At 65.3% G+C, this 55,232-nt stretch carries 55 protein-coding genes (2 of these 55 running past the window's edge); 27 read left to right on the top strand and 28 right to left on the bottom strand.

Translation table 11 applies throughout. From position 1 onward, the window contains the following. On the bottom strand, positions 1-382 hold the 5' portion of the coding sequence (locus tag AC1TXO_RS01090; protein WP_486404677.1) for a glutathione S-transferase. Its footprint begins 278 nt before the window's first position; 382 of the gene's 660 nt are visible here — the first part of the coding sequence; it begins with the start codon at positions 380-382; its stop codon lies off the left edge, out of view. 146 nt (positions 383-528) lie between these two features. On the opposite strand from AC1TXO_RS01090, the gene AC1TXO_RS01085 reads away from it, so the two are divergent. The 3 genes from AC1TXO_RS01085 to AC1TXO_RS01075 all read left to right on the top strand — a co-directional run bounded on the left by AC1TXO_RS01085 (position 529) and on the right by AC1TXO_RS01075 (position 4,158). Then, positions 529-834 (top strand): hypothetical protein, encoded by a 306-nt coding sequence (locus AC1TXO_RS01085; RefSeq protein WP_486404676.1) that lies wholly within the window; start codon positions 529-531, stop codon positions 832-834. 45 nt (positions 835-879) lie between these two features. Beyond that, positions 880-1,125, top strand: a complete 246-nt coding sequence (locus AC1TXO_RS01080; protein ID WP_197889736.1) for a TIGR02647 family protein — start codon at positions 880-882, stop codon at positions 1,123-1,125. Between the two features lie 168 nt (positions 1,126-1,293). Then, positions 1,294-4,158 carry a class I adenylate cyclase gene (locus AC1TXO_RS01075; protein ID WP_486404675.1) on the top strand — a complete coding sequence of 955 codons (2,865 nt, stop codon included), beginning with the start codon at positions 1,294-1,296 and terminating at the stop codon, positions 4,156-4,158. Positions 4,159-4,188: 30 nt separating this feature from the next. Here AC1TXO_RS01075 and rnk read toward each other — a convergent pair whose 3' ends face one another. The 3 genes from rnk to cyaY form a co-directional block, all read right to left on the bottom strand. Beyond that, positions 4,189-4,599: a nucleoside diphosphate kinase regulator gene (gene rnk / locus AC1TXO_RS01070; RefSeq protein WP_486404674.1), complete on the bottom strand. Its 411-nt coding sequence runs from the start codon at positions 4,597-4,599 to the stop codon at positions 4,189-4,191. Positions 4,600-4,730: 131 nt separating this feature from the next. Continuing rightward, positions 4,731-4,943 carry a DUF1289 domain-containing protein gene (locus tag AC1TXO_RS01065; RefSeq protein ID WP_486404673.1) on the bottom strand — a complete coding sequence of 71 codons (213 nt, stop codon included), beginning with the start codon at positions 4,941-4,943 and terminating at the stop codon, positions 4,731-4,733. A 1-nt stretch (position 4,944) separates the two neighbouring features. Next, positions 4,945-5,277: an iron donor protein CyaY gene (gene cyaY / locus AC1TXO_RS01060; RefSeq protein ID WP_486404672.1), complete on the bottom strand. Its 333-nt coding sequence runs from the start codon at positions 5,275-5,277 to the stop codon at positions 4,945-4,947. Positions 5,278-5,462: 185 nt separating this feature from the next. Here cyaY and lptM point away from each other — a divergent pair, with 185 nt between their 5' ends. Genes lptM through AC1TXO_RS01030 form a run of 6 tightly spaced genes read left to right on the top strand, consistent with a single transcriptional unit; the run spans position 5,463 to position 10,073 of the window. Further along, positions 5,463-5,666, top strand: coding sequence for an LPS translocon maturation chaperone LptM (gene lptM, locus AC1TXO_RS01055; RefSeq protein ID WP_486404671.1), 204 nt, complete (start codon positions 5,463-5,465; stop codon positions 5,664-5,666). Between the two features lie 9 nt (positions 5,667-5,675). After that, positions 5,676-6,923: a diaminopimelate decarboxylase gene (gene lysA, locus AC1TXO_RS01050; protein WP_486404670.1), complete on the top strand. Its 1,248-nt coding sequence runs from the start codon at positions 5,676-5,678 to the stop codon at positions 6,921-6,923. Between the two features lie 4 nt (positions 6,924-6,927). After that, complete coding sequence (gene dapF, locus AC1TXO_RS01045; RefSeq protein WP_486404669.1) at positions 6,928-7,758, top strand: diaminopimelate epimerase; 831 nt, start codon at positions 6,928-6,930, stop codon at positions 7,756-7,758. A gap of 13 nt (positions 7,759-7,771) precedes the next feature. Continuing rightward, positions 7,772-8,482 (top strand): DUF484 family protein, encoded by a 711-nt coding sequence (locus AC1TXO_RS01040; protein ID WP_486404668.1) that lies wholly within the window; start codon positions 7,772-7,774, stop codon positions 8,480-8,482. Then, a complete protein-coding gene (gene xerC / locus AC1TXO_RS01035) occupies positions 8,482-9,381 on the top strand; it encodes a tyrosine recombinase XerC (protein ID WP_486404667.1) in 900 nt (299 codons plus the stop codon). The genes AC1TXO_RS01040 and xerC overlap by 1 nt, the downstream gene beginning before the upstream one ends. Then, on the top strand, positions 9,378-10,073 hold the full coding sequence (locus AC1TXO_RS01030) for an HAD family hydrolase (protein ID WP_486404666.1): 696 nt from the start codon (positions 9,378-9,380) through the stop codon (positions 10,071-10,073). Before xerC ends, AC1TXO_RS01030 begins: the two co-directional genes overlap by 4 nt. A gap of 74 nt (positions 10,074-10,147) precedes the next feature. On the opposite strand, the gene sutA is transcribed toward AC1TXO_RS01030, so the two are convergent. From sutA to glnK, 3 genes are all read right to left on the bottom strand, one after another. Further along, the gene (gene sutA / locus AC1TXO_RS01025) at positions 10,148-10,477 is read right to left on the bottom strand and encodes a transcriptional regulator SutA (protein WP_486404665.1); all 330 of its coding nucleotides are present in this window, start codon (positions 10,475-10,477) and stop codon (positions 10,148-10,150) included. A gap of 438 nt (positions 10,478-10,915) precedes the next feature. Continuing rightward, positions 10,916-12,250: an ammonium transporter gene (locus AC1TXO_RS01020; RefSeq protein ID WP_486404664.1), complete on the bottom strand. Its 1,335-nt coding sequence runs from the start codon at positions 12,248-12,250 to the stop codon at positions 10,916-10,918. 48 nt (positions 12,251-12,298) lie between these two features. Next, positions 12,299-12,637, bottom strand: coding sequence for a P-II family nitrogen regulator (glnK, locus tag AC1TXO_RS01015; protein ID WP_002555808.1), 339 nt, complete (start codon positions 12,635-12,637; stop codon positions 12,299-12,301). A 411-nt stretch (positions 12,638-13,048) separates the two neighbouring features. Between glnK and AC1TXO_RS01010 the strand changes: the two genes are divergently transcribed. From AC1TXO_RS01010 to AC1TXO_RS00975, 8 genes are all read left to right on the top strand, one after another. Further along, a complete protein-coding gene (locus tag AC1TXO_RS01010) occupies positions 13,049-13,312 on the top strand; it encodes an accessory factor UbiK family protein (RefSeq protein ID WP_486404663.1) in 264 nt (87 codons plus the stop codon). Between the two features lie 24 nt (positions 13,313-13,336). Then, positions 13,337-13,765 (top strand): TOBE domain-containing protein, encoded by a 429-nt coding sequence (locus AC1TXO_RS01005; protein WP_486404662.1) that lies wholly within the window; start codon positions 13,337-13,339, stop codon positions 13,763-13,765. A 351-nt stretch (positions 13,766-14,116) separates the two neighbouring features. Further along, positions 14,117-14,389 carry a hypothetical protein gene (locus tag AC1TXO_RS01000; protein ID WP_486404661.1) on the top strand — a complete coding sequence of 91 codons (273 nt, stop codon included), beginning with the start codon at positions 14,117-14,119 and terminating at the stop codon, positions 14,387-14,389. A 266-nt stretch (positions 14,390-14,655) separates the two neighbouring features. Beyond that, the gene (gene mgtA / locus AC1TXO_RS00995) at positions 14,656-17,370 is read left to right on the top strand and encodes a magnesium-translocating P-type ATPase (protein WP_486404660.1); all 2,715 of its coding nucleotides are present in this window, start codon (positions 14,656-14,658) and stop codon (positions 17,368-17,370) included. Positions 17,371-17,391: 21 nt separating this feature from the next. Next, a complete protein-coding gene (locus AC1TXO_RS00990) occupies positions 17,392-17,778 on the top strand; it encodes a DUF2493 domain-containing protein (RefSeq protein WP_486404659.1) in 387 nt (128 codons plus the stop codon). Then, positions 17,768-17,935 (top strand): hypothetical protein, encoded by a 168-nt coding sequence (locus AC1TXO_RS00985; RefSeq protein ID WP_486404658.1) that lies wholly within the window; start codon positions 17,768-17,770, stop codon positions 17,933-17,935. Before AC1TXO_RS00990 ends, AC1TXO_RS00985 begins: the two co-directional genes overlap by 11 nt. 422 nt (positions 17,936-18,357) lie before the next feature. After that, a complete protein-coding gene (locus AC1TXO_RS00980) occupies positions 18,358-18,606 on the top strand; it encodes a hypothetical protein (RefSeq protein WP_486404657.1) in 249 nt (82 codons plus the stop codon). A gap of 27 nt (positions 18,607-18,633) precedes the next feature. Then, positions 18,634-18,885, top strand: coding sequence for a DUF3077 domain-containing protein (locus AC1TXO_RS00975; protein ID WP_486404656.1), 252 nt, complete (start codon positions 18,634-18,636; stop codon positions 18,883-18,885). A gap of 69 nt (positions 18,886-18,954) precedes the next feature. Here AC1TXO_RS00975 and leuA read toward each other — a convergent pair whose 3' ends face one another. After that, positions 18,955-20,652 carry a 2-isopropylmalate synthase gene (leuA, locus tag AC1TXO_RS00970; protein ID WP_486404655.1) on the bottom strand — a complete coding sequence of 566 codons (1,698 nt, stop codon included), beginning with the start codon at positions 20,650-20,652 and terminating at the stop codon, positions 18,955-18,957. Positions 20,653-21,007: 355 nt separating this feature from the next. On the opposite strand from leuA, the gene AC1TXO_RS00965 reads away from it, so the two are divergent. After that, positions 21,008-22,495, top strand: a complete 1,488-nt coding sequence (locus tag AC1TXO_RS00965; protein ID WP_486404654.1) for a YifB family Mg chelatase-like AAA ATPase — start codon at positions 21,008-21,010, stop codon at positions 22,493-22,495. 11 nt (positions 22,496-22,506) lie between these two features. On the opposite strand, the gene AC1TXO_RS00960 is transcribed toward AC1TXO_RS00965, so the two are convergent. Next, a complete protein-coding gene (locus AC1TXO_RS00960; protein ID WP_486404653.1) occupies positions 22,507-23,406 on the bottom strand; it encodes a LysR family transcriptional regulator in 900 nt (299 codons plus the stop codon). 165 nt (positions 23,407-23,571) lie between these two features. Here AC1TXO_RS00960 and AC1TXO_RS00955 point away from each other — a divergent pair, with 165 nt between their 5' ends. The 4 genes from AC1TXO_RS00955 to AC1TXO_RS00940 all read left to right on the top strand — a co-directional run bounded on the left by AC1TXO_RS00955 (position 23,572) and on the right by AC1TXO_RS00940 (position 28,033). Then, positions 23,572-24,561 (top strand): alpha/beta fold hydrolase, encoded by a 990-nt coding sequence (locus AC1TXO_RS00955; protein ID WP_486404652.1) that lies wholly within the window; start codon positions 23,572-23,574, stop codon positions 24,559-24,561. 187 nt (positions 24,562-24,748) lie between these two features. Then, the gene (locus tag AC1TXO_RS00950; RefSeq protein ID WP_486404651.1) at positions 24,749-25,003 is read left to right on the top strand and encodes a DUF2790 domain-containing protein; all 255 of its coding nucleotides are present in this window, start codon (positions 24,749-24,751) and stop codon (positions 25,001-25,003) included. A 33-nt stretch (positions 25,004-25,036) separates the two neighbouring features. Then, positions 25,037-26,053 (top strand): alpha/beta hydrolase, encoded by a 1,017-nt coding sequence (locus AC1TXO_RS00945; RefSeq protein ID WP_486404650.1) that lies wholly within the window; start codon positions 25,037-25,039, stop codon positions 26,051-26,053. A 192-nt stretch (positions 26,054-26,245) separates the two neighbouring features. Beyond that, positions 26,246-28,033: a monovalent cation:proton antiporter-2 (CPA2) family protein gene (locus tag AC1TXO_RS00940; protein ID WP_486404649.1), complete on the top strand. Its 1,788-nt coding sequence runs from the start codon at positions 26,246-26,248 to the stop codon at positions 28,031-28,033. A gap of 90 nt (positions 28,034-28,123) precedes the next feature. On the opposite strand, the gene AC1TXO_RS00935 is transcribed toward AC1TXO_RS00940, so the two are convergent. The 3 genes from AC1TXO_RS00935 to AC1TXO_RS00925 all read right to left on the bottom strand — a co-directional run bounded on the left by AC1TXO_RS00935 (position 28,124) and on the right by AC1TXO_RS00925 (position 29,777). Next, positions 28,124-28,408: a HigA family addiction module antitoxin gene (locus AC1TXO_RS00935; protein ID WP_486404648.1), complete on the bottom strand. Its 285-nt coding sequence runs from the start codon at positions 28,406-28,408 to the stop codon at positions 28,124-28,126. Positions 28,409-28,418: 10 nt separating this feature from the next. Further along, positions 28,419-28,697: a type II toxin-antitoxin system RelE/ParE family toxin gene (locus AC1TXO_RS00930; protein ID WP_486404647.1), complete on the bottom strand. Its 279-nt coding sequence runs from the start codon at positions 28,695-28,697 to the stop codon at positions 28,419-28,421. Between the two features lie 261 nt (positions 28,698-28,958). Then, a complete protein-coding gene (locus AC1TXO_RS00925; RefSeq protein ID WP_486404646.1) occupies positions 28,959-29,777 on the bottom strand; it encodes an alpha/beta fold hydrolase in 819 nt (272 codons plus the stop codon). 172 nt (positions 29,778-29,949) lie between these two features. On the opposite strand from AC1TXO_RS00925, the gene AC1TXO_RS00920 reads away from it, so the two are divergent. Beyond that, complete coding sequence (locus AC1TXO_RS00920; protein ID WP_486404645.1) at positions 29,950-30,861, top strand: LysR substrate-binding domain-containing protein; 912 nt, start codon at positions 29,950-29,952, stop codon at positions 30,859-30,861. A gap of 3 nt (positions 30,862-30,864) precedes the next feature. Here the strand turns inward: AC1TXO_RS00920 and AC1TXO_RS00915 are convergent, their stop codons facing one another. The 3 genes from AC1TXO_RS00915 to ycaC all read right to left on the bottom strand — a co-directional run bounded on the left by AC1TXO_RS00915 (position 30,865) and on the right by ycaC (position 34,142). Continuing rightward, on the bottom strand, positions 30,865-32,835 hold the full coding sequence (locus tag AC1TXO_RS00915) for an amidohydrolase (RefSeq protein WP_486404644.1): 1,971 nt from the start codon (positions 32,833-32,835) through the stop codon (positions 30,865-30,867). Positions 32,836-32,903: 68 nt separating this feature from the next. Continuing rightward, positions 32,904-33,455, bottom strand: coding sequence for an antibiotic biosynthesis monooxygenase (locus AC1TXO_RS00910; RefSeq protein ID WP_486404643.1), 552 nt, complete (start codon positions 33,453-33,455; stop codon positions 32,904-32,906). Positions 33,456-33,512: 57 nt separating this feature from the next. Then, positions 33,513-34,142, bottom strand: a complete 630-nt coding sequence (ycaC, locus tag AC1TXO_RS00905) for an isochorismate family cysteine hydrolase YcaC (RefSeq protein ID WP_054893711.1) — start codon at positions 34,140-34,142, stop codon at positions 33,513-33,515. A 231-nt stretch (positions 34,143-34,373) separates the two neighbouring features. On the opposite strand from ycaC, the gene AC1TXO_RS00900 reads away from it, so the two are divergent. Then, complete coding sequence (locus AC1TXO_RS00900) at positions 34,374-35,801, top strand: mechanosensitive ion channel domain-containing protein (protein ID WP_486404642.1); 1,428 nt, start codon at positions 34,374-34,376, stop codon at positions 35,799-35,801. 33 nt (positions 35,802-35,834) lie between these two features. Here the strand turns inward: AC1TXO_RS00900 and amaA are convergent, their stop codons facing one another. Continuing rightward, positions 35,835-37,121 carry an L-pipecolate oxidase gene (gene amaA, locus AC1TXO_RS00895; RefSeq protein ID WP_486404641.1) on the bottom strand — a complete coding sequence of 429 codons (1,287 nt, stop codon included), beginning with the start codon at positions 37,119-37,121 and terminating at the stop codon, positions 35,835-35,837. A gap of 59 nt (positions 37,122-37,180) precedes the next feature. Further along, positions 37,181-38,671 carry an L-piperidine-6-carboxylate dehydrogenase gene (gene amaB / locus AC1TXO_RS00890; RefSeq protein ID WP_486404640.1) on the bottom strand — a complete coding sequence of 497 codons (1,491 nt, stop codon included), beginning with the start codon at positions 38,669-38,671 and terminating at the stop codon, positions 37,181-37,183. Between the two features lie 137 nt (positions 38,672-38,808). On the opposite strand from amaB, the gene AC1TXO_RS00885 reads away from it, so the two are divergent. After that, positions 38,809-39,699 carry a LysR family transcriptional regulator gene (locus tag AC1TXO_RS00885; protein ID WP_486404639.1) on the top strand — a complete coding sequence of 297 codons (891 nt, stop codon included), beginning with the start codon at positions 38,809-38,811 and terminating at the stop codon, positions 39,697-39,699. A gap of 141 nt (positions 39,700-39,840) precedes the next feature. Beyond that, complete coding sequence (gene hglS, locus AC1TXO_RS00880) at positions 39,841-41,226, top strand: 2-oxoadipate dioxygenase/decarboxylase HglS (protein WP_486404638.1); 1,386 nt, start codon at positions 39,841-39,843, stop codon at positions 41,224-41,226. A gap of 35 nt (positions 41,227-41,261) precedes the next feature. Here hglS and AC1TXO_RS00875 read toward each other — a convergent pair whose 3' ends face one another. The 7 genes from AC1TXO_RS00875 to AC1TXO_RS00845 all read right to left on the bottom strand — a co-directional run bounded on the left by AC1TXO_RS00875 (position 41,262) and on the right by AC1TXO_RS00845 (position 49,432). After that, positions 41,262-43,238 (bottom strand): methyl-accepting chemotaxis protein, encoded by a 1,977-nt coding sequence (locus AC1TXO_RS00875; protein ID WP_486404637.1) that lies wholly within the window; start codon positions 43,236-43,238, stop codon positions 41,262-41,264. A 206-nt stretch (positions 43,239-43,444) separates the two neighbouring features. Beyond that, a complete protein-coding gene (locus tag AC1TXO_RS00870; protein ID WP_486404636.1) occupies positions 43,445-44,863 on the bottom strand; it encodes an efflux transporter outer membrane subunit in 1,419 nt (472 codons plus the stop codon). Next, positions 44,860-45,735: an efflux RND transporter periplasmic adaptor subunit gene (locus tag AC1TXO_RS00865; protein ID WP_486404635.1), complete on the bottom strand. Its 876-nt coding sequence runs from the start codon at positions 45,733-45,735 to the stop codon at positions 44,860-44,862. Before AC1TXO_RS00865 ends, AC1TXO_RS00870 begins: the two co-directional genes overlap by 4 nt. Continuing rightward, on the bottom strand, positions 45,732-45,944 hold the full coding sequence (locus tag AC1TXO_RS00860; protein WP_486404634.1) for a DUF1656 domain-containing protein: 213 nt from the start codon (positions 45,942-45,944) through the stop codon (positions 45,732-45,734). Before AC1TXO_RS00860 ends, AC1TXO_RS00865 begins: the two co-directional genes overlap by 4 nt. Beyond that, positions 45,941-48,028, bottom strand: a complete 2,088-nt coding sequence (locus AC1TXO_RS00855; protein ID WP_486404633.1) for an FUSC family protein — start codon at positions 48,026-48,028, stop codon at positions 45,941-45,943. The genes AC1TXO_RS00860 and AC1TXO_RS00855 overlap by 4 nt, the downstream gene beginning before the upstream one ends. After that, the gene (locus tag AC1TXO_RS00850; RefSeq protein ID WP_486404632.1) at positions 48,025-48,468 is read right to left on the bottom strand and encodes a MarR family winged helix-turn-helix transcriptional regulator; all 444 of its coding nucleotides are present in this window, start codon (positions 48,466-48,468) and stop codon (positions 48,025-48,027) included. Before AC1TXO_RS00850 ends, AC1TXO_RS00855 begins: the two co-directional genes overlap by 4 nt. Positions 48,469-48,619: 151 nt before the next feature. Next, the gene (locus tag AC1TXO_RS00845; protein WP_486404631.1) at positions 48,620-49,432 is read right to left on the bottom strand and encodes a tetratricopeptide repeat protein; all 813 of its coding nucleotides are present in this window, start codon (positions 49,430-49,432) and stop codon (positions 48,620-48,622) included. A gap of 204 nt (positions 49,433-49,636) precedes the next feature. Here AC1TXO_RS00845 and AC1TXO_RS00840 point away from each other — a divergent pair, with 204 nt between their 5' ends. Further along, complete coding sequence (locus AC1TXO_RS00840) at positions 49,637-50,194, top strand: WCX domain-containing protein (RefSeq protein WP_486404630.1); 558 nt, start codon at positions 49,637-49,639, stop codon at positions 50,192-50,194. Positions 50,195-50,208: 14 nt separating this feature from the next. On the opposite strand, the gene gcvP is transcribed toward AC1TXO_RS00840, so the two are convergent. The 4 genes from gcvP to AC1TXO_RS00820 form a co-directional block, all read right to left on the bottom strand. Next, entirely contained in the window at positions 50,209-53,082 is a 2,874-nt protein-coding gene (gene gcvP, locus AC1TXO_RS00835; RefSeq protein WP_486404629.1) for an aminomethyl-transferring glycine dehydrogenase, read from the bottom strand. Between the two features lie 167 nt (positions 53,083-53,249). Next, the gene (gene gcvH / locus AC1TXO_RS00830) at positions 53,250-53,633 is read right to left on the bottom strand and encodes a glycine cleavage system protein GcvH (protein WP_486404628.1); all 384 of its coding nucleotides are present in this window, start codon (positions 53,631-53,633) and stop codon (positions 53,250-53,252) included. A 46-nt stretch (positions 53,634-53,679) separates the two neighbouring features. Beyond that, positions 53,680-54,762 (bottom strand): glycine cleavage system aminomethyltransferase GcvT, encoded by a 1,083-nt coding sequence (gcvT, locus tag AC1TXO_RS00825; protein WP_486404627.1) that lies wholly within the window; start codon positions 54,760-54,762, stop codon positions 53,680-53,682. A gap of 125 nt (positions 54,763-54,887) precedes the next feature. Next, positions 54,888-55,232, bottom strand: partial view of an ABC transporter permease gene (locus AC1TXO_RS00820; RefSeq protein WP_486404626.1) — the 3' end only. 1,278 nt of this gene lie beyond the right edge of the window; only the last 345 of its 1,623 coding nucleotides appear in the window; its start codon lies off the right edge, out of view; it ends in the stop codon at positions 54,888-54,890.

Raw genomic sequence — 55,232 nt, 5'->3', positions numbered from 1 at the left:
CGCTGCGCGCGCGTTCCTTGATCAGTGGCTCGACCGGCGTATTGAAGAACGCTTCTGCATAGCAGGTGCGTGCCGGCAACTCGATGTACAGCTCGATCTCCTTGAGCAGCTCGCGCACCTTGGCCTGCCCGAACGCATCGCCCGGCAGCAGCGGGTGCTCGGGGTGGGTCTGCTCGATGTAGTCGAGGATCACGCTGGTCTCGCTGAGAAAGCCCTGGGCGGTTTCCAGCACCGGGACCTTGCCGCGCGGGCTGATGGCCAGCACCTGGGGCGTCTGCCCGGAAACGAAGGGCACCTCCTCGAAAGGCAGGCCTTTTTCCAACAGGGCCAGCTTGACCATGTTGTAGTAGTTGCTGACGGCGAATCCGTAGAGTTTGAGCATGAACGACAGCCTCCAGGCCGTGAGGGGTTGGCCTGGCTGTTATAGCCGCCCGGGCCGGGCGTGACCAGCATCATGGCGCCCGTCGATGACCGGGCATTGCCGACACAGGCGTGGCACACTGTCGGTTTATCCACAGGAGCAGCGCCATGAGCGAACCCACCGATATCGACAACGACGACGAAGCATTCGCCGAAGCAACGCTGACCCAGGCCATCGAGAACCAGATCGAGAGCGGCAATCCCCCCGCAGCCAAGGCCACCTTCAACAAGCTGACCCTGGTCGGCTACGAGCGCGAGGACATCCTCAACCTCATGGCCCACGTGCTGGCCATCGAGATCGACGCGCTGCTCATCGAGGATCGCGCCTTCGATACCGAATGGTACGAAAACGCCCTGCGCGCCCTGCCGGAACTGCCACCTGAGGCAAATCAAGGCGACCTCGACGAAGCCTGACTACACTCCTGACTTCCGTCCTCGTCTGGAAGTCAGGAGTCGCCCATGTCCTTCACCCCCGAATTGATCGCCGAACTGGAAGTCCTTGCGCTGTTCAATCTCGACAGCAGCCAGGAAGGGATCAAGATCCACGCCAATGCCTCCCCGGCTCTGGTTGCCGCAGCCAAACGCCTGCACGACAAGCAACTGACCGATCAGCCAGACGGCGGTTACCTGACCAGCCTGGGGCACGATGCGGTGGAGAGCGTTCAGTTACTGTTGAATGTTCTGAAAAACCCGCAGCCCGCATAACCTCGCCGTCCTCATCGTGGAGCGCGCTTGCCCCGCGATGAGGCCCACAAAGACACCGCACCTTCCCAGGCGCTGGAAAAATGGCGTCAAAATGCCATTCGCCCTCTTATCCGACCTCGTCACTCAGGCTAAACTCGCCGCAGCTCCCCCGGCCTGCCTGAGTGCGTCATGAACCACCCCCACGAAATCCGCCCCGACCTGGACGAAGGTATCGACCGCAAGGTGCTGTCGACCCTGCGCGGGCGCTTTCTGCAACTGAACCAGGGGCGCCTCGAAAGGGCCATGGAAGGGCTTTCCAGCCGCCAGCAGCAGGTGCTGACGCTGCTGCCGCTGTTCTTCCACGTCAATCATCCACTGCTGCCCGGTTACGTGTCGGGCAGCACACCGGCGGGCGTGTCCGGTTTCGAGCCCGACGCCGAGCTGCTGGCCGAAGCCCAGCGCCTGACCCGCTCCTTCACCTACAAGGCACGCCACGGCAACCCGCCGCAGCCGATCCATGGCCTGTTCCTGATGGGCAGCCTCGGCACCCTGGCCCAGGCCGAGCAGAGCGACATGGACCTGTGGGTCTGCCATGCGCCCGGCATCGGCGAGGCGGCGCTGGCCGAGCTGCGGCGCAAATGCCAGTTGCTAGAGGCCTGGGCCGCCACCCAGGGTGCCGAGGCCCATTTCTTCCTGATCGAACCGCAAGGCTTCGTCCAGGGCGAACGCGACAGCCAGCTCAGCTCCGACGATTGCGGCACCACCCAGCATTACCTGCTGCTCGACGAGTTCTACCGCACGGCGATCTGGCTGGCCGGACGCACGCCACTGTGGTGGCTGGTGCCGGTGTACGAGGAGCACAACTACCGCGCCTACACCCAGACGCTGCTGTCCAAGCGCTTCATCCGTACCCAGGACGACCTCGACCTCGGCCACCTGGCACACATTCCGCCTGGCGAGTTCGTCGGCGCCGGGCTGTGGCAACTGTTCAAGGGCATCGACTCACCCTACAAGTCGCTGCTCAAACTGTTGCTGACCGAGGTCTACGCCAGCGAACACCCCGAGGTGCGCTGCCTGAGCCTGGACTACAAGCGTGCCGTGTTCGCCAATCGCCTGGACCTCGACGAGCTCGACCCCTATGTCATGGTGTACCGGCGGATCGAGCATTACCTGCAACGGCGCGGCGAACATGCACGGCTGGAGCTGGTGCGGCGCAGCCTGTACCTGAAGGTGAACAAGAAACTCGGCGCGCTCTCCCGCTCGCGCAATACCGGCTGGCAGCGCCAGTTGCTCGGACGCCTGACCGACGAGTGGGGTTGGGACGAGCGCCAACTGGCCCTGCTCGACAGCCGCAGCCAGTGGAAGGTCCGTCAGGTCGCCGTCGAGCGGCGCGAGCTGGTGGCCGAGCTGAACCACAGCTACCGCTTCCTCAGCCAGTTCGCTCGCGATCAGGGCGCCAGCAGCCGCGCCGACCAGCGCGACCTCAATGTCCTCGGGCGGCGCCTGTACGCGGCCTTCGAGCGCCGCGCCGGCAAGATCGAGGTGATCAACCCCGGGATCGCACCGGATGTCGCCGAAGACACCCTGACCCTGGTCCAGTCGCCCAACCGCAAGGAGCCGGGCACCCATCACTGGGGCTTGTACAACGGCAACCTGGGCGTGCACGAGTGGGAGCATTTCAGCCCCATCAAGCGCTGCCGCGAACTGCTCGAGCTGCTGACCTGGGCCCATCGCAACGGCGTGATCGACAGCAGCACGCGCCTGGCTTTGCACCCCGGCGTCAGCGACCTCAGCGAGTTCGAGCTGTTCAACCTGCTGGGCAGCCTGCAGCAGACCATCGCCTTGCCGCTGGACACCGTCAGCGAGATCCGCCTGCTGCAACCGAGCGTGGCCGATGAAGTGCTGCTGCTGGTGAACGTCGGCGTCGATCCGCTGCGCCACCACCGCGACCTGAACATCCTGATGACCACCGAGCGCACCGACTCGCTGAGCTACGCCGGGGTGCGCGAGAACCTGGTGCTGACCTTCGACCAGATCACCCTCAACAGCTGGAACGAGGTGCTGGTGCAGCGCTACGACGGTGAGCACGCGCTGATGCGCTGCCTGCGCGACTTCCTCAACAGCCAGGGCCCGCGCACCCAGCGGCCACGCCTGCGGGTGCGCTGCTTCTGCCACAACCGCGCCCAGGCGATCAGCCAGCGCGTCGAGGATATCTTCGACACGGTGCAACTGCTGCTGGACCAGGACCTGAACCACCGCTACCTGCTGCAGGTAGCGCAGCACACCCATGTGCTGGAGCTGGTGCCAGGCCAGGTCAGCCTGACCACGCTGGACGACCACGACGCCGTGCTCGCTCACCTGGGCCAGGAGCGCAACGGCTACAGCCCGCTCCATCTGGATGCCAACGCCCTGCAGGATCACGACCTGCCGCTGGTGCTGGAGCAGGGGCAGCGCGGTTGCATCCAGGTGTTCTATCGCCTGGACGAGGACGGGGCGGACCTGTACGTGCTCGACGAATACAACGCGCTCTGGCAACAACGCCTGGCGCTGCAGGACGAAAGCCACCTGCTGCTGCCGCTGCAGCGCTTCCTGCAGTCGGTGGTGGTGCGCCGCGATGCCAGGTTGCCGCTCGACAGCCTGCAGCAGGCCTCGCTGGAAATCCTCTATTACCAGCTATTGCCGAACGGGCCGGGCAGGTGCCGGGCACTGGAACCGCGCCCCGTGCCGCAGGTCGCCGGCGGCCAGCCGTACTACGAAGTGCAGGCGATTCTCCAGGCCGGTGCCGGAGACGACCTGCACGTCACGCTGTACTGCGACCAGCAGGAGTTTTCCGAGCTGGACCACGGTGAGCAACTGTACGAAGTGGTTGCCCGGCAGATTCTTGGCCGCAGGCGCAGCGCCGGGCACTATCGCTGCTACATCACCGACCTGGACCTGTCCGAGTTGCTCAAGGACGAGCAGGGCTCGACCAGCCTGTACCTGCGCTACAAGCGTGAGCTGGAGCAGGCCCTGAATGACGGACTGGCGAAGCTGCAGGCCACGTTGCAACCCTGAGATCGTCGGCGCGGCCTTGCGCTCGCGGGCTCAGAGGTCGAAGTCGCCCGCCGCCTCCGGCTGGTATTCGACGTCCAGCAGCTTGAGCCTGAGCGTCTTGCCGCCCGGCGCCGGCCAGTCGATCTGGTCGCCGACCGACAACCCGAGCAATGCGCAACCGATCGGCGCAAGGATCGAGACCTTGCCTTCAGGCCCGGCATCCTTGGGGTAGACCAGGGTCAGGTGGTAGTCCTTGCCGGTGGCCTCCTCGCGGCAGTGCACGCGCGAGTTCATGGTCACCACGCCGGCCGGGACCTCCTCGTGACCGACCACCTGTTCGGCGCGGTCCAGCTCGTCCTGCAGGGCGAGCACACCCGGCGTGCTCTCGTCGAGGCTGTCGAGCAGACGCTCGAGACGCTGCACGTCCAATCGGGTGAGGATAAGGGAAGGCTTGGTGCTCATGATCCAGTCAGACTCCTTTCAACGGGGTATTTCAAGCTGTAGATAAAGCAAAACCCCGCCCAAGGGCGGGGTTTGAGGATGCTTCTGGCGACGCCAGTACCGGATCGACACTACCACAGCCGGGCAAATACTCAACCCCGTGCGCGCAGGGCCTCGGCCTCGCGGCAGATCTGCCGGCGTCGCTCGTCGTCGGCCGAGCGCCATTCGCGGATATGCTCCACATGGCGGTGACAACCGGTGCAGACCCGATGTTCGTCGAGACGGCAGACGCTGATGCACGGCGAAGGCACCGCCGGGCTGACGTTGCTGTAGAGCGGCTTGGGCGGCCGTGGCTGCTCGCTCATCTCAGATCTCGTCGAAGTCCAGCTTTTCGCCGACCCGCTCCCAGACGATGCGTTCGAGCATCTCGCCGAGCAGTTCCTCGGTCTTCTCGCAGACCCACTTGCCGCTCTCTTCGTCGTAGTCGAAGTGGAAACCGCCCGAGCGATCCGCCAGCCACAGCTGGCGCAGCGGCTCCTGGCGGCTGAAGATCAGCTGGCTGCCGTTGTCGAACTTGACCGTCAGCACACCGGCGGAGTTCTCCATGTCCAGATCCAGGTCGGTGTCGTCGAACAGATCCTCCAGGGCCTGTTGGGTCGCGTCGACCAGGTCGTGGAAACGCGCTTCGCTCAAACTCATTGCAGGAACCTCGAAAATGGCTGCACACACGCAAGCCGGGCAAGATACGACCGGTTGGCGCTGATTGCAAAGACTAGCGACCGGCTGTGCCTGCCCCGCCCGACGGACCGGCCCTTGCATAGGCAATCCGCCGGTCGCTCGGTATACTCGGGCGCAATACTGCTTAATTCAAAGGATTTCACCCCATGAAGCGCCTGATTTCCTCCATTGCGGCGCTGGTCGCGGTTGCCTGCCTCGTTTCGGCCTGCGGTCAGAAAGGCCCCCTGTACCTGCCTGAAGACGGCAAGGACGGCAAGAGCGCACGCAAGTCGTCGCACCAGCACGCGCAGCCGGCCAAGGCCGCCCCGCAAGAAGAAGAATCGCTGCCCGAGCAGTCGCCAGCGCAGTAAGGAAATCCAATGGACGCATTCAACTACCGCGGCGGTGAGCTGTTCGCGGAAGGCGTGGCCCTGTCGGCCATTGCCGAACGTTTCGGCACCCCGACGTACGTGTACTCGCGCGCCCACATCGAGGCCCAGTACCGCAGCTACACCGACGCCCTGCAAGGGGTCGAGCACCTGGTGTGCTTCGCGGTCAAGGCCAACTCCAACCTCGGCGTGCTGAACCTGCTGGCGCGCCTGGGTGCAGGTTTCGACATCGTTTCCGGCGGCGAGCTGGAGCGTGTTCTGGCCGCCGGCGGGCGGGCCGACCGCGTGGTGTTCTCCGGCGTCGGCAAGACCCGCGAAGACATGCGTCGGGCCCTTGAAGTCGGCGTGCACTGCTTCAACGTCGAATCCACCGACGAACTCGAGCGCCTGCAAGTGGTGGCGGCCGAGATGGGCAAGGTCGCCCCGGTCTCGCTGCGGGTCAACCCGGACGTCGATGCCGGTACCCACCCGTACATCTCCACCGGTCTCAAAGAGAACAAGTTCGGCATCGCCATCGCCGATGCCGAAGCCATCTACGTGCGTGCCGCTCAGTTGCCGAACCTGGACGTGGTCGGTGTCGACTGCCACATCGGCTCGCAACTGACCACCGTCGATCCGTTCCTCGACGCCCTCGACCGCCTGCTCGACCTGGTCGACCGCCTCGCCGACTGCGGCATCCACCTGCGCCACCTGGACCTGGGCGGCGGCGTCGGCGTGCGCTACCGCGACGAAGAGCCGCCACTGGTGGCCGACTACATCAAGGCCATCCGCGAGCGCGTCGGCGACCGTGACCTGGCCCTGGTGTTCGAACCAGGCCGCTACATCGTCGCCAACGGCGGCGTGCTGCTGACCCGCGTCGAATACCTCAAGCACACCGAGCACAAGGACTTCGCCATCATCGATGCGGCGATGAACGACCTGATCCGCCCGGCGCTGTACCAGGCCTGGATGGGCGTCAGCGCGGTCAGGCCGCGCGAAGGCGAAGGCCGTGCCTACGACCTGGTCGGCCCGATCTGCGAAACCGGCGACTTCCTCGCCAAGGAGCGCCAGCTGAACCTCGCCGAAGGCGATCTGCTGGCCGTGCAGTCTGCCGGCGCCTATGGTTTCGTCATGAGCTCGAACTACAACACCCGTGGCCGCTGCGCCGAAATCCTGGTCGACGGTGACCAGGCCTTCGAAGTGCGCCGCCGCGAGACCATTGCCGAACTGTTCGCCGGCGAAAGCCTGCTGCCGGAGTGAACCCATGCTGCTGCGTTTCACCAAGATGCACGGACTGGGCAACGACTTCATGGTCCTGGACCTGGTCAGCCAGCACGCGCACATCCAGCCCAAGCATGCCAAGCAATGGGGTGACCGCCACACCGGCATCGGCTTCGACCAGCTGCTGATCGTCGAGGCGCCGAGCAATCCGGAAGTGGATTTCCGCTACCGGATCTTCAACGCCGACGGTTCCGAGGTCGAGCAGTGCGGCAACGGCGCCCGCTGCTTCGCCCGCTTCGTGCTGGACAAGCGCCTGACCGCGAAGAAGCGCATCCGCGTCGAGACCAAAGGCGGCATCATCGAACTGGACGTGCAGAACGACGGCCAGGTCTGTGTCGACATGGGCCCGCCGCGCTTCGTCCCGGCCGAGATCCCGTTCAACGCCGACGAACAGGCGCTGAACTACGCGCTGGAAGTCGATGGCCAGGTTCACCGGATCGCCGCCGTTTCGATGGGCAACCCGCACTCTGTGCTGCGTGTCGACGACATCAGCAAGGCCCCTGTGCACGAGCTGGGGCCGAAGATCGAACACCATCCGCGCTTCCCGCAGCGGGTCAACGCCGGGTTCATCCAGGTCGTCGACCGCCACCGTGCCAACCTGCGGGTGTGGGAACGTGGTGCCGGCGAGACCCAGGCCTGCGGTACCGGCGCCTGCGCCGCCGCCGTCGCGGCCATCGCCCAGGGCTGGATGGACTCTCCGGTGTCCATCGACCTGCCGGGCGGGCGTCTGTGCATCGAATGGGCCGGCCCCGGCAAACCGGTGCTGATGACCGGCCCAGCCGTACGCGTCTACGAAGGACAGGTTCGTCTCTAAGCGAGTATCCGCCATGACCGATCAGCCACAGGTTGTACCCGAGCAAGCCGCCGACCTCGACGCCGAGGCGGTGGTCGCCTACCTGCGTGCCCACCCCACCTTCTTCGCCGAGCACGACGAGCTGCTCATCGAGCAGCGCATTCCCCACCAGCGCGGCGACAGCGTGTCGCTGGTGGAGCGTCAGCTCAAGCTGCTGCGCGACCGCAACATCGAGATGCGCCATCGCCTCTCGCAGTTGATGGACGTGGCCCGTGACAACGACCGGCTGTTCGAGAAAACCCGACGGCTGATCCTCGACCTGCTCGATGCCGGCAGCCTGGAAGAGGTGGTGATGGCGGTCGAAGACAGCCTGCGCCAGGAGTTCCAGGTGCCCTTCGTCAGCCTGATCCTGTTCGGCGACAACCCCGCACCGGTTGGCCGCTGGGTCAGCAGTGCCGAAGCGCAACAGGCCATCGGTGGCCTGCTGGGCAACGGCAAGACGGTCAGCGGCAACCTGCGCGAGCACGAACTGGCCTTCCTGTTCGGCGAAGAACAGCGCAAGGAAGTCGGCTCCAGCGCCGTCGCCTCGCTGGAGCACCAGGGCCTGCACGGGGTACTGGCCATCGGCAGCCGCGACCCGCAGCACTACAAGAGCAGCGTCGGTACCCTGTTCCTCAGCTACATCGCCGAAATCCTCGGCCGCGTGGTGCCGCGCGTCACCCAGACGCTGCGCTCGGTTCGCTGATGGAGCGCCAGCTGGAGGCTTATTGCGCGCACCTGCGCAACGAGCGCCAGGTGTCCGAGCACACCCAGCTGGCCTACCGTCGCGACCTGGAGAAGGTCGTCGAGTTCTGCAACACCCAGGGTATCGCCAGCTGGAAGGCCCTGCAGATCCAGCAACTGCGCCAGCTGGTGGCGCGCCTGCACCACCATGGCCAGTCGTCGCGCAGCCTGGCACGCCTGCTGTCAGCGGTGCGTGGCCTGTACCGCTACCTCAACCGCGAAGGCCTGTGCGAGCACGACCCGGCCAACGGCCTGACACCGCCCAAGGGCGAGCGGCGCCTGCCCAAGACCCTCGACACCGACCGCGCCCTGCAACTGCTCGATGGCGGCGTCGACGACGACTTCATCGCCCGCCGCGACCAGGCGATTCTCGAACTGTTCTACTCCTCGGGCCTGCGCCTGTCGGAGCTGGCCAACCTCGACCTGGAACAGCTCGACCTGGCCGGTGCGCTGGTTCAGGTACAGGGCAAGGGCGGCAAGGCCCGCGTGCTGCCGGTCGGGCGCAAGGCGCGCGAGGCCCTGCAGCAATGGCTGCGGCTGCGTGGCATCAGCGCGCCACGCGACGGTGCGGTATTCGTCACCCGCCAGGGCAAGCGCCTGGGCCCTCGGGCCATCCAGTTGCGGGTCAAGGCCGCTGGCGAGCGGGAGCTCGGCCAGCACCTGCACCCGCACATGCTCCGCCACTCCTTCGCCAGCCATCTGCTCGAATCGTCCCAGGACCTGCGCGCGGTGCAGGAAATGCTCGGCCATGCCGACATCAGCACCACGCAGATCTACACCCACCTGGACTTCCAGCACCTGGCCGCCGTCTATGACAGCGCCCATCCCCGGGCCAAACGCAGCAAAGGCAGCGACTCATGAGCATCAAGCTGATTACCTTCGACCTGGACGACACCCTGTGGGACACCGCCCCGGTGATCGCCAGCGCCGAGACCGTCCTGCGTGACTGGCTCGCGGCCAACGCCCCGACCCTGGGCGGCGTGCCGGTCGAGCATCTGTACGCCATCCGCGAGCGCCTGGTGCAGGCCGAACCTGGCCTCAAGCACCGCATCAGCGCCTTGCGCCGGCGCGTGCTGTTCAATGCCCTGGCAGAAGTCGGCTACAGCGAGAAACACGCCCAGGAGCTGGCCAACGAGGCTTTCGAAGTGTTCCTGCACGCCCGGCATCAGGTCGAGGTGTTTCCAGAGGTCGAGCCGGTGCTGGAGATCCTGCGCCATCACTATGTGCTGGGCGTGGTAACCAACGGCAACGCCGATGTGCGCCGCCTGGGGATTTCGGACTACTTCCGCTTCGCCCTGTGTGCAGAAGACCTGGGTATCGGCAAGCCCGACCCTGCGCCCTTCCTCGAAGCACTCAAGCGCGGTGAGGTCGAGGCCGGTGCCGCAGTGCACATTGGCGATCATCCGGGCGACGACATTGCCGGCGCACAACGTGCAGGCCTGCGTGCGGTCTGGTTCAACCCGCAGGGCAAGGCCTGGACCGGCGAGAAAGACCCGGACGCCGAGATCCAGCGCCTGTCGCAACTGCCCGACGTGCTGGCGCGCTGGCGCTGACGGCCCACAAGAACACCCGGATTGCACCCACAAAAAAGCCCGCAGCGACCGCGGGCTTTTTCGTATCCAGCCACTCAGATAGGGCGGCTACCGTACTTGTTGTCCGGCTTCTTGGGCGGGTCGGCGACCACGTTGGCCTCGACCTCCTGCACCTTGCCACCGCGAGCCAGGAACTCTTCCATGGCGCGCGCCAGCGCATCGCGTTCCTTCTGCTTGGCTTCCATGCTCGGCATCTCGTCTACCGAGACCGCCGCCTTGGACTTGCCCTTGGCTGCAGGTGCCGGGCTGCTGTCATCATCGCCGGCGTCTTCCGCACCGTCGTCAGCTGCCGCTTCGAGAGCCTCATCACCCTCTTCGTCATCGCCTACTTCGAGGTCATCGTTTTCCAGATCGTCGTCGCTCATGTTCTACCTCATGACTTGCGAAAAGCAGGTTAGTTATAGACCAGTGATGCCGTAGACCGGCAGCCACCAGTGAAAATTCAACTGGCCGTGGGTTGGCCACTGCCTTGGGTGTCCGGCCCCTGGTGGGGGCTTTTCACCCGGCAGATCCCAGCTCCTGGCGGGATCTGACGAAATCCTTGAGCCATCGCTGCTGGCCTTGCGCTACTGGCAAGCCTAGCAAAGCGTGGCGAAGTGTGTGGAAGGCACTTCAAACACCCTTCCGGCGCGCATTCTAGCGCGCCGGGCGAAAAAGCAAAGCTCCATCAATACCCGCTTTTATGTAAGTTTTTGCCCTTCGTCACGAACGTGCCGGATAAACCGTTTGCCTTACGACGAAACGGCAAATATCAGGCAAAAAAATGCCCGGACAAGCCGGGCAAGTTTTTTACCGCGTGGCGATTACAGGTTGTAACCGCGCTCGTTGTGCTGAGCCAGGTCGAGGCCGACCGACTCTTCTTCTTCGTTGACCCGCAGGCCCATCACCACATCCAGCACCTTGAGGATCACGTAGGTGACGATGGCGGTGTAGGCCACGGTGAAGATCACGCCCTTGGCCTGTACCCAGACCTGGGCACCGATGTCGGTGACCGCGCCGAAGCCGCCCAGGGCCGGTGCCGCGAACACGCCGGTGAGGATGGCGCCGACGATACCGCCGATACCGTGCACGCCGAAGGCATCGAGCGAGTCGTCGTAGCCCAGCTTGCGCTTGAGGCTGGTGGCGCAGAAGTAGCAGATCACACCGGACGCCAGGCCGATCACCAGGGCGCCCATCGGGCCGACGGTGCCGGCTGCAGGGGTGATGGCGACCAGGCCGGCCACCACACCGGAGGCGATGCCCAGGGCGCTGGGTTTGCCGTGGCCGATCCACTCGGCGAACATCCAGCCCAGCGCCGCTGCGGCGGTGGCGATCTGGGTCACCAGCATGGCCATGCCGGCAGTGCCGTTGGCGGCCGCTGCGGAGCCTGCGTTGAAGCCGAACCAGCCGATCCACAGCATGGCCGCGCCGATCAGGGTGTAGCCCAGGTTGTGCGGCGCCATCGGCGTGGTCGGGTAGCCCTTGCGCTTGCCCAGCACCAGGCACGCCACCAGGCCTGCGATACCGGCGTTGATGTGCACCACGGTGCCGCCGGCGAAGTCCAGCACGCCCCAGTCCCACATCAGCGCGCCGTCACCGCTCCAGACCATGTGCGCGATCGGTGCGTAGACCAGGGTGAACCACACGCCCATGAACACCAGCATGGCGGAGAACTTCATGCGTTCGGCGAAGGCACCGACGATCAGCGCCGGGGTGATGATGGCGAAGGTCATCTGGAAGGTGATGAACACCGCCTCGGGGAACAGTGCAGTGGCCGAGGTCAGGCCCGACGGCGTCACACCGGCGAGGAAGGCCTTGGAGAAACCGCCGATGAAGGAGTTGAAGTTGAGCACGCCCTTTTCCATACCGGTGGTATCGAAGGCGATGCTGTAGCCGTAGACGACCCACAGGATGCTGATCAGACCGGTGATGGCAAAGCACTGCATCATCACCGACAGCAGGTTCTTGGAGCGCACCATGCCACCGTAGAACAGGGCCAGGCCCGGGATGGTCATGAACAGTACCAGCGCCGTGGCGGTGAGCATCCAGGCGGTGTCGCCGGAGTTCAGTACCGGGGCGGCTGTTTCCTCTGCCAGGGCCAGGCCAGGCATTACGAGGGACAATAGGGCTCCTAGCCCTGCGATCTTGCGCAGAGTCATTTGTTTTCTCCTGGGGCGTTTGGGTTTGGTGAGGCTTTGTTGTGTCGCTTAGATCGCGTCGGTATCGGTCTCGCCGGTACGGATGCGGATCGCCTGCTCCAGATTCACCACGAAGATCTTGCCGTCGCCGATCTTGCCGGTGTTGGCCGCCTTGGTGATGGCTTCGATCACCCGGTCCAGGTCCTTGTCATCGATGGCGACATCGATCTTGACCTTGGGCAGGAAATCGACCACGTATTCGGCGCCACGGTACAGCTCGGTATGGCCTTTCTGCCGGCCGAAGCCCTTGACTTCGGTCACGGTGATGCCTTGCACGCCGATTTCCGACAGCGACTCGCGCACGTCGTCCAGCTTGAACGGCTTGATGATGGCAGTGACTAGCTTCATGAAACTCTTCTCCCGATTTGGTGGACTTGCCCCAGGAAAACAAACCCGTCTCAAGTCTAAGCGCAGCGCCTGGCTTTGTAACGCGTCGTCAGCTCCATTCCCCCACCGACACGCGTTCCGGCTGGTGACGAAGGACCCTTGCGGCTCCGCCTGCACGCTGCCCGATCACAAGGGACTGCATCAGTGCATGGCTCGCAGAGGTCATTGCAGAAACCTTGCCAGTTCCAGCAAAGGCCCGGAAAACAGGGAGTTGCATGCAGGGCCAGGGTTTGGCCTTGGGCCAGCACGGGCGAAGCTGCACACTTCTGGTGCGTCGCCCCTGCCGTCATTGCTCAAAAAGTGTGCAGCCGGGCCACGCGAAACGCCGTGCTACACTGGCCTCCTTTCAGACTTCACGGACCTGCCCGACTCATGCTCGCGCCCAAAGCCCTTCTCGATGCCCTGAGCGACCAGGCCTCGCGCCTGTTCAGCGGCGACACCGCGCAGCCGCGCGCCGAACTCGAAAGCCAGTTCAAGATCCTGATGCAGAGCGCCTTCAGCAAGCTCGACCTGGTCAGCCGCGAAGAATTCGACAGCCAGATGGTGGTGCTGGCGCGGACCCGCGCACGCCTTGAAGCCCTGGAAAAACAAGTGGCCGAACTGCAAGCGCGGATTGCGCCCGCGGCCCAGGACTAATCCCGATACACGGAGCGTTTCCCCATGAAAGTCAGCGCACGCAATGTCTTCGAAGGTACCGTCAGCGCCGTTCAGCCCGGCGCAGTGAATGCCGAGGTCGAGCTGACGCTCGGCGGCGGCGAGAAGCTGGTGGCCGTGGTCACCATGACCAGCCTGCACAACCTCAACATCAATGTCGGCAAACAGGCCGTGGCGCTGGTCAAGGCACCCTGGGTGGTGCTGATGACCGAGGCCGACGGCTACCGCCTGTCGGCGCGCAACGCCCTCGAAGGCGAGGTGGTGCGGGTGGGTGATGGTGCAGTGAATGCCGAAGTTGTGCTGAAACTGGCCGGCGGTACCGAAGTATTCTCCATCGTCACCCGCGAGGCGGTGCAGGAGCTGGGCCTCAAGCCTGGGGTCAAGGCCACCGCGCTGATCAAGGCCTCGCACATCATTCTGGGCGCCCGCCCCTGAATGCTTTCCGGCCCGCTCTGTATGACGGCGGGCCGGATACATCAAACGCTTCCTACAAACAAAAGGGAGCATTCGAACAAGATGAAAGTTATTTAAAGTTCCCCTCCCGGGTTGACTTCAATACTACCCTTGAATAAAGTTCGCTCGCCCTGAGAAAAGGGGCCTTTTTTCCATTCACTGAAGAATTCAATGGACACAGTATCTAGTCGCTGCCTGACCACTGCCCCCTGGGCCGGTCAGGCACTTGAACCGGAACACCGGTCCCGACACCCTGGTCGGGCAAGCCGCGCCAGAGCCTGATGCTCCGCCGTGACTTGCCGCCGCCGGTGTCCGCCGGTTGGAGGCAAGCTCATGAACCTCACTTCATTCGTTTCACATCGCCTGCACGCCTGCCTTGCACTGCTGCAGGCCCGCGCCTGGCCGCCCCGTGGCCACGCCGCGCCAGCCCGGCCATCGCCCGGCACGCGTGGCCCGCAGCTGCGCGCCGTATGGCAGGCGCATCCGTGCCACGGAAAACTCCAGCTGCGCCTGCACTGGCACCACGACGACAGCCAGGAACCCCCAGGTAGACGCGGGCCTCTGGCGCGCCTGCGCGCACGCCTGAGCCCGCATAACTTCCACTGAAAAAAGATATTTGACGGTATCTTTCCGAACGAACTTTCAACAATGAAAGTTCGCAGGACAGTTATTGCCCGCACTTTATCAATCAGGAATAAAACCATGGACTGCGCGAGTAGAAAGTTCGCTGCCGATCTAACTTCCGACCTTCGGCGGCGGACAGACAACTGTCGGAAAAACCACGCATTTTCCTGCGACCCGACATGCCTTCGTTCACCGCCTGAGTGAAACGTCTGTGTGTCGTGCCGCCGCAGCGGCAGGAGCACAGCAACATGACTGTCAAACACCGCAACACCTCGTCGGCCAAGGCCGAACGTGAAACCCGCCTGTCCACCCGTGCCGCCCGTGAAGCGCGCAATGGCCTGGCCGTCACCCTCGCCAACCTCGATGCCAGCGAAGTCGGCCTGACCGAGCACGAAGCCGCCAAGCGCCTGCAGCGCGACGGCGCCAACCAGGTCGCCCACGACCAGCAACCCCACGCCCTGGTGCAACTGCTCAAGGCCCTGCACAACCCCTTCATCTATGTGCTGCTGACCCTGGCCGGGATCAGCTTCGTCACCGACTACTGGATGCCGATCAGCGCGGGTGAAGCGGACGACGCCGACCTGACCAAGGTCATCATCATCATGACCATGGTCAGCCTCAGCAGCCTGCTGCGCTTCTGGCAGGAGTACCGCTCGAACAAGGCCGCCGACGCCCTCAAGGCCATGGTGCGCACCACCGCTACCGTGCTGCGCCGCGAACAGTACGGCCACGCTCCGCGCCTGCGCGAAGTGCCCATGGATGAGCTGGTGGCCGGCGACATCGTGCAGCTTTCGGCCGGCGACATGATCCCCGCCGACATCCGCCTGCTCGAATCACGCGACCTGTTCATCAGCCAGGCGGTACTCACCGGCGAAGCACTGCCGGTGGAGAAGTACGACACCCTGGGCAATGTCGCGCAGAAGTCCGCCACCGATGACAGCGGCAACCAGGACAACCTGCTCGAGTTGCCGAACATCTGCTTCATGGGCACCAACGTGGTCAGCGGCCGTGCCCGCGCCGTGGTGGTGGCCACCGGCCGACGCACCTACTTCGGCTCCCTGGCCAAGGCCATCGCCGGTTCGCGCAGCCAGACCGCCTTCGACCGCGGCGTGAACAGCGTCAGCAGCCTGCTGATCCGCTTCATGCTGGTGATGGTGCCGGTGGTGTTCATGATCAACGGCGTGGTCAAGGGCGACTGGGGCGATGCCTTCCTCTTCGCGCTGGCCGTGGCCGTGGGCCTGACCCCTGAAATGCTGCCGATGATCGTCAGCGCCAACCTGGCCAAGGGTGCCGTGGCCATGGCCCGGCGCAAGGTGGTGGTCAAGCGCCTGAACGCCATCCAGAACCTGGGTTCCATGGATGTGCTGTGCACCGACAAGACCGGCACCCTGACCCAGGACCGGATCATCCTCGAGCACCATGTGCGCATCGACGGTGAACGCGACAAACGCGTGCTGGAACTGGCCTGGCTCAACAGCCACCACCAGAGCGGCGTGCGCAACCTGATGGACCAGGCCGTGCTCCACTTCGCCGGCCAGGACCACGAGTTCCAGGCGCCCTATGCCTTCGCCAAGGTCGACGAGTTGCCGTTCGACTTCATTCGCCGTCGCCTGTCGGTGGTGGTGAAGAACGCCCTGGGCGATCACCTGATGGTGAGCAAGGGCGCCGTCGAGGAAATGCTCGCCATCGCCACCCATGTGCAGGAAGGCGACAGCGTCGTGGCCCTCGATGCGCGCCTGCGTCAGCGCCTGCTGGCCAGCGCCGATGCCTTCAACCGCGACGGCTTCCGCGTGCTGGTGGTCGCCACCCGCGACATCCCGGCAAGCGAAGGCAAGGCGCAGTACCACACTGACGACGAGCGCGACCTGGTGATCCAGGGTTTCCTGACCTTCCTCGACCCGCCCAAGGAAACCGCAGGCCCGGCCATCGCCGCCCTGCGCGACATGGGCGTGCGGGTCAAGGTGCTGACCGGCGACAACCCGGTGGTCACCTGCAAGGTGTGCCGTGAAGTCGGCCTTGAGCCCGGCCTGCCGCTGCTCGGCCAGGACATCGAGCGCATGGACGACACCACCCTGAAGATCCAGGTCGAGCAGCGCACGGTCTTCGCCAAGCTCACCCCGCTGCAGAAGTCCCGCGTACTCAAGGCGCTGCAGGCCAACGGTCACACCGTCGGCTTCCTCGGTGACGGCATCAACGACGCCGCCGCCCTGCGCGACGCCGACGTCGGTATCTCGGTGGACAGCGGCACCGATATCGCCAAGAAGTCGGCCGATATCATCCTGCTGGAAAAGAGCCTGATGGTGCTCGAAGAAGGCGTACTCAAGGGGCGCGAAACCTTCGGCAATATCATGAAGTACCTGTGCATGACCGCCAGTTCCAACTTCGGCAACGTGTTCTCGGTGCTGGTGGCCAGTGCGTTCATTCCCTTCCTGCCGATGCTGGCGATCCACCTGCTGCTGCAGAACCTGATGTACGACTTCTCCCAGTTGTCGCTGCCGTGGGACCGCATGGACAAGGAGTTCCTCAGCGAGCCTCGCAAGTGGGACGCCCGCAACATCGGCCGCTTCATGCTATGGATCGGGCCGACCTCGTCGATCTTCGACATCACCACCTTTGCCCTGATGTGGTACGTGTTCGCCGCCAACAGTGTCGAGATGCAGGCGCTGTTCCAGTCCGGCTGGTTCATCGAAGGGTTGCTGTCGCAGACCCTGGTGGTGCACATGCTGCGCACGCGCAAGGTGCCGTTCTTCCAGAGCACCGCGGCGCTGCCGGTGATCCTGGCCACGGGCCTGGTGATGGCGCTGGGCATCTACATCCCGTTCTCGCCGGTGGGTGCGATGGTCGGCCTGGTGCCGCTGCCGTGGGAATACTTCCCTTGGCTGGTCGCCACCCTGCTGGGCTACTGCGTGGTCGCCCAGACCATGAAGACCCTCTACATCCGTCGTTTCGGCCAGTGGTTCTGAGCCATGCAGGGAGAGCAGACCATGCGCGTACTGATCTGTGCGGGACGCAACTACGCCGACACCCGACGCTGCCGCCAGGCCCTGGACGATGTCCAGCGCCAGCGGCCGATCCGGGTGTTGATCCATGGCGGCAGCCAGTTCCTCGGCGGCGAGATCGAAAGCTGGGCACGCGAGCACGGCGCCGACCTGGTGCGCTACCCGCCCAACTGGCAGCTGCACGGCAAGCAGGCCGAACGCCTGCGCAACCTGTTCATGCTCAGCGACAGCCGCCCCGAACTGGTGCTGGCCCTGCCCGGGGCCGACGACACCGAGGAGCTGCTGGCCCGGGCTCGCGGCGCTGGGGTACCGGTGATCTGCAGCAGGCCACCACGACAATCCAACCTGGAGGAGCAGTGCCATGACGCATGAAAAACCCGACGAGCGCGCCCGCTTCTCGCTCACCCACGACCTGCCACCCGCCCAGGCCCGGGCGGCGCGGCGCAATGTGCTGTTCGTGATAGTGACCTTGGTATTGAGTGGGGTGTTGGTGATGTTGTTCGGGATCGAGGCGCGGTTGTCTGGATGACACGCTTGTGGGGCGCCGGCGCCAGTGGCTGCGCACCATCCCTGGGCTGACCTTTGGATTTTGTTGCTCCCTGTGGGAGCGATCGGGGCGCGCAGCGGCCGCCAACGTACGAAAGATCTGAAACCTCTAGCAGGATCCTTCGATCCGTAGACCTTGGGAAGTATCCTACGCGCTTTGCGGAAGCCTCTTAATTGTCGTGGAAATGCGTCAGGGATAACTTCGCTGGGTCGCCCACATTGGCGACTGGGTGTGAGAAGCCCATGTGTTTCAGGAATGGCTTCCCGTCATGGTAGCCGTGCGCGAGCAGGTTTCGACCTGGCCGTGTCCCTGGACCACGGACTTCTCACCTCGTGCACGGCTGCCACCCTTATCCGTGAGAAGGGTTCAGGTGGCAGCTCCAGATGTCGTCCAGGAGTTGAACCATGAAGAAACTCGTCCCCGACCCACCCCGCCTCACGCTCATCAACAACCCCTACTTCTCCATCCACACCGACATGCTCCCTCCCGACGCCCTGGCCCATGCCAGCGAGTTGCTGCGCGGTGTCGCCGAAACCATCGACGAACACTGCCGCACCTCTGCCGGTGTACCCGGCCTGCACATGCTGTCGAACGCCGCGCACTCCGCCGAAACGGCTCGCGCGCTGATCGAACATGCGTTGAACCGGATGTGACCCTGAGCCCGTCAAGGAGTGATGACCATGAGCGACAACCAATCCGGCCGCACCACCGCAGGTGTTGCCACCTTTCTCGAGATGTTCCGCGTGCAACCGGGTGTCTCCTACGAACGCGCCATCGAAGAAGTCTCGGTGCTGGTGGGTTGCACACGGGACCTGAGCGATCAGTTCACAGGCGAGGCAAACCCAGCGGCAATCACCGCCCTGCACTACCTCAGCGCCCTGGCCAAGGCGTTGTTGAATGATCTTGAGGTCAGCCGCAACGCAGTCAATTAACCCCTCAGCCAAGCCACCTCGATGCCCTTGGCATCGAGGATTCAGTAAAACCGTGGCGCCAATATCGCCTCAGGCCGTGACGACGGCGTTGCCCAAGGGCTTGAGCAAGCCCTGGCGAGTGGCCCTGCACACGGCACTGACCAGCGCCTGCAGCGAGGCCTGGAGAATGCTGCTGTCTTTACCTGCGCCGAACAGCAACTGGTTGTCGACGCGGATCTCCACATAGGCGATCGCCTCGGCCTGGGCGCCATCACGTACCGCATGCTCGTGGTAGTCCGCGATGTCGAAACTCAGGCCAAGTGCGGCAAACGCATTGACCAGCGCGGCCAGCGGCCCGTTACCTTCGCCGTTCAATGGCAGGCGGTAGCCGTCAACGACCAGTTGAGCATTCACATAGGTGCTTGTCTCGTCACTGGTGATCATGGGCTGGGTCAGGGTGTAGGGCCTGCCTGGCTGCAGATAGGTTTCGGTGAAGCAGGACAGGATCATATCGCTGGTCACTTCCTGGCCTTCGGCATCGGCAACCCGCTGCACCACGCCGCTGAACTCCATTTGCAGACGTCGCGGCAGCACGATGCCCTGCTGCTCCAGCAGATAGGCCACGCCCCCCTTGCCCGACTGGCTGTTGACCCGGATTACCGCCTCGTAGCTGCGTCCCATGTCGGCAGGGTCGATCGGCAGATAGGGGATTTCCCAGTGGCCGTGGGGGTTTGCGCGGCGGTGCGCGAATCCTTTCTTGATCGCATCCTGGTGAGAGCCGGAGAACGCGGTGAACACCAACTCGCCGGCATAGGGATGACGAGGATGGGTGGGCAACTGGTTGCAGTATTCGACCTCACGCTGAACGTGGGTGATGTCCGAGAAGTCCAGCTCAGGGCTGATGCCGCTGGTGTACAGATTCATGGCCAAGGTCAGGATATCGACGTTGCCGGTACGCTCGCCATTGCCGAACAGCGTCCCCTCGACCCGTTCGGCACCCGCCAAGCAAGCCTGCTCGGCTGTAGACACCCCGGTACCGCGGTCATTGTGTGGGTGCACGCTGATGATCACGCTGTCTCGACGGCTCACATGCCTGCAGAACCATTCGATCTGGTCGGCGAACACATTGGCCGTCGACACCTCGACGGTTGTGGGCAGATTCAGAATCATCTTGTTGGACGGCGTTGGCTGGAACTCGGCGATGACTGCGTCGCAGATTTCCAGGCCGAAATCCAGCTCGGTGAAGCAGAACGTTTCCGGCGAATACTGATAGGTCCACCGGGTTTGCGGATTGGCCTGCATCAACGCCTTGATCTCACGGGTGGCCTGGGTGGCAATATCGATACAGCCAGCGCGATCGACACCGAACACGACTTCACGGAACACGGGGGCCGTGGCGTTGTATACATGCACAATGGCCCGTGGCACGCCCTTGAGTGCCTCGAAGGTGCGCTCGATCAGGTGAGTACGCGCCTGAGTCATGACCTGGATGGTGACATCGTCAGGGATTGCGCCGCTTTCGATAAGCTCACGAACGTAATCGAAATCCGTCTGCGATGCCGCCGGAAAACCTACTTCGATCTCCTTGAAGCCGACTTTGACCAGCAGGTCGAAGAAGCGACGCTTGCGCTCGGCGTTCATCGGTTCGATCAGCGCCTGGTTACCGTCGCGCATATCGACGCTGCACCAGACCGGCGCGGCTTTCTGCACCTGGCCAGGCCAGGTGCGGTCCGGCAGGTCGACCACGTTGAAATGGCGGTACTTGATGGAGGGGTCTTTCAGCATCATGGCGGCGTTCTCCTTTGCCTGTGAGCGATCGTGCTGGCGTTGGGTGAGGTGAGCGTGCATCAGATATTGGATCCAATTTATGCTGAAAACGCTTAGTCCGGATTGCGTTTTGTTTACCCAAAAATAGGGTTTTATCTTTAAAAATTGCTCAAAAAATAATTTTGTTAGGGAATTTTTGCGGCTCTGAATAGAATTACTCTTTCTGCTGGCAAGCCAGGTCGACTGCGTCCACCCGACACCGAGACGCAACGCCTCGGCAAAATCCCGTCGCACTCTTCACCCGGCACTCCCCGCGCCCCTGACTATCCTTGCCCCAGCCGCAGGACGCGGCATCCCCAGTGATCAAGGAGTGTCCATGTCCCTCGCCCTCGTCCACAGCCGCGCCCAGGTCGGGGTGCTGGCGCCGGCAGTCAGCGTCGAAACCCATCTGGCCAACGGCCTGCCCAACCTCACCCTGGTCGGCCTGCCCGAGGCCACGGTCAAGGAAAGCAAGGACCGGGTACGCAGTGCCATCGTCAACTCGGGGCTGGAATACCCCGCCCGGCGCATCACCCAGAACCTCGCGCCCGCCGATCTGCCGAAGGATGGCGGGCGTTACGACCTGGCCATCGCCTTGGGTATCCTCGCCGCCAACGGCCAGGTGCCGGTGGCGACCCTGGTCGATTTCGAATGCCTGGGCGAACTGGCGCTCTCGGGGGCATTGCGCCCGGTGCAGGGTGTGCTGCCGGCAGCGCTGGCAGCGCGCGAGGCCGGGCGGGCGTTGGTGGTGCCGCGGGAGAATGCCGAGGAGGCGAGCCTGGCCAGCGGCCTGGTGGTGTATGCGGTCGGGCATCTGCAGGAACTGGTGGCGCACCTCAACGGCCAGCTGCCATTGCCGGCCTATGCCGCCAATGGCTTGATGCTGCGCGCGCGCCCCTACCCGGACCTGAGCGAAGTGCAGGGGCAGATAGCAGCCAAGCGCGCCCTGCTGGTCGCGGCGGCGGGGGCACACAACCTGCTGTTCACCGGCCCGCCCGGCACCGGCAAGACCTTGCTCGCCAGCCGTCTGCCAGGCTTGCTGCCGCCGCTGGACGAGCGCGAGGCGCTGGAGGTTGCGGCGATCCAGTCGGTCAGCGGCAAGGCGCCGATCGATTGCTGGCCACAGCGGCCGTTTCGCCATCCTCACCACAGTGCGTCAGGACCGGCGCTGGTCGGCGGTGGCAGCCGACCGCAGCCGGGGGAGATCACCCTGGCCCATCATGGCGTGCTGTTTCTCGACGAGTTGCCGGAGTTCGAACGGCGTGTGCTGGAAGTGCTGCGCGAGCCGCTGGAGTCTGGCGAGATCGTGGTATCTCGGGCCAGGGACCGGGTGCGCTTTCCGGCGCGCTTTCAACTGGTGGCGGCGATGAACCCTTGCCCCTGCGGCTATCTGGGCGACCCGGCAGCCCGTTGCCGGTGCAGCCCGGAGCAGATCCAGCGCTACCGCAACAAGCTCTCCGGGCCGTTGCTCGACCGCATCGACCTGCACCTGACCGTTGCGCGCGAAAGCACCACCCTCAGCCACCAGCCCAGTGGCGAGACCAGCGCCAGCGTCGCCGCGCAGGTCACCCGCTGCCGTGACCTGCAGCAGCAGCGCCAGGGCTGCGCCAATGCCTTTCTCGATATGCCCGGCCTGCGCAGGCACTGCGCGCTGAAAGCTGCCGACCAGTCGTGGCTGGAGAACGCCTGCGAGCGGCTCAACCTCTCGCTACGGGCAGCGCATCGCCTGCTCAAGGTGGCCCGCACCCTGGCCGACCTCGAACAGCACGAGCACATCGCCCGCAGCCATCTGGCCGAGGCCTTGCAGTACCGGCCTGGGAGCTGACAGCAGGTGCGTCACGCCTTCGTGGTGGCAAGCCCGCCCAGCGAGGCGCGCAGGCGGGGGACCGCAAAGTCGAGGAAGCGCCGCATCTTCAAGGGCATGTGACGATGCTGTGCGTGCAGCAGGTGCACGGGCGAAGGTTCGACTTCGAAGGGCTCCAGCACCAGTTGCAGGTCGCCGGCACGGATCGCTTCATGGGCCTGGTAGTGGAACAGCCGGGTAAAGCCCAGCCCGCCGACTGCCGCGTCGACCAGGGCAATGGCCGAGGTGACCAGCCGCGGCTTGAGCATGACCTCGAACGTCCTGGCACTGCCTGGCTCACGGAAGCCCCACCCGACCATCAGCGCCGGGCCGTCGGCAGCGATGCACGGCAGTTCGGCCAGTGCCTGCGGATGCGCGGGTATCCCGCAGCCGCTGAGCAGGTCGGGGCTGGCGCAGAGCACTTCGCGCACATTGCCCACGCGGGTGGCGATCATGCCGCTGTCGGGCAGACGCCCGACCCGCACGGCCATGTCCACTTGGTCATCCAGCAGGTCGACATTGCGATCGCGCAGATCGAGCCGCACGTTGATCTGCGGGAAGGCGCCCAGGAAATCGCTGACCACGGGCAGGACATGATCACGCCCCATCAGGATCGGCGCCGAGATCACCAGTTCACCGCGCGGCGTCATGAACTCGCCCGCCGCCTCGCGTTCGGCCTCGCCCACCTGCTCGACGATGCGCCTGGCCGCTGCGGCATAGGCCCCACCGGCGTCGGTCAGGCCGATCTTGCGGGTGGTGCGGGTCAGCAACTGGATGCCCAGATGGCGCTCAAGCTCCGCGACATTGCGGCTGATGGTCTGCACCGGTACCCGCAAGGCGCGCGCAGCAGCCGAGAAGCTGCCGCTGTCGAGGGTGGCCAGGAACATCGTCATTGCCTCGATTCGATCCACTGCATCTTCCCGCTTTCAGTGAAGGTCATTCGCATTCCTAACGGATTATCAGGCAATGCGTGAAAGTCCATAGTCTGCATACGTTGTTTCAGCCCCACAAGCCGGGCTGGAACGGGACTACCGAATACTTTCACCATGAGGTTCAGCATGAAAGGCAAGCAACTGGTCGCCGCCACCTGGTTATTCACGGCGTGCGCCACAGGCATCAGCGCAGCACAGGCCGCCACGGATACCCCGGAGCCGACCCCGGCACCGATGACCCAGGCCGCCAGCCAGGTTCACTACCGCTATCTGCAGGTCGAGAAGGTCAAGGTGTTCTACCGCGAGGCCGGCAACCCGAACAATCCCACGGTCCTGCTGCTGCATGGGCTGCCAAGCTCGTCGTTCATGTACCGCAACCTGATCCCGGTGCTCGCCCAGCGCTACCACGTCATCGCACCGGACCTGCCAGGCTTCGGTCGCACCGAGAGCCCGGCGCGCGGCAAGTACGCCTACACCTTTGCGCAACTGACCGAAACCATCGACCAATTCACCAGCAAGCTGGGGCTGACATCCTACGCACTGCAGGTTTTCGACTACGGCGCCCCGGTAGGTTTCCGCCTGGCGAGCGCTCACCCGGAGCGTGTCACGGCGATCATCTCGCAGAACGGCAATGCCTATGAAGAAGGCCTGAGCCAGGGCTGGACGCCGATCCAGCGCTACTGGAAAACCCCGACCGACGCCAACCGCAACGCCCTGCGAGCCTTCTTCGAGCCGGAGGCGATCAAGGGTCAGTACACCCTCGGCGTCGCCGACCCGAGCCTGATCGCGCCGGAAACCTACCTGCAGGACACCGCGGCCGTCCACCGCCCCGGCAACGTCGACATCCAGCTCGACCTGTTTGCCGACTACCAGAGCAACGTCAAGCTCTATCCGGTGTTCCAGGCCTACTTCCGGGAGCACCAGCCGCCACTGCTGGCGGTATGGGGCAAGAACGACCAGATCTTCCTGGCCGCCGGCGCCACCGCGTTCAAGCGTGACCTGAAGAACGCCGAGGTGCACCTGTACGACACCGGCCACTTCGCCCTGGAGACCCATGGCGAGGAAATCGGCCAGCAGATCCTCTCGTTCCTCGACAGCCACGTGAAGCGCAACTGAACGCACCACCCACCTGATAGGATGTAACGCCACCAAGGGGCCGCTTTGCGGCCCCTTTTGCATCCGATTGCCTCGCTCAATCTTCTCCATAGCGGAAATATATTTTGCGCGCTAACTATTTGCGCGCAATATTCAACTCAAGCAGCAAGCAGTCGCTGATCCCTTACCGAACCCTTGGAGAACGATCATGACCACCCTTCGCAAAGCATTCGCCATCGCCACCCTGACCCTCGGCACCAGTGCGGGCGCCTTCGCCCAGTCCATCGAGGCCACCCCGTACCGCTACGGCATGGACCTGGACATCGCCCAGGTAATCGCCGTCGATGCACCGAGCAACGCTCGCAGCTACGCCTCGACCGCCACCCTGACCTACCGCGACAGCAGCGGCCAGGTGCAGAAGGTCAGCTACATCCACCCCAACACCGCCGCCAACCAGAACTGAACGCCACGGCCCGACCACAGAGGAGCTTGAACCATGAAACTGTCCCGCACCCTGACCGCCGGCCTGCTGGCCCTCGCCGTCAACAGCGCCTTCGCCGCCGGTAGCGCCGGGGTCGAGCACACCACCCAGGGCTTCCTCGACGCCCTGGCCGCCGGTGGCGGCAAGCCGCTGGAAACGCTGGCGCCCAAGGATGCCCGCGCCGTGCTCAGCGGGGCGCAGGCCGGCGTCAAGGTCGACCTCTCGGGTATCGAGGTCGAGCGTCGCACCCTGCAGATCGACGGCAAGCCCCTGGAGATCCGCGTGGTCCGCCCGCAAGGTGCGAAAGGTGAACTGCCGGTGTTCATGTTCTTCCACGGCGGTGGCTGGGTGCTGGGCGACTACCCGACCCATGAACGCCTGATCCACGACCTGGTGGTCGGCTCCGGTGCTGCAGCGGTCTATGTCGACTACACGCCATCGCCGGAAGCCAAGTTCCCCACCGCGATCAACCAGGCCTACGCCGCAACCCGCTGGGTGGCCGAGCACGGCAAGGAAATCGGCGTCGATGGCAGCCGACTGGCCGTGGCCGGCAACAGTGTCGGCGGCAACATGGCCGCAGTGGTGGCAATCAAGGCCAAGGAAGCCGGCACGCCCAAGCTGCGTTTCCAGGCGCTGTTGTGGCCGGTCACCGATGCCAACTTCAACAATGCGTCCTACAACCAGTTCGCCGAAGGGCACTTCCTGACCCGCAACATGATGCAGTGGTTCTGGGACAGCTACACCACCGACCCGCGCCAGCGCGACGATATCCATGCCTCGCCGCTGCGGGCCAGCCTCGATCAGTTGAAAGGCCTGCCACCGGCGCTGGTGCAGACGGCCGAGATGGATGTGCTGCGTGACGAAGGCGAAGCCTACGCCCGCAAGCTCGATGCTGCCGGTGTGCCGGTGACTGCCGTGCGCTACAACGGCATGATCCATGACTTCGGCCTGCTGAACGTGCTGGGGCAGGTGCCTGCTACTCGCAGCGCGATGGGCCAGGCGGCGCAGGCGCTGAAGGAACACCTGCAATAACGATAGTGGCCTCACGGGCCTCTTCGCGGGCAAGCCCGCGAAGAGGCCCGTGAGGGCTACAAAGGCTCCAAATCCTGAACGCTCCTTCCCACCCCCGATGGTTGCCCCCTCCCCCCGGCCGAGACGAAAATGCCTACCGTCCCCGGCGCCTGCTCACACAGCGCTTCACCCAAGCTTCCTGGAGTTTTTCCCATGCCACATGAAGGCAGCATCCTGCAGACCGCAGTGATCTTCCTGCTTGCCGCCGTCGTCGCCGTGCCCCTTGCCAAGCGCCTGCAGCTGGGGGCCGTCATCGGCTACCTGCTGGCCGGCGTGGCCATTGGTCCACAAGCGCTGGGCCTGATTCGCGACACCGAGAGCGTGGCGCACATTTCCGAACTGGGCGTGGTCCTGCTGCTGTTCATCATCGGCCTCGAACTCTCGCCGCGACGCCTGTGGCTGATGCGCAAGGCGGTGTTCGGCGTGGGCCTGGCGCAAGTGGTGCTGACCGGCGCGATCATTGGCGCCATCGCCCTGTTCGGGTTCGCCCAGTCACTGCCGGCAGCGCTGGTGCTCGGCCTGGGCCTGGCGTTGTCATCCACCGCGCTGGGCCTGCAGAGCCTGGCCGAAAGCAAGCAACTGAACGCTCCCCATGGGCGCCTGGCCTTTGCCATCCTGCTGTTCCAGGACATCGCGGCAATCCCGCTGATCGCGCTGGTGCCGCTGCTGGCAGCCAGTGGGCCGGACACCAGCCACGGCGACAGCATCGAGCACGGTCTGCGGGTGTTCGGCAGCATCGCCATCGTCATCGTCGGCGGGCGCTACCTGCTGCGACCGCTGTTTCGCATCGTCGCCCGTACCGGGCTGCCGGAGGTGTCCACCGCCACTGCACTGCTGGTGGTGATCGGCACCGCCTGGCTGATGGAGGAAGCTGGCATCTCCATGGCGCTCGGCGCGTTTCTCGCCGGCTTGCTGCTGGCCGACTCCGAATACCGCCACGAACTGGAATCGCAGATCGAACCGTTCAAGGGTTTGCTGCTGGGGCTGTTCTTCATCAGCGTCGGCATGGGTGCGAATCTTGGCCTGCTGCTGGAATCGCCCGCGCTGCTGCTGGGCCTGACCCTGCTGCTGGTGGCGGTGAAGCTGCCGCTGCTGATGCTGGTCGGTCGCGCGGTCGGTGGCCTGAACAACCTGAGCGCACTGCGCCTGGGCCTGGTGCTGGCGGCCGGCGGTGAATTCGCGTTCGTGGTGTTCAAGCTGGGCAAGGACCAGGGCCTGTTCGACGCCTATACCTACGACCTGCTGCTGATGACCATCACCCTGTCGATGGCCCTGACGCCGATGTTGCTGCTGGCCAGCGCGCGCCTGATCAAGCGCCCGGCTCCGGCCCGCGAAGTGCCGGAGCAATACCGCACGATCCAGGCCGACGCCCCGCGCGTGGTGATCATCGGCATGGGCCGCATGGGCCAGATCGTGGCGCGCATCCTGCGGGCACAGAAGGTGTCGTTCATTGCTCTGGACACCTCGGTCGATGCGATCGAGATGACCCGCACCTTCGAGCAGGCCCCGGTGTTCTACGGCGACCCGATGCGCCCCGAGGTGCTGCATGCAGCCAAGGTCGGCGAGGCCGAGTATTTCGTCATCACCACCGACGATCCAGAGGCGACCATCCGCATCGCCGAGCGGGTCAAGCATGAGTACCCGCACCTGAAGGTGATCGCCCGGGCGCGCAACCGCCAGCACGTGCACAAGCTGCTCGACGTCGGCGCCGAGCCGATTCGCGAGACCTTCCACTCGAGCCTGGAGATGACCCGCCTGACCCTGATCGGCCTGGGTCTGAGCGAAGCCCAGGCGGCGGACCGCATCCAGCGCTTCACCGAGCACGACCAGCAGGTGCTGGAGGCGCAGGGGCTGGTGCGCAATGACCGGGCGAAGGTGATGCAGACGGCCAAGGAGGCCAGGGTGGAGCTGCAGCGGCTGTTCGAGTCCGATAGCGACTGAGCTGGAAGAGTTTGGGGCTGTGACACAGCCCCTGCGATAAGACGATACCTGCTCGACGTCGCACCACGACGGATGAAGCTCACCTACCGCTCAAGCAAATCCCAGCCGCGCGATTGGCGGATGCTCACGATGGGCAGCCTGCCAAAGATCATACGCTGCCTGCTCTGCCAGATACTGGCGGGCACTGCCCAAACCAGCCAGTTCAAGGCGGTACGCAAGATCGGCAGAGATGGCCGCGCGTCCATTTATCACTGTGGACAGCTGGCCTCTGGAGTAACCGAGATGACGAGCAAGCGCGCAGATGCTCAGGCCAATCGCTGGCAGAATATCCTCACGCAATGCTTCACCGGGATGGGGGGGGTTATGCATGGGCATGACAAGCCTCCTAGTGATAGTCCAGATAGTCCACAAGCTCCGCATCAGTACCGACAAAGCGAAATACCAGTCGCCAATTTCCCGATACGCTGACAGCCCAGTAACCTTCCAACTGTCCTCGCAGAGGATGAAGACGGTTTCCCGGGCGCTCCATGTCATATGGGCACTTAGCACTTTCTAGCGAGGCCAGGAGTCGTCGCAAGCGCAAGGCATGGTCGGCACGAACACCTGATCTATCGTCACGTTGATAAAGAGCCTTGAGGCCTTTGTGCCTGAAGCTTCGTATCATGACAACCAAAGTGTAAGGTCAAACCTTACACACCTCAAGCACGACAGAACCATCCGAATGTTGCTCCTCTGCACGGAAGTCAAGATTCTGTGCCAAGAGGCGCTGCGCAAGGCAGCTCCAGCTTTCTATCAAAAACGTCGGAGCCTTCCTGAATATCGGTATGACCTGATACCTCAGAAATCCACCCTCACAAAAAGCAAAGAGGGCGACTGTCTCCAGTCGCCCTTGCTGCCGCAGTCGTGCACGCCCAGCCTCAGCCGATCACCTCGCCAGAAACGCCAGCAAGTCGTCGTTCAGCTGTTGCGCATGGGTCACGGCAAAGCCGTGTGGTGCGCCCGGATACACCTTCAATTGCGCACCCTCGATCATCTCGGCGGCTTTCTTGCCGGTAGTCTCGAACGGCACCACCTGGTCGTCATCACCGTGGATCACCAGGGTCGGTACATCGATCCTGGCCATGTCCGGGCGGAAGTCGGTTTCCGAGAAGGCCGTCACGCAATCGATGGTGCCCTTGAGCGAGGCGAGCAGGGCAATGTTCAAGGTCTGGGCCTGCACGCCCTGGGAGACTTTCTGCCCGTGGTTGATGCCATAGAACGGCGCCGCGAAATCGAAAATGAACTGCGCACGGTCGGCACGCAGGCCGTCGCGGATGCCGTCGAACACCGACTTGTCGACGCCCTCGGGGTTGTCGGCCGTCTTGATGAACAGGGGCGTTACCGCACCCAGCAGCACCAGCCCGGCCACGCGCTCGCTGCCATGCTTGGCGATGTAGCGGGTGACGTCGCCACCGCCCATGGAGAAACCGACCAGGGTGACGTCACGCAGGTCCAGGTGTTCGATCAACTGGGCGATGTCATCGGCGAAGGTGTCGTAGTCGTAACCGTTCCACGGCTGGCTGGAGCGCCCGAAGCCGCGGCGGTCGAAAGCGATGGTGCGATAGCCGCGGCTGGCCAGGAACTCCATCTGGCCATCCCACATGTCGGCGTCCAGCGGCCAGCCGTGGCTGAACAGCACGGGCTTGCCGCTGCCCCAGTCCTTGTAATAGATCGCGGTGCCATCGCGGGTGACGAGTGTGCTCATGTCGGTATCTCCTGAAAGTCGGGTAGGTCTGGATCTTGAGTGTGGGCCGCGTGGATCATTCCATCGCGCGGCCAGGCGGCATTGCAGGTCAACGCGTTGCAGCTTAAAAACAGAGCGTTCGCTGCGGTAGACTGCAGAAATTGCCCGTAGCGTTCTGTCTGGAGAACGATGTTTGGAAGACCTCAACTCCCTCTACTTCTTCACCCAGGTGGTCGAGCACGGCGGCTTCGCCCCGGCGGGCCGGGCGCTGGACATGCCCAAGTCGAAACTCAGCCGGCGCATCGCCGACCTGGAAGAGCGCCTGGGTGTTCGCCTGCTGCACCGCACCAGCCGTCATTGTTCGCTCACCGAGATCGGCCAGGCCTACTACAACCGCTGCCTGGCGATGCGGGTGGAGGCCGAGGGCGCAGCCGAGATCATCGAACGCAACCGCAGCGAACCGCGCGGCCTGGTGCGCATCAGCTGCCCGACCACCCTGCTCAACTCCTGGGTCGGGCCGATGCTCACCCGCTACATGCTCAAGTACCCGCAGGTCGAGCTGTTCATCGAAAGCACCAACCGCCGCGTCGACCTGCTGCACGAAGGTTTCGACGTGGCGTTGCGGGTGCGCTTCCCACCGCTGGAGAACACCGACATGGTGATGAAGGTGCTGAGCAACAGCACCCAGTGCCTGGTGGGGCACCCGTCGTTTCTCGCGCAATTGCCCGAGGGCTTCGCGCCGCAGGCGCTGGGTGCGCTGCCAAGCCTGCACTGGGGCGCGGCGCAGCGGGAGTATCAGTGGGAGCTGTTCCAGGGCGAGGACATGGCGCGCAAGCTGGTGATCACGCACACGCCGCGGATGGTGACCGACGACCTGTTCGCGCTGCGGCATTTCGTGCTGGCCGGGGTAGGCATCGCGCACCTGCCACGGGTGTCGGTGCGCGAGGATCTGGCCCAGGGACGCTTGGTGGAGCTGCTGCCGCAGTGGCAGCCGCGCTGCGGGATCGTCCATGCGATCTTCCCGTCGCGGCGCGGGCTGCTGCCTTCGGTACGCTCGCTGATCGACCATCTGGCCGAGGAGTTCGCGGTCAGCGATATGGCCTGAGCTTCAGAACGCGAAGCAGGAACAGCCCAGCGCACCCCAGAAGCCCTGGTAGTCGCTCACCGGCACGCTGGAATGGCGTGCCTTCTCATGGCTGTGCGCATGCACCCCGCACGGCCCGACGCACTGGTGTACCGCCGCCGCCAGCGGCGCACCGGCGCGCCAGTGCCCCGGCACCTTGGCCACCGGCGACCACTCGGGCACCACCGGGATCTGCGCCGGCCCGAGCTTGTCGAACTCCGCCGCGCCGTACACCACCTTGCCATCGACCACGGTCAGCACCGACTCGATGCTCTTGATCGCCTCTTCCTCGACGCTGAAGAAGTCCAGCGACAGCGCCGCCAGGTCAGCCAGCTGCCCGACCTTGATCTGCCCCTTCTTGCCCTGCTCGCTGGAGAACCAGGCGCTGCCATGGGTGAACAGCTCGAGCGCAGTGGCCCGGCTCAGGCCCTCCGGGTACAGCTCCAGGCCGCCGACAGTCTTGCCGCTGACCATCCAGTATAGCGAGGTCCATGGGTTGTAGCTCGACACCCGGGTGGCATCGGTGCCTGCACCGACCGGCACGCCCTCGGCAAGCATGCGCTGGATCGGCGGGGTCTTCTCGGCCGCCTTGGCGCCGTAGCGGTCAACGAAATACTCACCCTGGAAGGCCATGCGGTCCTGGATGGCGATGCCGCCGTTCAACGCCCGCACCCGCTCGATGTTCCTCGGCGAGATGGTTTCGGCGTGGTCGAAGAACCATGGCAGGTTGTTGAACGGAATGTCACGGTTGACCTTCTCGAACACATCGAGCATGCGCGAGATGGACTCGTCGTAGGTGGCATGTAGGCGGAACGGCCAGCGCTGCTCGACCAGGTGACGGATCACCGGTTCCAGTTCTTCTTCCATGGTCTGCGGCAGATCCGGGCGCGGCTCGAGGAAGTCCTCGAAGTCGGCGGCGGAGAACACCAGCATCTCGCCCGCACCGTTGTGGCGCAAAAAATCGGTGCCGCTGTGGACCTTCACGCTCGAGGTCCACTTCTTGAAGTCGTCCAGCTCTTCCTTGGGCTTCTGGGTGAACAGGTTGTAGGCGATGCGCACGGTCAATTGGTCGTTGTCGGCCAGTTGCTGGATCACCGAATAGTCGTCCGGGAAGTTCTGGTAGCCGCCGCCGGCGTCGATGGCGCTGGTCAGGCCGAGGCGGTTGAGCTCGCGCATGAACTGGCGGGTCGAGTTGACCTGATACTCCAGCGGCAGCTTCGGCCCCTTGGCCAGGGTGGCGTAGAGGATGGTGGCGTTGGGGCGGGCGATGAGCATGCCGGTCGGGTTGCCGAACTTGTCCCGCTGGATCTCGCCGCCCGGCGGGTTGGGCGTATCCTTGGTGTAGCCGACGGCGCGCAGTGCCGCACGGTTGAGCAGCGCGCGGTCGTACAGGTGGAGGATGAACACCGGAGTGTCGGGCGCCGCCTGGTTGATTTCTTCGAGTGTCGGCATGCGCTTTTCGGCGAACTGGAATTCGTTCCAGCCCCCCACCACCCGCACCCACTGCGGCGTCGGCGTGCGCAGGGCCTGCTCCTTGAGCATGCGCAAGGCGTCGGCCAGCGACGGCACGCCTTCCCAGCGCAGTTCGAGGTTGTAGTTAAGGCCACCACGGATCAGGTGCAGGTGCGAGTCGTTCAGGCCCGGGATCACCGTGCGCTGCTTCAGGTCGATGATCTGCGTGCTCACGCCTTTGTGGGCCATGGCCTCGGCATCGCTCCCCACGGCGAGGAAACGCCCGTCCTTGATGGCCACGGCAGTGGCGGTGGGGTTTTCGCGGTCGACGGTGTGCAGCTTGCCGTTGAACAGAATGAGGTCGGCGGTCATGGGATCTCCTGAAATGTCGGCATGGGCGGATTGGCTGAATGGCAGTGCGGACCACAGTGCGCCGGCAGCGCCAAGCAGGGTGCTGTTGGCGAGGAAACGGCGGCGGCTCTTGTCGGTAGGATCCTGGTTCATGGTGCTCTCCGTCCGGTGGGGTGATCGGCAGGCGTTTGAACGCTAGCAGTGGATCGTCGGCTGTGCGCTCAACGGCGCAACCATCCGGCGCAGCAACGCGTCACCCAGGGCATGATGAAGAACACCACCGGGAGGATGACGCAGAGGTTGACCAGCAGGTTGCTCGCCAGCGGCCCGGCCAGCGGCGGTACTTCTGCGAACAACGGCGCCAGCAACAGGGGTACCAGCAAGGTCATCGGGCAGATCACCAGGTAGGTGAGCAGCGCCTGCTTCCAGCGCGCCGCTGGCGTGGCCGCGTCGGCGGACGGGGTGAACCAGAACTCCGGATCATCGTGGATGCGGGTCTGGTCGCCCTCCTCCAGCAGCGGCAGCACCTCGGCCACCAGGCGCTGGCGCTCCGGCGAATCGACCCAGGCACGCAGTTGCCCTGCATCGGCGAAACGCACCACGGTGGTGAACTGGCCGCCGTTGTCGTCCGGCCGGATCACGTTGACATCCAGATGACCGGGCTGGCGGCGGGCGACACCAACGGTGTGACGCAGCCAGGTTTCGTATCGCGCCAGGGCATCGGCCCGGACCTTGTGCTGGATCACCAGGGTGACCACGCTGCTGTTGTTCATCGCTGGGTACCTGAGCAGGGTTGACCAGGCGCCGGGGTCGGCGCCTGGCGGGGTGGATCACTTGCCAGCGGTGAGGGCGTTGTAGCTGGTGATCAGGTTGCGGTAGTCCGGGATGTGGTTCGAGCACAGCGCGGCCAGGCCTTCGACGTCGTTGCGCCAGTCGCGGTGCAGCTCGCAGGCCACGCCGAACCAGGTCATCAGCTGTGCACCGGCAGCTTCCATGCGGCGCCAGGCGGCATCACGGGTCATTTCGTTGAAGGTGCCGGACGCATCGGCTACCACGAACACTTCGAAGTCCTCGGCCAGGGCCGACAGCGCCGGGAAGGCCACGCACACTTCGGTTACCACGCCGGCGATGATCAGTTGCTTCTTGCCGGTGGCCTTCACTGCCTTGACGAAGTCTTCGTTGTCCCAGGCGTTGATCTGGCCAGGGCGGGCAATGTAGGGCGCGTCCGGGAACAGCGCCTTGAGCTCCGGTACCAGCGGACCGTTGGGGCCTTGCTCGAAGCTGGTGGTGAGGATGGTCGGCAGGTTGAAGAACTTGGCCAGGTCGGCCAGCGCCAGCACGTTGTTCTTGAACTTGTCCGGCTCGATGTCGCGCACCAGCGACAGCAGGCCAGCCTGGTGGTCGACCAGCAGTACGGCGGCGTCGTCTTTGTTCAGGCGGTTGTAGGTGAATTGGCTCATGGTCTTGCTCCTTCGGGTGGGGTGGGTTGTTGTCTCGACTGCATGGGCACAGATTAGAAAACTCACGTTTTTTGCGGTAGATAGTGAAAAACGGCCTTAGCGTTCTTCTTTTGGAACGATAAAGGCGATGTCGCCCTCTACGCGGGAGACCCACCCGCACAGATGCCCCATTGCCTGGGCAATCAACCTGCTCTTTACTACCCCTCAGCCCTCCCCCACCCCGAGACCGCCATGCTGGCCTTCATCCAGTCCTACCCCCTGCTGCTGGGTATCTGCCTGATCTTCCTCGACCTGCTGCTCTGGCAACTGATCCCGCTCGAGCGCAGGGCCTGGAGGATCGCCACGCGCCTGGGCATCTTCATGATTTTCAGCGCCGTGTTGCTCGCGGCCGGCATGAGCCCGCTGCAACCCCCGCCCTGGGCCGACGATGTTTCGCGCAACCTGATCGCCACGGTGCTGACCATCGGCTGGTGGCTGTTCGGGGCGCGCACGGTGACGGTGGTGTTCGGCCTGCTGATGATCGCCCGTGGCAGCCACGGCGGGCGCCTGCTGCAGGATGTGGTGGGGGCGCTGATCTTCCTCGCTGCCGCGGTGGCAGCGGCGGCCTATGTCCTGCAGCTGCCGGTGAAGGGGCTGCTGGCGACGTCGGGGGTAATGGCCATCGTCATCGGCCTGGCACTGCAGAGCACCCTGGCCGACGTGTTCTCCGGCATCGTGCTCAACACTACGCGGCCCTACCAGATCGGCGACTCGATCTCCATCGACGGCACCGAAGGCAAGGTGGTCGATATCGACTGGCGCGCCACCCGGATGATCACCGGCAGCGGTAGCCTGGCGGTGATTCCCAACTCGGTGGCGGCCAAGGCACGCCTGCTCAACCACAGCCGGCCTGCCGATCGGCATGGTGTGTCGATCAGCGTGGTGGTGCCTGCCAGGGTCCGCCCCAAGCGGGTCTTCGATGCCCTGGAAAAGGCGCTGCAGGGCAGCAGCGCCCTGCTCGCCTCACCGGCGCCGAAGGTGTCGGTGAAAACCTCGACGCTGGACTCGGTGGAGTACGAGGCCAGTGCTTTCATCGCCGATGCGGCGCACAAGACCGAGGTGCGCAACCAGCTGTTCGACCTCGCCCACCGTCACCTGGAGGCCAGCGGGGTGATGTGGAACAGCGACCTTGCCGTTGCACCGCGCAGTCGCCAGCGCGAACTGCTCGACGAGGTCCGGGTGTTCCGCTCGCTGAGCAGCGACGAACGTGATGCCCTGAGCCAGCGGATGATGGCGGTGGAGTACTTGGCCGGGCAGGTGCTGCTGGAAGTGGGCGCGCAGTCCGACCACCTGCTGGTGATCGGCAGCGGCGTGATCCAGGCCTCCATCCGCAATGGCGACAAGCTGGTGGAAGCCGGACGCATGGGCCCGGGGGAGGTGCTGGGGATCGAGGGCATCATGGATGAAGAGAGCTCGTTCGCCGAGTTCCGTACCCTGACCGGTTGCCTGCTCTATCGGATCGACAAGGAACAGGTGCGCAGTTGCCTGGCCGAGCGCGGCGAGGTGAAGCAGGCGCTGAGCAAACTGCAGCGTTTCAGGCTGCAGAGCCGCGAATCACTGTTGCTGCAGAAACCGGCGGTGGTGAAGAAGGGCGGGTTCCTGAGCTGGCTGCACAAGTAGGGCCTTCACGCTGCGCGCGAGAAGGCCACGGGATCACAGCACCACGCGCAGGCACTGCCCCGCGTGATACAGCGAGAAACCCGATTCGTAGAACGCCGTGCGCAAGGACGGCGCACTCACCGGCCGCATCGGCGCAAACGGGATCGGCAGGCGCTGCGGATCGTCCTTGAGCAGGAATTCGGCAAAGGCCCGACCGATCACGGTGCCGGTGGTGTTGCCACGGCCGTTGTAGCCGGTCACTGCCACCAACCCCGGCGCCGGCTCGAACAGGCGCATCAGGTGGTCAGGGGTGAAGTCGATGCAACCGGTCCAGTGCATCTCCCATTCAAGGCGGCCAAGCTCGGGGAAGTAATGGCCCTGGATGCGATCGGCCCAGCTGCGCACGAACCACGCCGGTTTGTTGTCGACCCGCCCCAGGCTGCCAAGCAGCAGGCGGCCCTGGTCGTCACGACGGATGCTGCTGAGCACGGTCCGGGTATCCCACGAGCCTTGGCCATGGGGGAGGATTCTGTCGGCTGCCGCGCCCTGCAGCGGCCTGGAAGCGATCTGGTAGTAGTAGCCGCGGAAGAAGTGCTTCTGCAGGTTGCTCCACTCGCCTTCGGTGTAGGCGCCGGTCGAGATCACCACCTTGTCGGCACGCACGCTGCCAGCGGCGGTAGTGACGCGCCAGGCATCGCCGTCGCGCTGTACGCCCTGGACCGGCGACTGCTGGAACAGTGTGCCGCCCAGGCGCTGCACGGCGGCGGCCAGGCCCTGGGTATAGGCCATGGGGTTGATGGTGCCGGCGCGGCGGTCGAGCAGCGCCGTGGAAATCTTGTCGGTACCGCAGTACTCCTGGCATTCGGCGCCCGTCAGCAGGTCCACGTCGGCGCCACGGCGACGCCATTGCTCATGGCGCGCCTGGAGGTCGGCAATGCCGGCGGCGTTGTGCGCCATGTGCAGGTTGCCCTTGTGCTGCGCCTGGCAGTCGATGCCCAGGCGCTCGATCATGGCAAAGACCTCGGCTGGTGCGTCACCGAGCACCTTGTTCAGGCGTGCGCCGTGCTCCACACCCAAGGTCGCCTCGACATCATCGGGGCGAATCCAGGTCCCGGCGTTGACCAGCCCGACATTGCGCCCGGAGCCACCCTGCCCGACCTTCCACGCCTCCAGCACGATCACCGAACGCCCCTGCTCGAGCAGGTGGATCGCCGCCGACAACCCGGTGATGCCGGCGCCGATCACGCAGACATCGGCCTTGTGCTCACCGGCCAGCGCCTGTGAGGCGATGCTGGGCGGGGTGATCGACTCCCACAGACACGCTTGACGCAGTTCGGACATGGCCCGGCTCCAGCAATATTGTTCTTGTTGCGGTTGGGGCGGCGTGCCGCCCATTGGCCTCAATCGAATACGATGCCCTGTGCCAGCGGCAGCTCACGCGAGTAGTTCACGGTGTTGGTCTGACGACGCATGTAGCCTTTCCACGCATCCGAACCAGACTCGCGCCCGCCGCCCGTCTCTTTCTCGCCACCGAAGGCGCCGCCGATTTCCGCACCGCTGGTGCCGATGTTGACGTTGGCGATGCCGCAGTCGCTGCCCGCAGCGCTCTGGAAGCGTTCGGCCTCGCGCAGGTCGGTGGTGAAGATGCACGACGACAGGCCCTGGGGCACCTCGTTGTTCAGGCGCAGGGCCTCTTCGAAGTCGTCGTAGGCCAGCACGTAGAGGATCGGCGCGAAGGTCTCGTGACGCACCACTTCGCTCTGCGCCGGCATCTCGGCAATGGCGGGCGATACGTAGTAGGCATTGGGGTACTGCTCGGCCAGTTGACGCTCGCCGCCGAAGACCTTGCCACCCTCGTCGCGGGCCTTGGCCAGCGCACCTTGCATGGCGTCGAACGACTGCTTGTCGATCAGCGGGCCGACCAGGTTGTCGTTGCGCGGATCACCGATGCGCACCTTGGCGTAGGCGGCCTTGACCCGGGCAACCACTTCGTCCTTGATCGAACGGTGCACGATCAGGCGGCGCAGGGTGGTGCAGCGCTGGCCGGCGGTGCCGACAGCCGAGAACAGGATGCCGCGCACGGCCAGGTCGAGGTCGGCGCTCGGCGCCAGGATCATGGCGTTGTTGCCGCCCAGTTCGAGAATGCTGCGGCCGAAGCGCGCCGCGACACGCGGGCCCACTTCGCGGCCCATGCGGGTGCTGCCGGTGGCGCTGACCAGCGGCACGCGCGGGTCGTCGACCAGGGCTTCACCGGCCTCACGGCCACCGATCACCAGCTGGCTGAGCCCTTGCGGCGCATCGCCAAAGGCTTTCAGCGCCTTTTCGAACAGCGCCTGGCAGGCCAGGGCGGTCAGCGGAGTCTTTTCCGAAGGCTTCCATACCACCGAGTTGCCGGCCACCAGTGCCAGCGTGGTGTTCCACGCCCAGACCGCAACCGGGAAGTTGAAGGCGCTGATCACCCCGACCACCCCCAGCGGGTGCCAGGATTCACGCATATGGTGGCCTGGGCGCTCGGAGGCGATGGTCAGGCCGTACAGCTGGCGCGAGAGGCCCACGGCGAAATCGCAGATGTCGATCATTTCCTGCACTTCACCCAAGCCTTCCTGGGTGATCTTGCCGGCCTCGATGGACACCAGCTCGCCCAGGTCGGCCTTGTGCGCGCGCAGCACTTCGCCGAACAGGCGCACCAGCTCGCCGCGGCGCGGGGCCGGCACGTTGCGCCAGCGTTCGAAGGCGTGCTGCGCCTGGTCGATGCGCGCGGTGGTCTCGGCCTTGCCGAGCAGTTTCACCGTGGCGATCTGGCTGCCGTCGATCGGCGTGTGAACAGGGTAGTCGCCCTGGGTGTGATCCACGGCGGCAACGCCGAGGCGCTCGAGCAATCCAGCAACCATTGTGCTTCTCCTACATCGGGTGAAGGGTTGTAAAGGTGATAAGGATCAGTATTAATCCGATTACATCGCCGCAACAAACGACCTTTATTCCTCTTATCATTCCCCTCAGGAATGGTAAAGCTGCCGTAGAGAATGCCATGTCCAAACGCCTGGTTCCGTCGATGACGGCCCTGCAGTGCTTCGAAGCTGCCGCCCGTCACCTCAACTTCACCCGCGCTGCCGAAGAGCTGCACCTGACCCAGAGTGCGGTCAGCAAGCAGGTTGCGCAGCTCGAGGAGATGCTGCGCAACCACCTGTTCCTGCGCATTCGCAAGCGCCTGCAACTGACGCCGGCTGGCGCGCTGTATTTGGCCGAGGTCAACAAGATCCTCACCCAGGTGGACATGTCCAGCCGCTACGTCCTTACCTACGGCGAGCAGACCGAAGTATTGAAGGTAGCCACTCAACCGAGTTTCGGCGTGCGCTGGCTGATTCCGCAGCTGAAAGGCTTCGGCAAGCGCCACCCGAACATCCATCTGGACATCCGCAACGAGATGGAGCCGTTCGCCCTGCTGCAGGGCTCGGCCGACGTGGTGTTCTTCTTCGGCCAGGGCACCTGGCCAGGGGCAACCTGCGTGGAGCTGTTCGGCGAGGAAGTGGTGCCGGTATGCGCCCCGGAGCTGCTTGACGGGCAGGCGCTGGAAGGCCCGGGCGCCGTGGCCGGGCTGGTGTTGCTGCAAAGCACTTCGCGGCCCGAGGCCTGGCATGAATGGTTCCTGGAGCAGGGGCTGCACACCGACAACAGTTACCACGGCCCACGCTTCGACACCTTCTATATGGCCCTCAGCGCTGCGCAATCCGGTTGCGGCGTGGCCCTGGTGCCGCGCTACCTGGTGGCCAGGGAACTGGCCGAAGGCAGCCTGGTGATCGCCTGGGAGCATGCGATGCCGAGCAACGGCAAGCACTACCTGGCCTTTGCCGAGCATGCGGCGGAAGTGCCCAAGGTGCGGGCGTTGGTGGAGTGGATTCGCGCGCAGTTGCCAGGGTGATGCGCTGCGGCGACTTGTCCCGCCATAGGGCCGAAAAATTCAATCGTAAAAGGAATGACCCTCGAACTTTTTTTCGCTTGTGGACGAAGTGCATTCCCAGCTCTCATGTATAGGTCTCCACCGCCCTTCAGGAAGCCAGCGATGCCCGCCCACGATTTCGTCAGCCCCGACAGCATCCGCGCGCAGTTCTCTGCCGCCATGTCGCTCATGTACAAACAGGAAGTGCCGCTGTACGGCACGCTGCTGGAGCTGGTGAGCGAAATCAACCAGCAGGTCATGGCCCGGCAGCCTGAAGTCGCCCAGGCGCTGCGCTGGACCGGCGAAGTCGAACGCCTCGACCAGGAGCGCCACGGCGCGATCCGCGTCGGCACGGCCGAGGAGCTGGCGACCATCGCCCGCCTGTTCGCCGTCATGGGCATGGAGCCGGTTGGCTACTACGACCTGAGTTCGGCCGGCGTACCGGTGCACTCCACGGCCTTTCGCGCGGTGCACGAGCAAGCGCTGCACATCAGCCCGTTCCGCGTGTTCACCTCGCTGCTGCGCCTGGAACTGATCGACAACCCGCCGCTGCGCGAACTGGCCGGGGACATTCTTGCCCGGCGCAAGATCTTCACCCCGCGCGTGCTCGAACTGATCGCCCAGCGCGAACGCGACGGCGGCCTGAGCGCAGCCGATGCCGACACCTTCGTGCAGGAGGCCCTGCACACCTTCCGCTGGCACCAGCAGGCCACGGTCAGCGCCGAGCAGTACCAGCAACTGCACGATCAGCACCGACTGATCGCCGACGTGGTCGCGTTCAAGGGCCCGCACATCAACCACCTGACGCCGCGCACCCTGGACATCGACGCGATCCAGGTCGGCATGCCGGCCAAGGGCATCCCGCCCAAGGCCGTGGTGGAAGGCCCACCGACCCGGCGTCATCCGATTCTGTTGCGTCAGACCAGCTTCAAGGCGCTGCAGGAAAAGGTCGCGTTCAGCGATGCCCAGGGCAGCCATACCGCGCGCTTCGGCGAGATCGAGCAACGCGGCGCAGCACTGACCCCGAAAGGCCGCGCACTCTACGACCGCCTGCTCGACGCCACCCGCGACGCCCTGGGCGGTGTACCGGCCGAGGCCAATGCCGAGCACTACAAGACACTGCTGGCCACCCACTTCGCCGAGTTTCCGGATGACCTGGCGCAGATGCGCGAGCAGGGGCTGGCCTATTTCCGGTACTTCGCCACCGAGAAGGGCCTGGCCGAACGCGGCCAGCAGGGCCGACCTGCAACCCTGCAGGGGCTGATCGAGGCCGGCCACGTGCATTTCGAAGCCCTGGTGTACGAAGACTTCCTGCCGGTGAGCGCGGCCGGGATCTTCCAGTCGAACCTGGGGGGCGAGGCCCAGGCCGAATACGGCAGCAACGCCAACCGCGACGCCTTCGAGGCCGCGCTGGGGCTCAAGGTGCAGGATGAGCTGGCGTTGTACGCGCAGAGCGAGCAGCGCTCGCTGGATGCCTGCGCGCAGGCCTTGGGCGTCGTACTGCGCTGAAGCGGCTTCGCTACTGCAGGTAAAGCGCTTGCGGATCAGCCGCCGACGCGGAAGCGATCCACTTCCTGGCGCAACTGCCCGGCCAGGCCTTCGAGCTCCTTGGCGGTTGCCGCCAGCTCGTTGGCCACATCATGCTGCTCGCTGTTGGCCTGGGCAATGCTCTGCAGGTTGCGGCTGAGCAGGTTCGCCGTGCTGCTCTGCTCCTGGGTGGCGGTGCTGATCGCAGTGAACTGCTCGCCCGCCGCGCGGCTCTGCTCGTCGATGCGTGCCAGGGCCTGCGCGACCTTGTCGTTGCGCTCAAGACCTTCCTGCATCAGGCGGTTGCCCTGCTCCAGGGTGCTGATTGCATGGCCGGTCTGCTGCTGGATGCTGGCGATCATCCCGGAGATCTCGTCGGTGGCCTGGCGGGTACGGGCAGCCAGGCCCCGCACTTCATCGGCGACCACGGCGAAGCCTCGGCCCTGCTCACCGGCACGCGCGGCTTCGATGGCGGCATTGAGCGCCAGCAGGTTGGTCTGCTCGGCAATCGCGGTGATGACCCCGACGATACCGCCGATTTCCTGGGACCGCGCGCCCAGGCTGTCCATCACCGTAGCCGTGCCGCCCAGCGCTTCGGCGATCTGCTTGAGCGAGACGGACGCCTGGTCCATGGCACTGCGGCCGATGCGCGTCTGCTGGGCGTTGTCCTGGGCCATGCGCTCGGTGCCGGCCATGTTCTCGGCGATGTTCATCGAGGTGGCGCTGAACTCCTCCACCGCTCCTGCCATGCTGGTGATCTCGCCGGACTGCTGCTCCATCCCCTCGCAGGCGCCGGACGACAGCCCGGCCAGGGAACGCGAACGTGCGCTGACCTGCTCGGAGGCGCTGCGGATATGCTCGACCATGGTCGCCAGGGCATCGCCCATCTTGTTGAAGCTGCGCGCCAGCTGACCGATCTCGTCCTCGCTGGTGACCGCCAGGCGCGCGCTCAGATCGCCTGCGCCGAGGGACTCGGCCTGGCGCACCAGGTCGTCCAGTGGGCGCAGCTTGCGCCGCAGCAACCACAGTGTGGCGAGCACGGCGAGGATCATCGCCAGCAGGCTGCCGATCGCCAGGCGCAGGCCGACGCTCCAGGTCACTTCGCGGATCTCCGCCTCGGGCATGCTCGCCACGACGGTCCACGGCCCCTCGGCGAAGGGCTCGGCCACGCTGAACAGCTGCTGCTGGCCACTGCTCCAGAACTGCCCTTTGTCACCCAGGGCGGAAACCGCCGCCACCGCCGCTTGCGGATCGGCCACGCCAGCCGGCGGCACCAGCCACTGGCCCTGGTTGTCGAGCAGCGCCAAAGAGCCGGTCTGGCCGATGCGGAAGCGCTTGAGGTTGGCGAACTGGGCGTTCTGCGCATCGGTGTAGTCGAAGCCGACGAACAGCACGGCGATCACCCGGCCGCCAGCATCGCTCACCGGTACGTAGCGGGTCATGTAGTTGCGGTCGAACAGCACCGCGCGCCCCACGTACATCTGCCCGGCCAGCAGTTTGGCGTAGGCCGGGTGCTGGCGGTCGAGCTGGGTGCCGATGGCGCGGCTGCCATCCTGCTTCTTGAGGTTGGTGGTGATGCGCACGAAGTCGTCGCCGCTGCGCACGAACAGCGTGGCGATACCGGCGGTCATCTGCTGGAATTCGTCGACCACGCGGAAGTCGTTGTTCAGCAACTGCTCGCCCAGGTAGAGGGCCGGTGTGGCCTGGCCGGCGACCTGTACGGTCTCGCCGGCGTGCAGCGACAGGCCCGAGGCGAAACGCCGCTCGAACAGCCCGCTCAAGCGCTGGGTGTTGTCGCGCAGCGAACCGTGGAAGGTGTCGAGCTGGTCGGCCAACAGGCGCGCTTCGCTGGCCAGGTGCTGCTGGCGGGTGGCGAGGTTGGCGTCGTCCAGCGAGCGCAGGGCGAACAAGGTACTGCCGGTGATCACCAGCGCCAGCACGATGGCGAGGGCGATGCCGAGTTGCGAGGCAATCCGGGCACGGGGTCGAGACATGGGAAGCTCCTGGCAAGGGGCCGGGATCGTCCTGATCACGCTGACCACCCGCTTGATCGATAAACGGGGAATCGCGCCCTCTTCCGGGACGCTGGTGCTAGTAGATCGGCGTCGCGGGGGAATACTTGAGTGTCGGACCGGGAAATGCGCAAACGTTTTCTACGCGGGGTGATCGCGGAATCGGGGTGCCGGCTTCGCGGTGCCATTCATTGCACCTTCGCCGCCTTCCAGCCACCCCCCAACGCCAGGAACACGCCAATCTGCCCCATCGCTACCTGGGTGTTGGCCGCTGCCAGTTGCGCGCGCACGTCGGTGTAGGCGCGGGTCGCCTGCAGGTCTGCCAGGAACGACTCACGCCCGGCCTCATAGCGGCGGTGGGTCTGGTCGGCCGCTTCCTGCGCCGAACGCTCGGCGTCGGCCAGTGCGTCGCGGCGGTCGAGCAAGGCGCTGTACTGCGCCAGGCGGGTCTGCGTCTCGCGGATGGCGTTGAGCACCACGCCGTCGAAATGCGCCAGCGCCGCCTGGGTCGAGGCTTCGGCCTCGCGGATGCGCGCCCGGGTGCCGTTGGTGGGGATGGCCCAGCTGATCTGCGGGCCGAAGCCCCAGCGGTTGGTCGAAGGCTCGCCGAGGTGCTCGAGAATACCGAGGGTGCCGATCTGCGCGCCGATGCTGATATCCGGATACAAGGCACCCGTGGCCACACCGATGGTTGCGGTGGCTGCCGCCAACTGGCGCTCGGCCTGGCGCACGTCGGGACGGCGCTTGAGCAGCGCCGCGCCGTCACCTACCGGGATCAGCTGCGCCAGATGCGGCAGCTCGGCGCAATCGGCGGTGCCGGCCGGGAGCTGGTCGACCGGCTGGGCCAGCAGCGCGGCAAGGGTGTAGAGCCCGGCCTCGCGCTCGGCATGGAAACGCGGCAACTCGGCGCGCAACGACTTGAACTGGGTCTGCGAACGGGTGACCAGGGAATCGTCACCGCGCCCGGCATCGCGCAGGCGCTGGTTCAGTTGCACGCTCTGCTGCTGCAGGTCCAGCGACTGGCGGGCGATGTGGTATTCCTCATTGGCCGAGCACACCTGGGTGTAGGCCTTGACCACATCGGCCACCAGGGTGATGCGCGCCGTGTCTGCCGCAGCCTGCACGGCGTCGGCATTGGCCTTCGCCGCTTCGGTGCCGCGCTTGAAGGTGCCCCACAGGTCGAACTGGTACGACGCGCTGAGGATCGCCTCACCGATGTTGGTCACCGGGACTTTTTCCGGCAGCAGGAAGGCTTCGGCGGACTCCTGCAGGCGCTGGGCGCCGGCTTTGGCACCGCCACTGAAACCACCCCGGGACTCGGCGACCTCGACCTGGGCGCGGGCCTTGGCGATGTTCGCCGCCGCCACGCGCAGCTCGGTGTTGGCAGTCAACGCCTGGCGTACCAGCGCATTCAGGCGCGGGTCCTGGTACAGCTGCCACCAGTCGTCCGGCACCGGCGCCGACACCACGCTGCCGGCATCCTGGCGCAACGGGCCGTTCAGGTCACCGCGCTGCACCGCCGCATCCTCGGGCACCTGATAGTCGGGGCCGACCATGCTGCAGGCCCCCAGCGACAGGGCCAGCCCCGCCAGGATCAGGTGTTTCATGGCCGCTGCCCCTCGATGATCGACACCGTCGCGGTGCGTCCGGCGATCATGCGAAAGTCCGCCGGCACTTCATCGAAGGCGATGCGCACCGGGATGCGCTGGGCCAGGCGCACCCAACTGAAGGCCGGGTTGACGTTGGGCAGCAGGTTGGCGCCGCTGACCCGGTCGCGGTCCTCGATGCCTGCCGAGAGGCTTTCGACGTGGCCGCGCAGGCGCGTGTCGTCGCCCATCACGCGGATATCCACGGCATCGCCGACGTTGATGCCGCCCAGCTTGGTCTCTTCGAAATAGCCGTCGACATGGTACGAAGCGCTGTCGACCACCGACAACACCGCTCGCCCTGCCGTGACGAACTCGTGGGCACGCGGGGCGCGGTCGTTGAGGTAGCCGTCCACCGGGCTGCGTACCACCGAACGATCGAGATTGAGCTGCGCGGTATCGACCGCAACCTGCGCCTCGCTCACCGCCGAGCGGGCACGGGCCTCGCGCGACTGGCTCTCCTCGAGCTGCTCGGCCGCCACCAGGTTGCCCAGCTTGCGGTTGCGTCGGGTTTCGCGGGCCGCCTGGGCCAGGGTTTCCTCGCGCTCGGACAGGGTCGCCTGCGCCTGGCGCAGGGCCAGGCCGAAACGGTCCTGGTCGATGGTGAACAGCACGTCGCCGCGCCGGACCACCTGGTTGTCGCGCACCTCGACCTTCTGGATCAGCCCGGACACGTCCGGGGCGATCTGGATCACGTCGGCACGGATATGGCCGTCGCGGGTCCAGGGCGCGAACATGTAGTACACGACCATCTGCCAGACCAGCACGGCCGCGAAGGTCACCACCAACAATGTCAGGACCACACGGCCCAAGGTCAACAACGGTTTTTTCATGGCAGCATCAGGCTTCGACAAAAGTGATCCACAGCACCCAGCAGTACGGCGTAGAGGGCAACGTTGAACAGCGCCCGGTGCCAGACCAGGCGGTAGAAATGCAGGCGCACCAGCACGGCGTGCACGCCCAGGAACAAGAGGTAGGTGGCGAACATCATCACCAGCAGCGTGGGCAGGAACACCCCGCTGATATCCACTTCACCGATCACAGCGGCGCTCCATCGATTCCATGTGGCAGTTGCGGTTGTTCGGCCGGCTCGAGCATCACCTCGACACCGGGCAGCAGGGCCAGGCGCAGGCCGGCCAGGGCATGCAGCAGGTGTACGCGGGGCTCGCCGCGCTCGTTCAGTGCATCCAGGGCCAGGGCCAGGCGGGCGCGCTCCATGTTGCGCAGCAGTGCCGCCGGGGCATGCAGCCGTTCACCGGCGCGCAGGCAGGCCGAGTAGTGCCCGCCAACTTCCTCGATGACCGTCTGCAGCCGCTCGCGGGCCTGCGGACCGACCCGTGGCATGTACGCCAGCAGGTCGAGCAGGTTCAGCCCCACGCGCAGATCGCGCAGTGCCACGCCGCTGTCCTGGCCGGTCTGCGACAGGCGTGGCAGGTGCTGCATGAGGCGGTCGAGCATCTGCACGCCGACCTTGCGCTGCTCGGCCAGGCTTGCCGGTTCGGTCATCTCGACGATGTCGCGCCAGGCGAAACGGGTCATGCGCTTGGCCGCCAGCTCCACGCCGAACGGACGTACCACCAGGGTCCAGATGAAGGCGAACAGCAAGCCCACCGGGCCGGCCAGGTTGGAGTTGAGGAAGGTGAAGAAGTCGGCGTCGTACGCACCCTGGATGCTGATGAAGGTCGAGGTGTTGACGATGGTCAGCAGGGTGCCGAGGTAGAAGCGCGGCTGCACGGTCAAGGTGCCGACGATGATGAACGGCACGGCGAAGGCCAGCACCAGCATGGGGAAGTCGTGCAGGTTCGGCAGCACCAGGAACAGGTAGACGCTGGAGAAGATCACCGACATCAGCGTCCAGAAGAAGAAGCGGTAGATCTGCGGCGCCGGGTCGTCCATCGCGGCAAAGAAGCTGCAGGCCACGGCGGCGAGGATCACCGCGCTGGCGCCGTCGTTCCAGCCCAGGCCGATCCACAGGCCGCAGGCGACGACGATCGCGGTGACGGTGGAAAACACCGAGTACAGCATCAGGCCGCGGTCGAAGAACGGCGTCAGCCGGCCCAGGCGCCAATGCCGGTAGACCGCACGCCAGGGCCTGGCGTCGTCCAGGCGCAGGGCATGCTGCAGGGTGCAGCAGTCCTGCCACAGGTCGAGCCATTCGCTGAGGCGGTAGAGGGCGTTGGACAGCAGCAGGGCCTGGCGCTGGTCGAGTTCGTCGCCGCGTGGTTGCAGGCGGTCGATCTGCTCGTGCAGGGCGGTCCAGCGTACGACCGAGGCGCTGTCGGCCGTGCCTGCCAGCCACTCGCGGGCCGATGCCAGCAGCGGCTGGATCTGCGCGAACTGCAGCGGCGCGCGGCCTTCGAGGGCGACCAGGGCATCGTCGAGGGCGTCGATCACCGGCAGCAGGTGGATCATCCGCCCGCGCAGTTCGCGGGCGTTCTTCACCGTGTGCGGCCCGGCGCCTTCGTGGCCGAGCTGGCCGATCATCAGCTCCAGGCTGTTGAAGGTGGCGACCATCGAGCCGCGCAGGCCGGCGATCTTGTCGGCCGCGGTGTCACGGCTCAGGTAGATGTCGCTGTAGCGGATCGCCTCACCGAACCAGGTGCCCGTGGCGCCAGTCACCACCGGCGCCAGCCGGCGTGGCCAGAAGATCGCCCCCACCACCGCCGCGCAGACGATGCCCAGGCAGATCTCCTGGGCACGCGAGGACGCCACATCGAACACTGCCAGCGGGTTGTCGACCACCGCCAGGGCGATCATCGGCAAGGTGTAGCCGGCCAGCATCAGCATGTAGTTGTTCGCGGTGCGCAGGTTCAGCGAGAGGAACAGCAAGGTGCCGGTCCACAGGGCGATGGCGATGCTCAGCAACAGTGGCGATTGCACCAGCGGCGGAACCAGCAGCACCGCTCCGGCGGCGCCGAGCAGGGTACCGACGGCGCGGTACAGCGCCTTGGAGCTGGTCGGCCCGACGAAGGGGCTGGAGACGATGTAAACCGTGGCCATCGCCCAGTAGGGACGCGGCAGCTGCATCAGCAGGGCGATGTACAGGGCGATCATCGACGCGGCAAAGGTACGCACGCCGTAGAACCAGTCGCGCGCCGGCGGCACCGAGCTGAAGAAGCCGTTCAAGCCGAGGTCCCCTGGGCGGCGGCTTCAAAGGCGCGGATCACCCGCAGGGTGGCCTCCAGGTCGGCTGCCGAGATGCCGTGCAGCACCTCGCGGCGCAGGCGGACCAACTCGCTTTCGATGGACTCGGCCAAGGTGCGGCCTTCACGGGTCAGGCTCAGCGCCTTGGCCCGGCGATCGAGCGGATCCTCGGTGCGACACACCAGGCCAGCCTTGCACAGCTGGTCGAGCAGGCGTACCAGCGACGGGCTTTCCAGGCCGGCCGCCTGCGCCACGGCGACCTGGTGCACGCCGTCGCCCAGGCGCACGATCATCAGCAGCGGCACGGCGCAGGCTTCGGAGATGCCATAGCCGGTCAGTGCCGCATGGCAGATGCGCCGCCAGTGGCGACCGGCAACGACCATGCCGCTGCTGACTTTCAGGTGCAGTGCGTCGAGTGTCATGCAAAGGAACCGAGGATATTCATAGTTTGCTAACTATCAATATACGCCCAGCCCTCCCCCCTTCGTCAACCGGGGGCGATGAACAGTCTGTTTGCAGTCGGGATCCGTGGGAGCGGACTTGCCCGCAAAGGCTTCACCACCGCCCCCTGGCTCAAGACTGAACCTGATCCTCCAGCTTCATGGTCAATGCCAATGTGCTGCCCAGCCCGATCGCCTGGTCGCGCCACGTCCGGTAGCGCGCACCGTCGCGGCTGCTGAAATGCACCGCCAGTTCCTCGGCCGCCTGCATCACCCCCGCTGCGGCCGCCAGCTCGAGCCAGTACAGCGCGGCCTTGGTGTCCGGCGCCACATGCACGCCATGCAACTGCCGGTAACCCACCTCGAAGCGGCAACGCGCCTCGCCACGCTGGGCGCCGCGCAGGAACCACTGATAGGCCTCGCGCGCATCCACCTGCCAGTCCTGCTCGGTGTCGCAGACCTCTTCCTCGTACAGGTCGCCCAGCGCCGCGGCAGCGTGCGACAGGCCACGCTCGAACGCATGCCGGTAATGTTCGGCAGCAGCGGCATAGGAGACCGGTACACCCTTGCCGAAGTAGTGCTGCTGCCCCAGGTTGAACCACGCCGCCGCATTGCCCTGCAGCGCAGCCATGCGCAACAGGTGGCTGGCCAGCCCGGTATCGGCGCGCCAGTAGCGTCCGTTGAGCCAGATCCAGCCCAGGTCGTTGAGCACCTCGGCATTGCCCTGCAGCGCCTGGCGACGCAAGTCGGCGTAGACAGCCTGCACGTCCAGCGCCTCGTCCAGGCGGCTGACCAGTGCCGAACGCTCGCCCAGCACCGCCCACTGGTTGGGCATGCCCACCCCGGCGAACGGGCGCAGGTGCCTGCGGGGAATGGCCGGCGTCGGCACGATGCGCTCGGGCAGCAGACGGGCGAGCAGCGAATGGATATTGCTGGCAGCAGACATGTTCATCCTCGTTGAACGGCCCACAGTTCCGACCTCGACTGTGATCAGGCGATTCTGCGCGACGGTACGACAAAACCTGTCGCGAACGATTCACCTGGGCGCAACCATTTCGCGGTTTCGCGTTCTCAGCGAAAAGTGGCGAATTGCCATAGGGCGTTGCGACCGCCATGCTAATGCCGCAAGCCTAGACAAGGACGTTAACCTTTGCCGTTCGCCACGACCCGCGCCACCCTCAGCCGCCAGTGGGCGCTGCTGCGTCAACTGCCCAGCCGCTCGCCCGGAATCACCAGCGCCGAACTGGTGTGGCGCCTGCGTGATGTCGGCTTCAATGTCAGCAAGCGCACGGTCGAACGCGACCTCAACGAACTGTCGCTGATCTTTCCGCTGGAGCGCAATGACAAGAGCATTCCCTTCGGCTGGCACTGGTCGGCCAGCGCCATGGGCGAGCAACGTGGCAATTTCGATCTGCAGGACTACCTGCGCGACGAGCCGCTGCAGGCCGTGCAAAGCGAGGGGATCGAATTGCAGGCCTGGATCAGCGATGCTCTGGCGCGGCAGTTGCGCGAGTCGCCACTGACCGCGCACATGCAACTGACCGCGCTGGAGCAAGGCCACCGGCTGCAGGCAACGCTCGGCGACGGCCCTGCACTGCGCTGGTGGTTGCTGGCCCAGGGTGACGACCTGGTGGTGGAGCAGCCAACCGGGCTGCGCCGGGAGATCGGCCGCACGCTCGACAATGCCGCGGCGAAGTACCGCGACTGACCCCGCCGTCACACTCAGCGATACGCCTCCACCGGCACGCAGGCACAGAACAGGTTGCGGTCGCCATACACATTGTCCACGCGGTTCACCGCCGGCCAGTATTTGTGCAACCGCACATGGGCGGTCGGCGCGATGGCCTGCTCCAGGCTGTAGGCGCGCGTCCACGGCGCCAGCACATCGGCCAGCGTGTGGGGAGCCTGCTTGAGCGGGTTATCCTCCGCCGGCCAGGTGCCGTCCTGCACCTGGGCAATCTCGTCACGGATCGCCAGCATCGCCTCGACGAAACGGTCCAGCTCTGCCTTCGATTCGCTCTCGGTCGGCTCGACCATCAAGGTGCCTGGTACCGGGAACGACATGGTCGGGGCATGGAAGCCGTAGTCCATCAGGCGCTTGGCCACGTCTTCCTCGGTGATGCCGGTCTGCGCCTTGAGCGGGCGCAGGTCGAGGATGCACTCATGGGCCACGCGTTCATTGCGCCCGCGATAGAGCACCGGGAAGGCCCCGGCCAGGCGGCTGGCGAGATAGTTGGCCGAAAGGATCGCCACCTCGCTGGCATCGGCAAGTTGCGGGCCCATCATGGCGATGTACATCCAGCTGATCGGCAGGATGCTGGCGCTGCCCCAGGGCGCCGCGCTGACCGCGCTGTTGTTCGGGTCCAGGCCTGGCACCGGCACCACCGGATGGCTGGCGACGAAGGGCGTGAGGTGCGCCCGCACGCCAATCGGCCCCATGCCCGGCCCACCGCCGCCATGGGGAATGCAGAAGGTCTTGTGCAGGTTCATGTGCGACACGTCGGCGCCGATGTCGGCCGGCCGCGCCAGGCCCACCTGGGCGTTGAGGTTGGCGCCATCCATGTACACCTGGCCACCGTGCTGGTGCACCACCTCGCAAATCTCGCGGATGCCTTCCTCGTACACGCCGTGGGTCGAGGGGTAGGTCACCATCAGGCACGACAGCCGCTCGCCTGCCTGGCGTGCCTTGGCCTTGAGGTCGTCGAGGTCGATGTTGCCGTCGTCGTCGCAATCGACGATCACCACCTCCATCCCCGCCATCTGCGCCGAAGCCGGGTTGGTGCCGTGGGCCGATGACGGAATCAGGCACAGGGTACGCTGCGGCTGCTGGCGGCTGCGGTGATAGCGGGTAATGGCCATCAGCCCGGCATATTCGCCCTGGGCCCCCGAGTTGGGCTGCATGCAGATCGCATCGAAGCCGGTGATCGCGCACAGCCAGCTTTCCAGCTCGTCGATCATCGCCTTGTAGCCCTGGACCTGCGCGGCGGGAGCGAAGGGATGCAGCAGGGCGAAGCCTGGCCAGGTAATGGGGATCATCTCGCTGGTGGCGTTGAGCTTCATGGTGCAGGAGCCCAGCGGGATCATCGACTGGTTCAGCGCCAGGTCCTTGTTTTCCAGCTGCTTGAGGTAGCGCAGCATCTCGGTTTCGCTGTGGTGCAGGTTGAACACCGGATGCTCGAGCAACGGCGTGCTGCGCTGCAGGCCGTCGGGCACGGCTGGCGGCAGGGGCTGCTGGTCGAGGGTGGCGACGTCCAGGCCGTGGTCGACGCCGAGGAAGATGTCGAACAGCTTGAGTACCGTCGCCTCGTCGCAGGTCTCGTCCAGGCTCACCCCCAGGTGCCCGCGCCCGAGAATGCGCAGGTTGATGCGCGCGTCCTCGGCGCTTTCGATGATCGCTGCCTGGGCTCCGCCGACGTCGAGGGTCAGGGTGTCGAAGAAGTGCCGGTTGAGGCGCTTGAGGCCCTTGGCCTCCAGGCCGGCGGCGAGGATCTGGGTCAGGCGCTGCACGCGCCGGGCGATGCGTCGCAACCCCTCGGGCCCGTGGTAGACGGCGTAGAACCCGGCGATATTGGCCAGCAGCACCTGCGCCGTGCAGATGTTGGAATTGGCCTTCTCGCGGCGGATGTGCTGCTCGCGGGTCTGCAGGGCCATGCGCAGGGCGGTGTTGCCGCGCGCATCGCGCGACACGCCGATGATGCGCCCGGGCATGGCACGCTTGTAGTCGTCGCGACAGGCGAAGTACGCCGCATGCGGGCCACCGTAGCCCATCGGCACGCCAAAGCGTTGGGTCGAGCCGAGCACTACATCGGCACCCGCTTCGCCGGGCGGGGTGAGCAGCACCAGGCTGAGCAGGTCGGCGGCCACGCAGGCCAGGGCCTGACGGGCGTGCAAGCGCTCGATAAGCGGCCCCAGGTCGCGGACTTCGCCATGGGTGTCGGGGTACTGCAGCAACGCGCCGAACACCTCGTGCTGGTCGAGGTTGTCCAGCGAGTCGACGATCAGTTCGAATCCGAAACCCTCCGCCCGCGTACGCAGCACCGAGAGTGTCTGCGGATGGCAGTGCTCGTCGGCGAAGAATGCATTGCTCTTGCTGCGCGCGACGCGCTTGGCCAGGGCCATGGCTTCGGCGGCAGCGGTGGCTTCGTCGAGCAGCGAGGCGTTGGCCAACGGCAGGCCACTGAGGTCGATGATCATCTGCTGGAAGTTGAGCAGCGCTTCCAGGCGACCCTGGGCGATCTCGGGCTGATAAGGCGTATAGGCGGTGTACCAGCCGGGGTTTTCCAGCACGTTGCGCAGGATGACCGTGGGCGTGACGGTAGCGTGGTAGCCCATGCCGATCAGGCTGGTCCACACCTGGTTCTGCGCCGCATACCCGGCGAGCCTGGCCAGGGCGGCCTGCTCGTCGAGGGCTGGCGGCAGCTCCAGCGGGCGCCCCAGGCGGATGCCCGGCGGTACGGTCTGCTCGATCAGTTCGCCACGGCTGGCCACGCCCAGCGCCGCGAGCATGGCGCTCTGCTCGCTGGCATCGGGGCCCAGGTGACGGCGCAGGAAAGGGTTGGGCTCTTGCAGTTGCTGCAGGGACGGCGACTGGGACATGGCGATCTTCTCTTCCCGGACCAGTTCTCATGGAGACTTACAAGTCTAGGAAGGGATCGGCGATGTTGCCGGTAAATCGTGGCGAGCTGCGTAAACAGGGGCGAGTTGCGTGCCAATGATTCGAGCGCCTTCTTCGCGGCCGAAGCCGCGAAGCAGGCGACGCGATTTCACTCGCCGATGGCAGCCTTGTAGCCTGCCGCATCCAGCAGCTTGTCCAGCTCGGCCTTGTCGCTTGGCTTGAGCTTGAAGATCCACGCCTCGTAGGGTTCTTCGTTGAGCAGCTCCGGGCTGTCGGCCAGTTCTTCGTTGACGGCGATGACCTCACCGCTCACCGGCGCGTAGATGTCGGAAGCGGCCTTGACCGACTCGACCACACCGGCCGCATCACCGGCTGCGAAGACCTTGCCCACTTCGGCCAGCTCGACGAAGACCACATCACCCAGGGCTTGCTGGGCGTGGTCGCTGATACCGACGGTCACAGTGCCGTCAGCTTCCAGACGCGCCCATTCATGGCTTTCGGCGAAACGCAGGTCAGCGGGGATATTGCTCATGTCTCGTATTCCTCGATTGGCTCAGCGGTCTACCGCCGGTAATTGTTCAGATCAGGATCTTGCCGTGGCGCACGAAGGTCGGTTTGACCACCCGCACCGGGTACCACTTGCCGCGGATTTCCACCTCGGCGCGGTCGCCGGTGGCCATGGGTACGCGCGCCAGGGCGATGGACTTGCTCAGCGTAGGCGAGAAACTACCACTGGTGATCTCTCCTTCGCCAATCCCGGCAACACGAACCGTCTGGTGGGCGCGCAATACGCCACGTTCTTCCAGTACCAACCCCACCAGCTTGCCCTGCACGCCACGCTCGATTTCCGCCAGCAGGCCACTGCGGCCGATGAAATCGCGCTCGGCAGGCTCCCAGGCGACGCTCCAGCCCAGGTTGGAGGTCAGGGGGGTATGGGTTTCGTCAATGTCCTGGCCGTACAGGTTCATCCCGGCTTCCAGGCGCAGCGTATCGCGGGCACCGAGGCCGCTCGGTGCGATGCCGGCGCCGACCAGGTCGTAGAAGAAGCTGGCGGCCTGATCGCCCGGCAAAATGATCTCCAGTCCGTCCTCACCGGTGTAGCCGGTGCGGGCGATGAACCAGTCGCCCTCGGTGAGCCCCTCGAACGGGCGCAACTCGCGGATCAGTGCCGCACGCGCGGCACTGAGCAACGCGGCGACCTTCTCGCGGGCATGGGGGCCCTGGATGGCCAGGATCGCCAGGTCGGGGCGTGCCTCGATGCCGACGACGAAGCCGTTGCTCTGGGCGTTCAGCCAGGCCAGCACCCTGTCGCGGGTGGCGGCATTGGCCACCAGTCGATAGCCGCTGTCGGTGCGGTAGGCGATCAGGTCGTCGATGACCCCGCCCTGTTCATTGAGCAACGGGCTGTAGAGGGCCTTGCCGAGGCTATCGAGGCGGACCACGTCGTTGGCCAGCAGGCGACGCAGCCAGGGGGTGGCATCGGCGCCGTCGATGTCGATGACTGTCATGTGGGAAACGTCGAAGACGCCGCAATCACTGCGGACCTGATGATGTTCTTCGACCTGAGAGCCGTAATGCAGGGGCATGTCCCAACCGCCGAAATCGACCGTCTTGGCGCCTAGCGCCAGGTGCAGGTCGTACAGGGGCGTGCGCTGTCCCATGGGTTTCTCCTTCCGGGCGTGGCGAAGCAGAGGCGGGTCGGCGTTGTTGAATCATTGCCTGATCTTGTAGGACCCACCTCTACGAATGCCGCGCATTGTAGCCGCAAGGACGGGGGCTGGCACCCTCAGCGAGGATGACCGGGACGCTGGGCGGAACGGCGGATCAGGCCGATGACCGGCAACAGACCGACCAGCACCAGGGTCAGCGCGGGCAGCGAGGCACGCGCCCACTCGCCTTCGCTGGTCATCTCGAACACCCGCACGGCAAGGGTATCCCAGCCGAACGGACGCATCAGCAAGGTCGCCGGCATCTCCTTGAGCACATCGACGAACACCAGCAGCGCAGCGCTGAGCGCCCCCGGAACCAGCAGAGGCAGATACACCTTGAAAAACAATCTCGGCCCTGCCACGCCAAGGCTGCGCGAAGCCTCCGGCAGCGACGGCCTGATCCGCTCCAGGCTGCTCTCCAG

It is taken from the genome of Pseudomonas sp. FA117, assembly GCF_057370475.1.
Note: the sequence above shows the minus strand (reverse complement) of the source record. Positions and strands in the feature narration are given on the sequence as shown.

Excerpts from the sequence above, each read along its gene's own strand:
- AC1TXO_RS01085 (WP_486404676.1), top strand. The coding sequence starts at position 529 with ATGAGCGAACCCACCGATATCGACAACGACGACGAAGCATTCGCCGAA.
- AC1TXO_RS01080 (WP_197889736.1), top strand. The coding sequence starts at position 880 with ATGTCCTTCACCCCCGAATTGATCGCCGAACTGGAAGTCCTTGCGCTG.
- AC1TXO_RS01075 (WP_486404675.1), top strand. The coding sequence starts at position 1,294 with ATGAACCACCCCCACGAAATCCGCCCCGACCTGGACGAAGGTATCGAC.
- rnk (WP_486404674.1), bottom strand. The coding sequence starts at position 4,599 with ATGAGCACCAAGCCTTCCCTTATCCTCACCCGATTGGACGTGCAGCGT.
- AC1TXO_RS01065 (WP_486404673.1), bottom strand. The coding sequence starts at position 4,943 with ATGAGCGAGCAGCCACGGCCGCCCAAGCCGCTCTACAGCAACGTCAGC.
- cyaY (WP_486404672.1), bottom strand. The coding sequence starts at position 5,277 with ATGAGTTTGAGCGAAGCGCGTTTCCACGACCTGGTCGACGCGACCCAA.
- lptM (WP_486404671.1), top strand. The coding sequence starts at position 5,463 with ATGAAGCGCCTGATTTCCTCCATTGCGGCGCTGGTCGCGGTTGCCTGC.
- lysA (WP_486404670.1), top strand. The coding sequence starts at position 5,676 with ATGGACGCATTCAACTACCGCGGCGGTGAGCTGTTCGCGGAAGGCGTG.
- dapF (WP_486404669.1), top strand. The coding sequence starts at position 6,928 with ATGCTGCTGCGTTTCACCAAGATGCACGGACTGGGCAACGACTTCATG.
- AC1TXO_RS01040 (WP_486404668.1), top strand. The coding sequence starts at position 7,772 with ATGACCGATCAGCCACAGGTTGTACCCGAGCAAGCCGCCGACCTCGAC.
- xerC (WP_486404667.1), top strand. The coding sequence starts at position 8,482 with ATGGAGCGCCAGCTGGAGGCTTATTGCGCGCACCTGCGCAACGAGCGC.
- AC1TXO_RS01030 (WP_486404666.1), top strand. The coding sequence starts at position 9,378 with ATGAGCATCAAGCTGATTACCTTCGACCTGGACGACACCCTGTGGGAC.
- sutA (WP_486404665.1), bottom strand. The coding sequence starts at position 10,477 with ATGAGCGACGACGATCTGGAAAACGATGACCTCGAAGTAGGCGATGAC.
- AC1TXO_RS01020 (WP_486404664.1), bottom strand. The coding sequence starts at position 12,250 with ATGACTCTGCGCAAGATCGCAGGGCTAGGAGCCCTATTGTCCCTCGTA.
- glnK (WP_002555808.1), bottom strand. The coding sequence starts at position 12,637 with ATGAAGCTAGTCACTGCCATCATCAAGCCGTTCAAGCTGGACGACGTG.
- AC1TXO_RS01010 (WP_486404663.1), top strand. The coding sequence starts at position 13,049 with ATGCTCGCGCCCAAAGCCCTTCTCGATGCCCTGAGCGACCAGGCCTCG.
- AC1TXO_RS01005 (WP_486404662.1), top strand. The coding sequence starts at position 13,337 with ATGAAAGTCAGCGCACGCAATGTCTTCGAAGGTACCGTCAGCGCCGTT.
- AC1TXO_RS01000 (WP_486404661.1), top strand. The coding sequence starts at position 14,117 with ATGAACCTCACTTCATTCGTTTCACATCGCCTGCACGCCTGCCTTGCA.
- mgtA (WP_486404660.1), top strand. The coding sequence starts at position 14,656 with ATGACTGTCAAACACCGCAACACCTCGTCGGCCAAGGCCGAACGTGAA.
- AC1TXO_RS00990 (WP_486404659.1), top strand. The coding sequence starts at position 17,392 with ATGCGCGTACTGATCTGTGCGGGACGCAACTACGCCGACACCCGACGC.
- AC1TXO_RS00985 (WP_486404658.1), top strand. The coding sequence starts at position 17,768 with ATGACGCATGAAAAACCCGACGAGCGCGCCCGCTTCTCGCTCACCCAC.
- AC1TXO_RS00980 (WP_486404657.1), top strand. The coding sequence starts at position 18,358 with ATGAAGAAACTCGTCCCCGACCCACCCCGCCTCACGCTCATCAACAAC.
- AC1TXO_RS00975 (WP_486404656.1), top strand. The coding sequence starts at position 18,634 with ATGAGCGACAACCAATCCGGCCGCACCACCGCAGGTGTTGCCACCTTT.
- leuA (WP_486404655.1), bottom strand. The coding sequence starts at position 20,652 with ATGATGCTGAAAGACCCCTCCATCAAGTACCGCCATTTCAACGTGGTC.
- AC1TXO_RS00965 (WP_486404654.1), top strand. The coding sequence starts at position 21,008 with ATGTCCCTCGCCCTCGTCCACAGCCGCGCCCAGGTCGGGGTGCTGGCG.
- AC1TXO_RS00960 (WP_486404653.1), bottom strand. The coding sequence starts at position 23,406 with ATGACGATGTTCCTGGCCACCCTCGACAGCGGCAGCTTCTCGGCTGCT.
- AC1TXO_RS00955 (WP_486404652.1), top strand. The coding sequence starts at position 23,572 with ATGAAAGGCAAGCAACTGGTCGCCGCCACCTGGTTATTCACGGCGTGC.
- AC1TXO_RS00950 (WP_486404651.1), top strand. The coding sequence starts at position 24,749 with ATGACCACCCTTCGCAAAGCATTCGCCATCGCCACCCTGACCCTCGGC.
- AC1TXO_RS00945 (WP_486404650.1), top strand. The coding sequence starts at position 25,037 with ATGAAACTGTCCCGCACCCTGACCGCCGGCCTGCTGGCCCTCGCCGTC.
- AC1TXO_RS00940 (WP_486404649.1), top strand. The coding sequence starts at position 26,246 with ATGCCACATGAAGGCAGCATCCTGCAGACCGCAGTGATCTTCCTGCTT.
- AC1TXO_RS00935 (WP_486404648.1), bottom strand. The coding sequence starts at position 28,408 with ATGCCCATGCATAACCCCCCCCATCCCGGTGAAGCATTGCGTGAGGAT.
- AC1TXO_RS00930 (WP_486404647.1), bottom strand. The coding sequence starts at position 28,697 with ATGATACGAAGCTTCAGGCACAAAGGCCTCAAGGCTCTTTATCAACGT.
- AC1TXO_RS00925 (WP_486404646.1), bottom strand. The coding sequence starts at position 29,777 with ATGAGCACACTCGTCACCCGCGATGGCACCGCGATCTATTACAAGGAC.
- AC1TXO_RS00915 (WP_486404644.1), bottom strand. The coding sequence starts at position 32,835 with ATGAACCAGGATCCTACCGACAAGAGCCGCCGCCGTTTCCTCGCCAAC.
- AC1TXO_RS00910 (WP_486404643.1), bottom strand. The coding sequence starts at position 33,455 with ATGAACAACAGCAGCGTGGTCACCCTGGTGATCCAGCACAAGGTCCGG.
- ycaC (WP_054893711.1), bottom strand. The coding sequence starts at position 34,142 with ATGAGCCAATTCACCTACAACCGCCTGAACAAAGACGACGCCGCCGTA.
- AC1TXO_RS00900 (WP_486404642.1), top strand. The coding sequence starts at position 34,374 with ATGCTGGCCTTCATCCAGTCCTACCCCCTGCTGCTGGGTATCTGCCTG.
- amaA (WP_486404641.1), bottom strand. The coding sequence starts at position 37,121 with ATGTCCGAACTGCGTCAAGCGTGTCTGTGGGAGTCGATCACCCCGCCC.
- amaB (WP_486404640.1), bottom strand. The coding sequence starts at position 38,671 with ATGGTTGCTGGATTGCTCGAGCGCCTCGGCGTTGCCGCCGTGGATCAC.
- AC1TXO_RS00885 (WP_486404639.1), top strand. The coding sequence starts at position 38,809 with ATGTCCAAACGCCTGGTTCCGTCGATGACGGCCCTGCAGTGCTTCGAA.
- hglS (WP_486404638.1), top strand. The coding sequence starts at position 39,841 with ATGCCCGCCCACGATTTCGTCAGCCCCGACAGCATCCGCGCGCAGTTC.
- AC1TXO_RS00875 (WP_486404637.1), bottom strand. The coding sequence starts at position 43,238 with ATGTCTCGACCCCGTGCCCGGATTGCCTCGCAACTCGGCATCGCCCTC.
- AC1TXO_RS00870 (WP_486404636.1), bottom strand. The coding sequence starts at position 44,863 with ATGAAACACCTGATCCTGGCGGGGCTGGCCCTGTCGCTGGGGGCCTGC.
- AC1TXO_RS00865 (WP_486404635.1), bottom strand. The coding sequence starts at position 45,735 with ATGAAAAAACCGTTGTTGACCTTGGGCCGTGTGGTCCTGACATTGTTG.
- AC1TXO_RS00850 (WP_486404632.1), bottom strand. The coding sequence starts at position 48,468 with ATGACACTCGACGCACTGCACCTGAAAGTCAGCAGCGGCATGGTCGTT.
- AC1TXO_RS00845 (WP_486404631.1), bottom strand. The coding sequence starts at position 49,432 with ATGTCTGCTGCCAGCAATATCCATTCGCTGCTCGCCCGTCTGCTGCCC.
- gcvP (WP_486404629.1), bottom strand. The coding sequence starts at position 53,082 with ATGTCCCAGTCGCCGTCCCTGCAGCAACTGCAAGAGCCCAACCCTTTC.
- gcvH (WP_486404628.1), bottom strand. The coding sequence starts at position 53,633 with ATGAGCAATATCCCCGCTGACCTGCGTTTCGCCGAAAGCCATGAATGG.
- gcvT (WP_486404627.1), bottom strand. The coding sequence starts at position 54,762 with ATGGGACAGCGCACGCCCCTGTACGACCTGCACCTGGCGCTAGGCGCC.